This window comes from Buttiauxella sp. AC142 (genome assembly GCF_979253435.1).
Window position 1 is genome coordinate 1726668 of record NZ_CEEDCH010000001.1, and the last position, 57671, is coordinate 1784338.

Consider the following 57671-nt stretch of genomic DNA (forward strand, 5'->3'; position numbering starts at 1 on the left):
GGCGGCAGTGATGGGGTTTGTGCCGCACACGAATGGGATTTTGCGATGGAAAGTCCATTTCCCGATAACAACCTTTCCGCACTGGCAAGCCGCGTAAACACTCAGAAATAAGCGCATTACGCGGCAATGTTTCGCCCCGCGTGCCGTCCCTGCAAAAAGTGAGAATCTCGCTCTGAGCTCGCCTATAAGGCGCGAGCTATTTTCTCACCCGCCCGACGCGCGGTGGCAGGCAGGATACTTGCCGTTGCCACGTAGCCATCGGGATCGAGACAGCGATCCCGCTCCAGCGCTTGCTCAATAACTTCCGCATCCCAGTAAATCTTTTTACGATGATCGCCCTGAGTGGTCAGCGTGGCTTCCATCACGCCATTAAGCGCCCGGTACTGACGCCAGCTATTGGCAGGAACTGAAATCACCGAACCTTCTTCAGCCACAATCGTGACTTCTTCTCCTGGTCTATTCCACGTGATTTCCAGCGTTCCTTTAAACACCATCAGCACCTGAACATCCGGGCAGGAATGCAAACCAACGCGATGCTGGTCCTGAATGCGCAGCCACTCCACAGAGAAACCATGCGGATTCAGAATTGGCGGCGCGTTATGCAGGTCTTGTGATATTCCATAGCCAATCACCGGTGCCAGTTCGCCACCGTGTCCTGGCAAAACAGAATCCAGCAGAGCGTTCTTCGACCATGTCCGCTGCTCGCCCGTCACGGCGCGCTGGCTCATTTCCTCTATCGGATAATCGCGCAACGCGGCGATATGTTCAGCCCCCAGCGGCTGTAACAACTCGGATTGCGCGGGCAGTTTGTCGCCGGCCTCGACATCAATCAGCATATTGTCGCGACTCAGATACAAACCATATTCGCTTGCGGCCTCTAGTATCGACGGATGCCAGATAATCCCGCCGGTGTTATTGCCCCCTAAAACGGTGAACACCATGCCGCAGGTATCATTCGGGCTGACGTTAGTAAAACCGCGGAAAATCCACGTCGGGATAGACAAAATAGCCGGTGCGCTAAATTCCGCCTGATGCTCACCATTAGCACCCCAACGGAAACGCCAGCTCCCTTCATGAATCAAAAACACTTCGGCGGTGAAATGCAGATGCAGATTATTGGTGACGCCTTTTGGCATCGCCGCCGCACCAATGTTAAACCCGTGCGGCTCGGGAATATTCACCACTTGCGAAGCCGACTGCGTCACGCCTGGGCCAATAAAGGAATAGTTTTGTTTGAGGTGCGAGCCGGGTAGTTTGCAGTCGATAAACGCCACGCTACAGGACACGCGGTCTTCCGGGCGAACCAGGCGACGCTGGGCTTCTTCTTGGGTCAGAGTAATATTTTGCATAATGTCCTCTATTAATATCCAGATGCGCCACTGGTTGGCGCGGCTTCGCCCCGCGCGGCGGCGATTGCGGTGCGTGACGCACTGCCCAGTTGCATAACGTCATTGGCCGGGGTCACAAAGTTAAAGCCTTGCGCAATTCGATTTGCGGCGGCGTGGCCTGATGTACAAAATATTCCGGCGAGTTTGTTATGTGCTTTGCAACGACTCAGCACTAACTCTATCGCGGCCAACATTTCAGGGTGTTGCGACTCGGCGCTGGCACTTCCCGTGAGCGTTAAAGAAAGATCGTTTGGCCCGATAAATACGCCGTCCAGCCCGACGGTATCCAGAATCGCGTCGAGATTTTCCAGCCCTTCGCGGGTTTCAATCATCGCCAGCGTCAGGATCTCTTCATTGGCATACTGCGGGTAATCTTTGCCGCCGTATAAAAGGGCGCGCGCCGGGCCAAAAGAGCGGTTACCGAGTGGCGGGTAGCGGCAGGCTGAAACAAACTGCCGCGCTTGTTCCGCCGTCGAAATCATCGGGCAGATGATTCCCCAGGCTCCGGCATCAAGCAAGCGCATAATTTGCGCCGGTTCGTTGGTGTTCACGCGGGCCAGCGGCGTGGCAGGCGTCGCCGAAATGGCCTGCAGCATCGACAGCGCGCTGGCGAAATCAATCATGCCGTGCTGCATATCGACGGTGACGGAATCATAGCCCTGATGCCCGACGATTTCGGCGCTGTAGCCCGAAGGTATCGCCAGCCAACCATTAATGATGGGTTGCTGCTGGCGAAAGGCCGCTTTGAGCGGATTTTTTCTCATGGTTGTGACTCCTGTATCCAGTTGCGCATGGCGATTGCCACCAGTTTCGGTTCTTCAAGCGGTAAGAAATGGCCGCTTTCAGGAAGCGTTATCCAGCGGGCATGAGCAGCGACAGCGGCAACCGACTGGTGATGTGAATGGGTACAAATGACGTCATACGCGCCGTTGATGATGAGTATCGGAGAGGAGAACGTGGCCAGAGCCGCGCGATGGTCATCGCGTGAAATCGCCACCTCAGTCTGGTCTGCAAAAACCGCAATGCCGCACTCTTCAGCCATTTGTACGATTGTCTGGTGAAGCGACGCGTTATCCAGACGATGCGGGGCAACGTATTTCGGCCAGAGAGTTTTCGTGAGCCACGGCGCGACTCCCAGGCGCGCAGCTTCTTTCACCGCCGCACGTCGCCCGGCCGCGTTACCGGGTAAATCCCGCAGCGGGTTCACGGACAGCAGCGCCAGACCGGCAATTCGATGCGGAGCCAAAGCTACCATTTGCAGAGCCACCATTGCCCCGAGTGAAAAACCCGCCAGGCAAAAGCGCGGCGGCAAAACCTCGAGCAACTGAGTTGCCAGTTCATGCGCTGATTTGCCCGCGGTGAGCGTGATGCAGCTAAAAGAGGTCACATTTAACTGTTCGCTTAACTGCTGCCATAGCCGCCCGTTGCACAGCGTTCCGCCGATCAGAATCAGTGGCGCGTGATGGTTTTCCAGCAAAGGCATCGTATTCATGTTGCTGTCCACCCGCCATCGACCATTAATGCCGTGCCGGTAATCAGGGCAGAAGCAGGCGAGGCGAGAAACACCACCGGCCCCATCACATCTTCCAGCGTCCCCAGCCGCTTCAGCTTTATGTTGTCCAACACATAGCGACTAAATGCCGGGTTTGCGAGATTCGCACGCGACAGCTCGGTTTCAATAAACGTCGGGCACAGGGTATTCACCCGAATACCCGACTCGCCCAACTCCAGCGCCATTGTTTTCGTCAAACCCTCTAGGGCAAACTTAGACGCACAATAAACGCTGCGTTGCGGGCCGCCGACATGCCCCATTTGCGAGGAGATGTGAATAATTGAACCGGGGACCTGGCGGATTTTCATACTGCGTGCAACTAACTGGCTAATAAAGAAGGTTGCCCGCAGATTGAGCGCCATGACCGCATCAAAATTTTCTTCACTCACTTCAAGAAATGGCTGATGACGCGCAAGCCCGGCACTGTTTACCAGAATGTCGAACCCCGGCAGTGCTGCCAACGCAGCACCCGCCTGAGCGGTATCGGTAATATCCAGCGCCAGGCTGTTTAATTGCAGGCCTTCTGCGGCAGCACTTTTAACCGCCTCCTCAAGCTGCTGCGCCTGGCGGGCAATAATCCACACCTGCGCCCCGGCGCGTGCCAGGGCGATGGCCGCCGCAAAACCGATACCACGAGAACCGCCCGTCACTAAAGCCCGCTGATTATCGAGCCGGAATTCTGGTGTGCGAGGAAGCGCTATCATTACGATGCCTTCTCAATATCCGCCGCCGGAACCGAGCCTGCGTATGGCACATCCTGGTTGCCGTAACGACGCACGCGAATATTGGCTTGCTCCGCATGGCCCGAGAAACCTTCGAGTTGGCACAAGCGTGAGCAATAGCTGCCAATTTCTGTAGAGGCTTCGTCACTCAGCACTTTCTGCCAGGTGCAGGTTTTCATAAACTTACCGACCCAAAGTCCGCCGGTATAACGCGCTGCTTTCTGCGTTGGCAGGGTATGGTTGGTGCCGATGACTTTATCGCCGTAAGCCACATTGGTGCGCGGGCCAAGGAACAGCGCACCAAAGTTGGTCATGTTGGCGAGGAACCAGTCGTCGCGATTGGTCATCACCTGCACGTGCTCAGAAGCGATGCGGTCTGCTTCCTGCAACATTTCCTCGTAACTGTCGCAAACAATCACCTCGCCGTAATCGCGCCATGCCTGGCGGGCAATTTCTGCGGTTGGCAATTGCGTCAGCAGGCGCTCAACTTCACGTATCGTTTCTTGTGCCAGTTTCAGCGAGTTGGTGAGCAGGATCGCAGGTGTGGTTACGCCGTGTTCGGCCTGACCCAGCAGGTCGGTGGCGCAGATTTCCGCGTCTACCGTTTCGTCGGCAATCACCAGCGTTTCCGTTGGCCCGGCGAACAAGTCGATGCCGACGCGGCCAAATAACTGGCGTTTAGCTTCTGCAACGAAGGCGTTACCTGGGCCGACCAGCATATCCACCGGCGCGATAGTGTCGGTGCCGAGCGCCATCGCGCCAATCGCCTGAATACCGCCTAACGCGTAAATCTCCGTTGCACCCGCCATCGCCTGCGCGGCAACAATCGCCGGGGCAGGGCGACCATTAAACGGCGGCGCACAGCTCACAATGCGCGAACACCCCGCTACGTTTGCCGTAATAATCGACATATGCGCTGAAGCCAGCAGCGGATATTTCCCACCGGGGACATAACAACCGACGGCATTAATCGGAATGTTTTTATGACCAAGAATTACGCCGGGACGGGTTTCGATTTCAAGATCGGTCAGGCAACCTTTTTGCGCCGTGGCAAAATTAAAAACTTGCTGCTGGGCAAACTCGATATCTTTAATATCCTGGCGGCTTAATTGTTTGATGCAGGCATTAATTTCACTCTGCGATAAACGATAATCCTGGCGATCGTAATTATCGAACTTAATGGATAACTCACGAATAGCCTGATTACCGCGTTGTTCAATATCGGCCAGCGTATTTTCCACCACAATACTGACCTGTTTATTGGCCTGCTGGCGTTCAGATAATGATTTACTGGTTTTTAAATATTGCGCCATGACGCTCTCCTTTGATTTTTAATACGTGTTTATCCCGCCCGGCATTGCGGGTGAATGGGGTGAATCGGATTAAATAAACGATTAAGGTTTAAATTTACTGGCTGGTTTTATTAGCATATTCCTGTGCCGAAGAAACGTTCGGCAGATTCTTTTGCGCCGCTTTTATCTGGCGCTGCTCCACACTGCGTGCCGCCATGGGTGTGAGGAAAGCCGCAATCACGCACAACACGCCAATCATCAGATACCCGGAAGACAAATTAATATGCTGCAACATCAAACCCATCGCGACCGGGCCGACAAACATGCCGACAGAATAAATGGTCTGGAATAAGCCCATGCGCGTTGATTGTTCATCCTCCACCGTATTCACCACGCTTAACGACATAAACACGGCGAATGCCATACCAAACGAGAAACCCGCCATCGCCTGTAAGAAATAGATGAGATACATATTGCTGGTGAAAGGAATGCCGATACTGGAAATCACTTGCAGGATAATGCCAATAACGGCGGTGTTCACCAGTCCCAGGCGTTTATAAAACACCGAACTACACATCGCTATCGCCAGCGCGTAGAAGATCAAATGGATATTACTCAGCAAGGTCAAAATACCGGCTTTCGCGCCGAGCTGTTGGGCATAAATAGGGGTCAGCGTATCGCGGGTGGCGAAAGGCACCAGGATGACAATGGTGGCCAGCAGGCCAATAAACCATACGGAAGGGTCCGCGAGCTGGCGCTTCGCACTATTAATACAGGCTTTAAGCGTGGGTGCGCGGGCAGCATCATGAAATTCTTTAATGCGAAACGTCAGAATCAATGCCAGCAGCGCCGATACGCTTGAGACAAAATAGCCGATGTTCTTGTCAAAAAAGTGGATTAACGCGCCACCAATACAGTTGCCGAGGAAAACCCCTAATGGCCCGGCAAGTGCCAGTAATGCCACAGCGGCAGGCGCATCTTTTTTATCAAAATAGCGAATAAACAGGATGTTATACAAAACCCAGGTCGCCGCAGTGAATCCATCGGCGGCCTTCGCCAGGTACAATGTCACGGCGGTGGGTTCCAGGTAGGCTATCGGCCAGGTCACCATCGGTAACAGCAGGCTGACCTGGATAAATATTTTTCGGCTCTTCACCACGTCCGACAAAATGCCAATCGGGAAACGGATAAATAACGTGGCTAATCCACTGGCGCCCATAATCATTCCCACCACTTCTGGCTGCATTCCTTCGCTGATTAACATCGGGGCGAGAAATGCATCGATACTGTGGATGCAAATGAAGAACAACACGCTAATGGTAAAAAACAATCTGACTTCGGATCGACTAAAGAGTGCACGAAACATGTGGTGAACCTCTTAAATATTAATGGGTTATAACCAATCAAGTACGGCATTAACCGGTGCAATCCTTTGTCGCTAACTTGCGTCACCGGTAAAACTGACGGCGTATTTTTTGTTTTCTGCATACGTATTCAAAAGTTGAAGTTACGAAAAGGTTTCAATTTTGTAAAGGCAGATAATGTAAATGTGAAAAAAATAATTTTGTCTGTTGCATACGCATGCAAAGATGGTGTAAGTATAAAAAACAGGCATTCCAGAGGGATGTGGATAAGGACTACCAAATCATGAAACGTAAGACTTTTGGCCCCGTGACTTCTCAGCAAGTGGCGCAAATAGCGGGAGTATCACAATCGGCGGTATCGCGCACTTTCACGCCAGGAGCGAGCATTTCTCCGGCAACGCGTGAAAAGGTGCTGAAGGCGGCGCGCGAACTGGGCTATCGGCCAAATGCCATTGCCCGATCCCTAAACACCGCCCGCTCAAGGATTGTGGGTGTGGTGATGTCCTATTTTGATAACCAGTTCTACCCGCAGGTTCTGGAAGCACTGGCGCAAAAGCTCGATGAGCTGAATTACCACCTGCTGCTGTTTGTGGGCGACCGCGATGGTAACGTCGACCGGATTTTCGACCAGATCATGCAATACCGGGTTGACGGGATTGTGCTGGCTTCGGTTTCGCTGTCGGTCGAGCTTTCCGAAGAGTGTGTCGCTGCCGGGATCCCGGTGGTGCTGTTTAATCGCAGCGAAGAAAATGCCACGGCGTCGAGCGTGAATACCGATAACGAAGCGGCAGCCAAACAGATTGCAGAATTTCTGCTCGCCGGGGAGCACCAGCACTTTGCGTATGTGGCCGGGCTTTCTGACTCTTCGGTTAACCTGGCGCGGCAGAGTGGGTATATCAATACGCTTAATCACCACGGAATTAAGGATGTCCGCGTGGTGCAGGGGGATTACGATGCCAGAAAAACCGCAAAAGCGGCCTGGGAACTGTTTTCCTCGCCACAGCCACCGGATGCCATTTTTGCTGCCAATGATCATATGGCGCTTACCGTGATGGATGTTGCCCGGTTCGAATTTGGCCTGCGGATTCCAGAAGATCTTTCGGTCATCGGTTATGACGATACCGGCCCTTCAGGTTGGCCGTCTTACGCTCTGACGTCGGCATCTCAGCCTGTTGATGCCATGGTCGGGGCCACCATAGCGCTACTGATGAAACAGATTGAAAGTGAAAACATTGAACCGGAACAGGTTGTGGTTCCTGGTGTGCTGGTGGTGCGTCATTCCGCAAGGCGGCCACAATTTGGCGTTATCGAAAAAGATGGGCTGTCATTGTTCCAGCCGCAGGAGGTTGAATGACCAGGTTGCCGGGCTTTAGCCCTCAGTTTGATTCTATCCAGCAGTTTATTTTGACGCTGACCCATGTGGTATGGGAGCAAAAAGATATCGGCCAACTGGCAGATTTCTACGCCACTCCGGTGGTATTTAACACCCCGGAAAAACAGCTCAATGACCTGTCGCAATTTATGCGGCTCACGCTTGAAGCGATGCACAGTTTCCCGCAGCGCACGGTGCTAACCGAAGATATTCTTTGTACCCATTCGCCGCAGTTTGAATATTACGCCGCGCAACGCACGGTGGCCTGTATCCAGCATCAGGGCGAGGGGTTCTTTGGGAAACCGAGCGGAAAATCGATTTGGGTGCGCACCTGGGCGGATCGCGTTTGCGCTGAAGGCGCAGTGCGTCAGGAGTGGTTATTGCAAGACCGCGCAGCCATCATTTTGCAAACGGGAATGGAAGTGCGTGATTTTGCGAGGCAACTCGCAGATTCACGTCGTGAAGCCGGGCTGGAAAATATCAGTGCCGAAGAGATGGACGCGCGCTGGGCGGGCGGCCCTGAAGGGGATGACGTTGATGGCCCACTTGCCGGACTGATTGAACGCTATTTGTCGATGTGGGCAGGTGGCAACAGCGGTGTGGTGCCAGGGTTATATCATCCTGCCGCAACGCTGCATGGGCCGGGCCACGTGTTGTGCACGGGCGAGCAGGATATCGGCGGTTTTCTTTCGGGATACCGGGCGTCGTTTGCCGACAGCGAAACGCATCTCCATCACCTGGTGGTGCGCCGTGATGCCAATGAACCGGTGCGCCTTTCGTTGCGCTGGTCGCTGTTAACCTGGCACGACGGTTACGGGAAATTCGGTACCCCGACCCGTCGCCCGGTTTCTATTACCGGTATTAGCCAACTGGAATTACGCGATGGGTTAATTATCCGGGAATATCTGGGTGTCGATGAATTAGCGATATGGTCACAGATTTTTAATTAATTACATTTATTGGCGAGGATAACCTCCTCGCCAAATAGCTAACCCAGAAAATAAATATTATCGCCATTTGCAGGTGAGGGATATTCCTATCCCTGAATAATGTGCGCTGACAATACCAATAGCGCAATCAAATAACGCAGGAGGTCATATGTCTTCAACTGAAACAACCAATAAAACGCCGGTAGCTTCGGAAAAAACCAATGTAAAATCCACGCGCGATGAACCGGTATTACAAGTGGAACGCCGTGACTTTATTGATTTGGTTCCGGAGAAACGTCCGCGAGTGCAATCATTGCGGGGCTTTGATGATTGTTATACGGATATTGTCGATTACATTGTGCGTTGCACCCATAAAATATGGGACGAGCGTGACGTTGGTTTAATTTACACCCACTATACCCACAACTGTGTTTTATACAATGCGCTCGGTACCATGTATAACCGCGAGCAGGTTGTGCAGGATACGTTGCAGCGCTTAATTGCCTTCCCTGAACGCCGCGGTATGGCAACGCAAGTTATCTGGAATGGTAACGACGTTGACGGTTTTTACACCTCCCACCTGGTAACCGGCACTGGCCGTCACACTCAGTACAGTCATCTGGGTAAACCGACTAACCGCACGTTTGTGACCCGTACCGTGGCGGACTGCATGATCCACGAAAACAAGATTTATCGCGAGTGGGTGGTCAGCGACAACATGGCGATGATGCGTCAGCTGGGTCTGGATACCGACGCGATAGCCTACGGCATGGCAAAAGAGCAGTTCGATAAGGGCTTCCGTGTCACCGATATCGGCGAAAACCGCCGCATGGTCGGGCAGTATCCGCCAGAAATGGAATGCGATGTCTCCATTGCGCATACCGATACCGAAGAGCAGTGCCTGCGCTGGCTGCACGAAATTTATAACCGTCGCATGCTCGGCAAAATCAAAGATGTGTATGCCCCGAATGTACAGTGGCATGGTCCGCTGATGAAAGAGTTGTACGGTCAGGCGGCGGTTATCCACCAGACGCTGGCGCTGATTGGCATGATCCCGGACGGGGCGTGGATGCCGCAGCATGTCTGCTCCAACCCTTGCGAAGAAGGCGGTACCAAAGTGGCGGTGCGTTGGATCATGGAAGGCCACCACCTGGGTTACGGCGAGCTGGGTAAACCGACCGGTGAGCGCCTGTTCGTTATGGGGATGTCCCACTATCACATCGTCAACGGCAAAATCGTTGATGAATGGGTGGTCTACGACCATCTGGCTCTGCTGGCACAAATTAAACTGGGACAAATGGAGGAGTAAGAAATGGGTACGATTTCTGAGGCTGATGTAGAGTTTATTAAACGTCCGCAGGGACAAGATGTTCAGGCTGACCGCACGCTAACCGAGACGGTGCAGAATATTATCGACCAGGTGCGCGAGCGTGGCGATGCCGCGCTGCGTGACTACTCGGCAAAGTTTGATAAAACCACACCGGACAAATTTGAAGTTTCGGAACATGAAATTGCCAGTGCACTGGCGGATCTCGACCCGCAAACGCGTAAGGACAGCGAGTTTGCCATTGCGCAGGTTAAACGCTTTGCGCAGGCGCAACTGGCAACCATGCAGCCGCTGGATATCGAAACGCTGCCGGGCGTGCATCTCGGGCACCGCATTATCCCTATTCAGACTGTGGGCTGTTATGTGCCAGGTGGGCGTTACCCCATTTTATCCGCGCCGGTAATGTCAATTGTCCCGGCGGTAGTGGCAGGATGTGACCAGATTATTGCCTGCCTGCCGCCGGGGGCGCATCCGGCGATGATAGCCATTTGCCACCTTGCGGGGGCGCACCGCATCTTTAAGGTTGGTGGCGCACAGGCGATTGCCGCCATGGCCTGGGGGACAGAATCTATCCCGGTAGTGGATAAAGTTGTCGGGCCGGGCAATGCCTTTGTTAACGAAGCTAAACGCCAGGTGTTCGGTAAAGTCGGCATCGACGCCCTGGCTGGGCCAAGTGAGATTTATGTGATTGCTGATGACAGCGCAGACCCGCGAATTCTTGCGGCGGACCTGTTGGCTCAGGCTGAACATGATGTGCATACCCGCGTCGGGATGGCGACCACCAGTCCACAAATCGCCCGCGCGACGCTGGCTGAAATTGAACGCCAGCTGTCGAATTTACCCACGGCAGTAACCGCAGGTGAAGCTTGGAAACGACAGGGCGAAATTGTGATTTGTAGCGACGAGGAACAGCTCATCGCCTGGGCAGACCATATGGCCACGGAACATCTGCAAGTGCACACCCGTGACCCCCATGCGACGGCCAGCAAAATCCGTAATTATGGTTCGTTGTTCATCGGACAAAATGCCAGCGTTGTGTTCTCTGACAAGTGTTGCGGAACCAACCATACACTGCCAACGATGGCTGCGGCTCGCTATACCGGCGGTTTATGGGTTGGCGCGTATGTGAAAATTTGCACCCACCAGTGGATTGATGAGCATGGAATTGCAGCCGTCGCGCAACCTGCTGTCCGCCAAAGTCGCACTGAAGGAATGCAGGCTCATCGCCGCGCGGCGGAAATTCGTTTGTTACCAGAAAGTATTGATGCAATAACAAATGGAGAGCGTGATTAATTATTTTTTATGGGTGAACAATATAGCGCCAATTCACCTGAAATATTTTCAACTTAAGTTTTATTAATGTTTATTGTCTTGCTTAGGTTGTTTCTTGACGACATTATTATCCTGAAAGGGATGGGCGGTAAATGAATTACCCCCAGGTGTTATAATTAATCATGGATTTGGATTATGCTGTCACTGGAAATGGAAGAAGATGTTGTCCTGCGGGTAAAAGGCATGGAAAAAATGCTTGAAGGAATTGTCCGCGAACTCAAAGCCAACAAAGGCGTTGTCGATGAGTTTATAAGGGATGACATCGCAAGGTTCCGGCACTGTTCAAAAGATGTCATAACACACCATACACAGGTTTCGCGCAACGTTCGTAAAAGACTGGAAGACGTTACCATTCATTCTCAAAAACGTGTGCGTAAAACGGCGCAGAGCAATTTGTTATATGGTGTATTGTGCGGAATGTCTTTCTGCATGTTGCTTCAACTGATGTAATTAATATCGCGTATTAGGGGAGAAAGTTTACTTTCTCCCTTTTTTATTGCGCGGGTTATAGTTTTAAAATCAGGTGTTCTGTGCAATGTATTTATACATTTCAGCTGTTAGAGGAAGATGCAGGTTGAAGTTTTTATCGGGTAAGATGCTATTAAACCATTGATCATAAAATGACTTAAAATCATGGCGCTTGAACCGATCTGCCAGAGAGGCATCTACTATTTTTTTGAATTCTTGATCGTCATAACGGAGCATGATTCCCAGATTTTGTGGCGTACCCAGCGTTAGATCTGACATCTGATAATCTTCAGGATGTTCACTACTTTCAATCAGTTCCTTAAGCGACACCTCATTCGTTGCTGTCGCAAAACTCTTATGCTGACTCATTGTAATAAAAGCATCTTTCATTGTCGGTTGAGTCAAAACAAATAGATTAAGATTCTGTACCCGATTGAGGGTATTAGCACTAATTAAGTCTGCCGTTCCCTTGGTTACACTGATTGTTCTGCCCGCTAAGTCTAAAAAAGTATGAATATTTGTACCGACAGGGGTACCGAATCGTGTTTGAACTAACAGATAATGGCGGGAGAATGAAACGACGCTTCGGCGTTTTACGGTATCCGTATTAACCGAACAATCCATATCAATCACATTATGTTTTAGCATCGAGATGCGCATGGATATGGGTACAGGAATATAGTTAACTTCCAGATGATTAATGTGCAGATTCTTTTTGAGACTTTCCGTCACGTTTTTGCACAATTCAATGACATACCCAACAACTTGACCATCACGAGTTTTGTAGGAATAGGGCGGCGCATCCCGATAGCCAATATTGATGATTTTATGGCTGGAAATTCTTTCCAGCGTAGACATATTCGGTTCTGCCTTCACCGCAGTCACGGTAATTAGCATAAACAAACTTAATATATAACTCAGGTACGGTTTCTGTTTCATTGATAGGCTTTTATCGTTTGTCGTTATCTTCGGGTGCTCACCGGAAAAATATTTAATAAGCATACGGGGTTTGCGAAGAAATACGCTTCTTCAATTCTGGCGATAATGGCAAGTTGAGAGTCACTCCTTCAGGCATTATCGGCCGCATAAACCATTTATTATAAATAGTCATGAAATCTGGACTTTGTAGCAGACGTTTCATCGAGGTATTGATCAGCGCGGTAAATTTCGGATTCCCTTTCTTAATCGGCATGGCGATGGGCAATCGCGGGCTGAGGGTTTGTGCAGAAATCCTGAATGCCTGCGGGTGCCCTGAAAGCGCTGCTTGCGCAAGCAGTAACACGTCGCTGGAAACAATCACCGGCGTTCTGCCACTTTCCAGCTCGGAAAAAGCCTTCGTATTGTCGGTGCCGAGATCAATATTCAATGACAGTTGGTGCTGGGCGTTCGCTTCCTGGATATGTCTGACGAACACCGTACCGCTTTTCACGATAACCGTATGGCCGTTCAGCTCTTCAATATCCGTAATATCATCTTCCATACGCGACACAAAGCGGGTCGCTGAGAAGAAATACGGTTCAGAAAAGGTCACGATTTTTTGCCTTTCTGCCGTGTAAATCGTGGGGATGCAGCCCATATCGATGCTTTTATTTTTGACGGTTAAAAACTGTGTGGCGGTGGTGACGGGAACCCATTTGATGCGAAGCTCAGGAAGCTTTAACTCCTGTTTAATCATGTCGATCAGTTTATGGCAGATATCAATGGAATAACCTTGTGGCTTATTATTTTCGAAATAAGAATAAGGAAATACATCTGTCTGATAACTCAGAGTGATGGTTTTGCTTTGGGTGATACGAGCCAAAATGTCTTCCGCGTGGCCGCTCGAAGGAATGAGCATACCAAGGGAAAATAGTAATGCTGCGGCCGCAGAAATTGATGCTTGATATAAGTGATTGATTAAAAGTGACATTGTTGCTCCATTTTCTCTTGCTCCAGTTCTGCCACTACATTTGAATTTTCTACGGCTCTGCCAAAGTAAAATCCTTGTGCCGTCATTTTTACGCCCCCGATTGTGAGCAAAAATTCATACTGTTGCTGGGTTTCAACGCCTTCAGCGGTCACTTTCAGCCCACGCTGTAGCGCGTAACGAACCAACATACTCACTAGCGCCTGCCTGTCCTCGCACTTATCAAGCATATCAATCAGTGGGCGGGCAATTTTGATATGGCTGAACGGGAAAATAATTAAGTAATCGAGCGTGGCAAAGCCAGTGCCGAATCCATCGAGAACAATTCCGATTCCCAGCGCCTGAATGGCATTGAGAATAGGAAGGATAATTTCTTTGTCCAACGGCTCAGAACCGGTAATTTCTATTTCCAGACGGGCAGGATCCAGGCCGCTGTCACGCAAGGCGTTCCGAATGGTATCTAAAATTCGTGGATGACGAAGCTGGTGCGGGGAAACATTCACTGAAACGGTTTTCGCCACGGGCCAATTAGCCGCATCTATGCAGGCACTGCGTATCAGCCACTCGCCAAGCCTGGCAATCAGCCCTATATCTTCAGAAACCGAAATAAAATGATGGGGTTGCAGTTGTCCGCGAACCGGGTGTTGCCAGCGAACTAGCGCTTCATAGCCTTCGCTGCGGCAGTTATCGAGGCTGACAATTTTTTGGTAGTGCAGGAAGAACTCATTATTTCTGATGCCGTTCTCAATTTCCTGGCTAAAGAGCAGGTTATTGGAAGGGTTCATCGTCATGCCCGGAGAATAAAAATGGAAACAATTGCGGCCGAAACTTTTAGAGGTGTACAACGCAAGATCGGCATGGGCGAATAAATCTTCACGCGTGTTTCCATGTTGCGGAGCACAGGAAATCCCGATGCTGCCACTGATAGAAAACGTATTCCCGCTACAGGTGAACGGTTCGTTCAGCGTCGCCAGCACTTTTCTTGCCAGCGTTTGTGCTTCAATAATTGAGTCGCGTTGCACTTCCTGAAGAATGGCAAATTCATCGCCGCCCAGGCGAATAGCCATATCTTTTTCACCGATAATTGCGCACAGACGTACCGACGATTCAATAAGGAGTTCGTCGCCAACTACGTGGCCGTAAGTATCATTAACCGGTTTGAAATTATCTAAATCGATGAGCAACAGATTGAAAATTCGGCCCTCGGTTCTCAATTTTATCAGTCGTTCGTCGATAGAATTTCGATAAGAAACCCTGTTAGGCAGCAGTGTCAAAGAGTCATGATGCGCCATGTACTCCATTTTTTGCGCCATTTCCTGCATCCGTTGCAGATAACCCCGGTCAACCATAGCCACACGAAGTTTTTCAATGGCTTTCGCCAGCTCACCAATTTCATCATCCTGGGTCTGGAAAGGAGTGACCTGGTCGGTTTTTTCATCCGCGATAAGTGAGACGGCTTGAATCAGACGTGGAACGGGGCGAAAGAGGTTACGCACCAGCCAATTAACCACCACAACCGTAATACCGAGGATTAAAATCAGCATCAGTAGCGTATTTTTCAGCAGTGCATTGTGGGTGGCAAATAGCGCGTCCCGTTCTCCGATACTGCTTACTACGGCACCGAGTAATTTTCCTGAGGGGTCTACGATAGGAATCGAACCGACGAAATACTCTTTGCCGCCAATATCCGCGAAGCCGCGATAATAGGCCGTTAACGCTGATCTATTGGCGGTATCCGTAGCGGTGGTGATTTTTTGCGAGATGTCGTCCGTGTTATTGAGGTCGGTAAAACCGTGTTTCTTGTCATACAACAATAACCAGGTTGGATTATGAGTTTGTGTTGATACCAGGGTGAGCATATCGGCCGGGTTAAATCCGGTCTGGATAATGGTTTCATCATCACTGAGCGGTCGTTCGGATTCAATAGAAACCACTTGTCCTTCGTGGTTGGATTTAACCGTGGTGGAGGTATAAATATTACGAATAATATAACTGGTGATTTGAGAATTGGTGGCGGCTTGTTTGTACCATTGTTCGTGCGAAATACGGTTTACTTCAAAAACTCCAGCGCCTGAACCAATGCCATAGGCAATTAAAACCCCTAGCATCAGATAGATAGCAACTTTCCCGGTAATTGAATGATACCAATGATAACCCCCACGCAGCTGGGGTTCCTGTTCGCAGACAGGCACAACTTCATGTTGAATGAGTTCTTTAACAACCATTTTTTCTATTCGTACTCTTTTATAAGCGATTAAAGAAGGCTCGAAAGGAATTCTCAATGAGATAAATTATCGTTTTTATTTGTTGTTTGTATACTGCTGTACTTTAATATGTTGTTTAACTGATGTTAGCGCAATGTAGGTTTTTATCGACTTGTTCGATTTATGAGAAATGCGCTTTCATTTAATTAACAGGATTATAAAGTTGGCTAATTAAAGCGTCAACGATAAATATTAACGCAACCGTGTTGCTGTTCGTGTATTTTTACTCAACTATTTTATTAGGGCTGGACAATCCACTCCTGTGTTTTATGCATAAAATAGGCGCCATGTCCGGCTAAGTATTTGTTTCTAAAAGTTCGCATAATTGGTTTAAAGGTTGTGGGCGGTGAAACAAGAAACCTTGTGCTAAATGGATTCCACAATTTTGTACAATTTGATGTTCTTCTTCGGTTTCCACCCCTTCAATCAACACAATGCTGCCGGAGGTTTTGCATAACTGCACAACATGATGGAGAAACGCTTCGCCTCCTTCTCGGGCCAGGCCCAGCACCAAAGTACGATCCAGCTTAATTTTATCCAGTTCATATTGTGTCAAATAGGATAAGGTTGAATAACCTGAACCAAAATCATCCAGTGCTATTTTGATACCAAACTGGCGTAACACTGCCAGAACCTCAATCACTTGCTGGGGTTCTTTCACTTTTTGTGATTCGGTAATTTCCATTTCCAACTGCCAGCCGGAAGGCAACGGGTTACGGAGCAATTTACTCACCACGCTCAGGAAATTAGGTTCAAGCAACGTTTGCGGCGAAATATTTACCGAAAGTGTCATGCCAGGAAAGCGAGAAAATTCGTGATGAATCACTTCAACGGCATTTTCCAGTACCCAAAAATCAACTTCGGGCATCATGCCAATACGTTCATAATATTTTAGAAAATACGGTGGGGTAATTTTACCATCATCACTTTGATGACGAAGTAAAACCTCCATTGCCACTATTTTCCGCTCATCGAGTGTAATTTGAGGTTGAAACCACAAAACAAAATTACCGCTATTTTGCAGAGCGTTAATATGACGTCTTGCTTCTATATATTCATTTACTTCAGAAAGGTAATGATGCGGCGATTCTGCCTCTCGATGACCCGGCACCGTCAATTGGAACTGATTACCTTTTAGCGGAACAAATCGCTTTTTGCCGCACGGCAAGGCGATTTCTTTATAGTCACGCTTTTCCATATAGCGCAGGAAAGGCCAGTAAATACCAATTCCCGCGCAAATGAGCAATACCTGGAAGAAGACCGCGCTGAATGCGCCATTGGTGGCCAGCCATGTATTAATGATGGCCGGTGTTGCCCAACCCACCAGTTGCTGCGCGGGCGGGATGATGTGCCACAGCGTAGCATAGTAAGCGAGGATGTAATCTACCGCTGGAGTCATCAGAAAAGGGACGAACATCACGGGATTGAGCACCACGGGCACGCCAAAAATCAGCGGTTCATTGATGTTAAATATCGCCAGTGGCAATGAGACATTAATAAGATGACGGTTAGACGGGTTGCGACTGATTAATAAGCAGATTAACAGGCTTAACGTACCGCCGCATCCGCCGGACGCACACCACATCTCATAAAAAGTGATGCTCAGGATATTTAAAGACCCATGACCGGCTTTCCAGGCGTCCATGTTAGATATCGTATTGTTCATGAATCTGAACCCGATATCCTGGAAAATATAAAACCCGTGGATACCAAAGAACCAGGTAAATTCACGGATCATTTCATACAGCAAACCATGAAAAAAACCATCAGGGTAAATGGCAATTGAAATATCTTTTGTTAACCAACTGCAGGCACTTAATATAATATGCCCAACAACAATTAGCGAAGTTAGCCTGGCAATGAAAAAAGATAATATTTTTGCCGACTTCCAGTTTGATTGAATCTTATTGGTTCTAAATAAGGTGATGTTTTTTTCAAGTATTAAATTTGTGAAAATAGCGGAGAGTAAGGCGACGGGCAGGCTCACGCCAAAAAGAAAATTAGCTTCATGATTGTTTTCAAGGCCAGCAATTCCAAACAGTACCGTCAGACTAAGAGAAATACTGAGCATGATTGAAAGGCGATATCTGACGGCCCATTGTAATGAAAAGATAATATTTAACAAAACAGGCAAGAAAATAAGCATGTTTTGTTGCAAATCACCTAACCATTGTGAAATTTTTACCCAATGAAAATTCAGGGATAACGTACCTGCAACAATAACGACCCCGCGTAAAACTGAAAATGGCATAATAGCCATGGTGCAACTCAGAACCGCTTGCGAAATACGATTGTTAATAAAAGCTATTTTTAATTGATGAATGATGCTTTTCGTGTTTCTTATGATTATATTGTGATTCATTCGTTGCTTAGTTGTGGGTTGAGTTGTAATCGGTGTGGCAAGAACAAACTCTACTATATCACTATAATTAATGCGGAGGTAATGCTAATCAGTTTGTTTTATAATAGCACCGCCAACCAATATCCATTTTTACACATTATTTGTGGCTGCTAATGTCCATATATTTATAGCTGATTAATGAGCAATTTCAGCTGCGCCACAATATCTGTCGGTGTCTCATTGTGTGGAAAGGGATAAGTTGACTCGCGAATGATAAGACGGGTAGGAAGGAGTTTCAGTATTTTTTGTGGTGACGACGATTGTGCCATCAGCGATGTCACGATTTCCACCGCACGTTTGCCGAGCAAATCGAAATCCTGCGCAACCGTTGTTAACGCGGGCTGGAAGAAGAGGCTGTCTGCGGTATCGTCATAACCCGTCACTGAAACCGCATTTGCGCCGCTGCGTTTAAGTTGCGCCAACGCGCTTAATACACCTAAGGCCATCTGATCGTTGGCGACGATAATGGCGCTGATGCGAGGATTGGCATGAATCAACTCGAAGGTTTTTGCCCAGCCGCTGCTGGCACTCCAGTCTCCCCAGGCTGTTATGGCATTGCTGACGCCAAATCGATGAAGTGTTTCACGCCAGCAACCCAGGCGCAGACGAGCAGAAATCGACTCTGCCGGGCCTGCTAACAAACCAAATTGTCGGTGTCCCAGTTCCCACAAATGCTTTACGCAAGCACCAGAACCGTCCTGGTGATCGAAGCGCACACAAGAAACGTCAGTCTCTGGCGGAACATCCAGAAATAAACAAGCCAGATCGTCATTTTCCCGCGCCAGTTGTTCAGCGAGCGTGCTCTCGAGCGGCAGATTCGCAATCACGCCGCGAATGTTTTGCGCCCGAAATTCGTTAAGCACTGCTTGCAATGCTTCGTACTCCGCCCCTTTTGGCATCGCGACAGAAACCTGCAATTGCTGTTCTTCGGCATGACTTTTTATGGCCGCTGCAATTTGTGACGGCGCGTGGTAGGTGAGAGAAGAGGTGATGAGCCCGAGCGCAGGCATCGTTTTACCCGCCAGTAACTGAGCGGAACGGTTCGGCACATAGTGCAGCACGTTCATCGCATGCAGCACTTTTTCACGGGTACGGGACGACACCAAATCCGGGCTATTCAACACCCGTGAAACCGTTTGCTGCGACACGCCCGCTTCACGTGCTACATCATTTAATGTTGCCTGCCGAGTGCTCATCGCGTACCCCTTTTTTGTTCGCATAATGCGGGGCAGATGTGGCTGCGTCAAGCCAGCATGCATGAAATGTATAGCGCTAACATTTATTGTCATGCTCACGACAGAAATGCTGATTAATCGACCGCTTTTGCGATCGTGCTTAGAATTGATAAAACCTGTGTTTGCCAGTGATGCTGATTCTCTGCCTAAATTTGCTCAATTGTATTGCGCATAACATTTTAACGACTACAGGTGAATCAGCATGACGCAAAGTTCGGGCGCTTTCTGCCCAGAAGCAGAGTTTGCAGCAATTCTTAACCGCCGTGACTGGCAGCAACAGGCGGTGACGCAGATTAACCGTTTACCGGCGCACCCGCAGTTCAGGGCCTGGCGGGATATTGCTGCAGCGCGTGACGAGCATGTGTCGCCACAGCATCGAACGCTTGATGGTGACTGGCAATTTAGCTGGCGGGCTCAACCGCAGGCTGTTGACGCCAGTTGGTTGCAGCGCGATTTGGCGGATGCACGTCCCGTTACCGTGCCATCGAACTGGCAAATGACCGGCGACGATGCGCCGATTTACACCAACGTGCGCTATCCCATCGAAACCACGCCGCCGTTTGTGCCGGAGGAAAATGCCACCGGATGTTACACCCGCACGGTGGATATTTCCGACCAGTGGCTGGCATCCGGGCAGACACGCATTATTTTTGACGGTGTGAATTCCGCTTTTCATTTGTGGTGTAACGGCAAATGGGTGGGGTATTCGGTCGATAGCCGTTTGCCAGCCGAGTTCGATTTGACTCCGTTTTTACACGGCGGGGAAAATCGCCTTTGTGTAATGGTGTTGCGCTGGAGTGCCGGGACCTGGCTTGAAGATCAGGATATGTGGCGCATGAGCGGTATTTTCCGCTCGGTTTCACTGATGAATTTGCCCGAAATTCATCTGACCGATATGCAGATCACCCCCGAACTGGATGCGTTGTATCGCGATGCGGAGCTAAATATCCACATCGCGGTTGCGGCTCCCACAGCCTGTTTATCCGAACTGGAAGTGGAAACGACTCTCTGGCAGGGAAACCAGCAAATTGCCGCCATTCGCCAGTCCCTTGGCACGCCGATGATCGACGACCGGGGCAATTACGCCGAGCGTGCCTATCTCAGGTTGCCGGTTGAGCGCCCACTGTTGTGGAGCGCGGAAACGCCGCACTGTTATCGCGCCGTTGTGGCGGTGTGGAAGGGTGATGAGCTGATTCAGGCCGAAGCGTGCGACGTGGGTTTCCGCCAAGTCGAGATCATAAACGGGCTGCTGCGGGTGAATGGCAAGCCGTTGTTGATTCGCGGCGTTAACCGCCATGAACACCATCATCTTCGCGGCCAGGTCGTGACCGAGGCCGATATGGTGCAGGACATTTTGCTGATGAAGCAGAATAACTTTAATGCCGTCCGCTGCTCTCATTATCCGAATACCGCGCTCTGGTATCAGCTTTGTAACCGCTATGGCTTGTATGTGGTTGATGAGGCAAACATCGAAACCCACGGCATGGTGCCGATGAACCGTCTTTCTGATGATGCCAGTTGGCTGCCTGCCTACAGCGCACGCGTCACGCGCATGGTTCAGACTAACCGCAACCATCCGTGCATTATTATCTGGTCTTTGGGCAATGAGTCCGGCTACGGCGCAAATCACGATGCGGTTTACCACTGGCTGAAAAAAAATGATCCATCGCGCCCGGTGCAATATGAAGGCGGCGGCGGGGATACGGCAGTCACCGATATTATTTGTCCGATGTATTCCCGCGTTGAAACGGATTTGATTATTCCGGCGGTGCCGAAATGGGCGATTAAAAAGTGGATCAGCCTGCCCGGTGAGCAGCGTCCGCTCATTTTGTGTGAATATTCCCACGCGATGGGCAACAGCCTGGGTAACTTCTCTGATTACTGGCAGGCATTCCGTGAATATCCTCGTTTGCAGGGCGGGTTCATTTGGGACTGGGCGGATCAGGCCATCATGAAAACCTTCGACGATGGCACGCAGGGCTGGGCCTATGGCGGAGATTTTGGCGACACGCCTAACGACCGCCAGTTCTGCATGAATGGCCTGGTTTTCACTGACCGGACGCCACATCCGGCACTGTTTGAAGCCAAACAAGCGCAGCAATACTTCCAGTTTGAGTTGATTAGCCAGCAGCCGCTCAGAGTGCGAGTTCACAGTGAGTATTTGTTCCGCGATACCGATAACGAAACGCTGCAATGGCGTATCGAGGCGGCGGGGTTGCCGGTGCTAAACGGGCGTGAAACGCTGACTCTGGCAGCCGAAGCCAGTGTTGAGCTGACATTGACCGAAAACCTGATTCTCCCGGCCGATGCAAAAGACGTCTGGCTGACGCTTGAAGTGATTCAGCCTCATGAAACGCCGTGGTCAGCCGCCGGGCATCGCGTGGCGTGGCAGCAGTTTTCCATCGCCGCACCGCTGGTTTTAACTACCAAACCTACGGCGGCTAACCCGCCGGTTCTCACCACCTCAGCAAGCCGATTTACCGTGCAGGCCGCAGGCCAGCAGTGGCAAGTCGATCGCGCCAACGGCTTACTTTGCAGCTGGTTGAAGGGCAGCGATGAGCAGTTGCTGCAACCGCTGCGTGACAACTTTGTCCGCGCCCCTATCGACAACGATATCGGCGTCAGCGAAGTGACGCGTATCGATCCTAATGCGTGGGCGGAACGCTGGAAAAGTGCAGGGCTTTATCAACTGGAAAGGGAGTGCGTGCGTTGCGAAGCGACACAATTTGGCGACGATATTGTGGTGGTCAGCGAATGGCGATATCACAATCATCAAGGTGTGGCGATCGTGAGCTGCTGGCAGATGCGCTTTGATGGCCTTGGGCAATTGCATCTTACCGTGACCGGCGAACGCGCAGAAACCCTGCCGCCGCTGCCTCGTGTCGGCGTGGTTTTCAAAGTGAAACCGCAGAACGAAGAGGTTAGCTGGTTGGGACTCGGGCCGCATGAAAACTACCCTGACCGCCGTAATAGCGCGATTTTCTCGCGTTGGGCATTACCGCTAGATGAGATGAGCACGCCGTATATCTTCCCGACGGAAAATGGTTTACGTGGCGGAACAAAATCGCTCGACTGGGGAATCTGGCAGGCGCGCGGGAATTTCCATTTCTCTGTTCAACCCTGGAGTATCGAACAACTGATGACGGTTACGCACTGGCACAAAATGGTGCCAGAAGACGGGGTCACTATTTCGCTTGATGCCCAGCATATGGGCGTTGGAGGTGATGATTCCTGGACGCCGTCCGTGCTGAAGAAATGGTTGTTACTGGATACACAATGGCATTACCAACTGACTCTTAGACTTATGTAGGTCGTACAGCAGCGTCATCCGACACCACTGATGCAAATGGTGGATGACGCTAAGGCTTGTCCCCCTACAAAAAACGTTTATCAGCCTTTGCCCCTCAATCCATAAATAATAATAAGTGGAAATACCCTATGAAACTGTCAGCGTTGAGTCGTCGGGAACAACATAATTTCATCTATTTTATGCTGTTCTTCTTTTTCTACTATTTCATTATGTCTGCCTACTTTCCGTTCTTCCCGGTATGGCTTGCAGATGTAAATCATCTGACCAAAACCGAAACCGGCGTGGTGTTCTCGTCGATCTCGCTATTCGCCATTATCTTTCAGATTGCTTTTGGCTTAATTTCCGACAAGCTAGGGTTGCGGAAGCATTTACTGTGGTTCATCGTCGTGCTGTTGGTTCTGTTTGCGCCATTCTTTATCTACGTGTTATCGCCGCTATTACAATTCAATATTTATCTGGGGGCGATGGCAGGCGGGATCTATCTCGGATGTGTTTTTTCCGGCGGTTCCGGTGCGGTGGAAGCGTATATAGAACGTGTGAGCCGTAATAACCGTTTCGAATACGGCCAGGTGCGCGTATCAGGCTGTGTGGGCTGGGCCATTTGCGCCTCGTTGACCGGCATCTTATTTAGCATTAACCCGAATATTACCTTCTGGATAGCCTCCGGTTTCGCTCTGGTGCTGGCGGTACTTTTACTGCTCTCAAAGCCCGATCCTAAAATGGAATCTGAACTTGCCGAGCTGGGCGTAAATAAAAAGCAGGAATTCTCACTGCATATGGTGGTGGAATTGCTGAAGATGCCGCGCTTCTGGGCATTCTTGTTGTATGTGATTGGCGTGGCCAGTATTTACGATGTGTTCGATCAGCAGTTTGCCAACTTCTTTAAAGGCTTTTTCTCATCGCCGCAGCGGGGGACTGAAATATTTGGTTTTGTCACCACCGGCGGAGAATTACTGAACGCCACGATTATGTTCTTTGCACCTTTCATTATTAATCGCATAGGGGCTAAAAATGCTTTGTTGGTGGCGGGCGTGATTATGTCTGTGAGGATCATTGGCTCCTCGTTTGCCACGACCGGCACTGAAGTCATTATTCTGAAAATGCTGCATATGTTTGAATTGCCATTCTTGCTGGTGGGAACGTTTAAATATATCTCTTCGGTATTTGATCCTCGCCTGTCGGCGACGCTCTTCCTGATTGGTTTTAACTTATCCAAACAGCTTTCTGGCGTTGTGCTCTCTACGTGGGCGGGGTCAATGTATGACTCGGTGGGCTTTAGCCAGGCTTATCTGACGTTAGGATTGATCACAGCCTGCTTCACTGCTATCTCATTCTTTACATTGCGTAATTCGCCGCGCAGCCAGTTTTTGACGCCGGAAGTGAGTAAAGCCTGATAGCGGTTTTATTTCCCCCGCACTCGGGCGTGCGGGGAAAGCGTTTAAACGGGGAGGTTACTCCAGTGCCAACATGGCAAAACTGGCTAACCAGTGTCCGCCGCTGTAATGGCTGCCGACCACATGATCAAGACTGGCGTCAAGATGGCGGGTTATCGCCTGTTGTAAGGCTTGCTGGGCAGGGTGTTCAGCCGGTAGTGCCGCCGCAATACGTTTAAAGCACCATGTGCGGCTGAGATTCAGGCCATCGAGATGCGCGATTTTTGGGTCGGAGCGGTCACTGACAACGGCCGGATGCATCAGCGCATTGATACTGGCGACCTCTGGCAGATAACGGTCAAACCAGCCAGGGAAGTCCGCGCTGACCTGGCTCATCAGCAATGCTTCGCAGAGCGCACCTGAAACGTACTCATCGCCGCCCGGTTCATAGTGAGCCGGATAATTGACATCGTGCTGATAGAAGCGATTTGCTCCATCAATGATAGCCGTCTCGAGTTCCGCATCGTGGCGCGAACGGGCGTAGTCCAGCCCTAACGCCAGGGCAAAAGCGGTGTTGTAATGCGTACCGACGCGAATCGGGTAGGTGAGTTTTTCCAGGTAGCCTATCAGGCGCGCACGAATATCCTGTGTCAGCGGCTCAAGCAGAGCAGACCAACGTTTTGCCTGCGGCAGAGTCGATTCCGCCAGTTCTTGCGCCAGCGCAAGCAGCCAACCGTATCCGTAAGGGCGCTCGAACGACGCGCGGAACGGGGCAGTAAAATAGGCCAGTTCGCGGGTTACATTGGCTTCGGTAAAGTGTTCATCAAACAGGCTAATGATCGCCTCGCGGGAAGGCAGTTCCGGGAAACGGCGCAAACAACGCAGCAGCAACCAGTAACCGTGAACCGCTGAGTGCCAGTCAAAACAGCCGTAAAAAATCGGGTGTAATTCCCGGGGTGGCAACACGTCACCATCATCATTGAGCAAATGCATGATGTGATTTGGATATTCCTGGCGTAAAAACGTCAGCGGCATGTTGGCAAATGCTTCAGCCTGAATCGGGCTTAATGACATAAAAACTCCTTTGAGATTCATCGTTTTTCAGTGCTTTAGCGGAATGACAGGAAGTACATCAAGAACACGTTCGCCAGCAATATGGCCAGAGCACTCGGGATCTGAATCTTGATGACCTGGTATTTATCTTTAAGCTCGAGCAACGCGGCCGGGACAATGTTGAAGTTCGCGGCCATCGGCGTCATTAACGTGCCGCAATAGCCTGCGTACATCCCAATCGCCAGCAACGGCGCGGGGTCAGCGTTATGGTGAATGACAAGAAACGGCATCGCGATACCTGCCGTTAAAACAGGGAATGCAGCAAAAGCGTTACCCATAATCATGGTAAATACCGCCATGCCCACGCAGTAAATAACGACCAGCATGAAGCGGTTTTCCGGGTCAACAAACAACTCGACCACTTTGCGTACCGACTCACCGGTGTTGGCGACGATAAACACCCCGCCAAGCATCGCTAACATTTGAGGTAAAATAATTGCCCAGCCCACGGTGTCAACAATTCGGCGCGACTGCGCAATGGCCTGCACCGGTGAACCTTTGGTTATCCACCATCCCGTTAAGATTGCCGCGACACTTGCCACACACAAGGAGGCCAACGTGAGTTGCTTCTGGTCTAGCAGGTAAACGCCGCCAATCGACACGTTTTTCATGAATAGGGTGCAGATGACGGTGATGACGGGAATCAGTAGCGCGGGCAGAAATAACCAGTTTTTGATGCGCGAGGCAGAGGCTTCTCGTTGCTCGTCTGTCGCCATGGCGTAATGCCCTTTGCCTACTAATCCAAAGCCTGCCAGGAGCGCAATGACAATCACGCTTCCGCCTATGATCCGGTAAGCCAGGGATTTTCCGAGGGTGTCCACCATCAGGTCGCCAAACAGGAAAATCGCGCCAAATAAGAACCAGAAGAGAGCCGTGGTCAGGCGTTTAGGGTTGCCGCGATCGCGCAGTGTCATCACCACCAGAATCATGACGATGATGCCAATCAGGTAATAAACGCGGTTAATGGTTAGCAGAGTGCTCATTTTGTCACCTCTTTCATTTCAGGTTCTTGTTGAGCACGCCAGGCCATCACATCGCGGTGGAGGCTCGCATCAAGTCGCGTGAGGCGGAACATATGGATGATCAGCGCGGCAATCGCTGTGGGAATAGCCCAAAGGCCAATATGCAGCGGTTCAATATTCGTAATGCCGTTTTCTTTCAAAAACGCATCAATTAGCAGAACCGCACCGAAGGCGATGAAAATGTCTTCGCCAAAAAAGACGGCGATGTTGTCACAGGCTGCGGCGTGGGCTTTTATTTTATCGCGAATGTGCAGAGGAAGTTCGCCGTACTTGTTCAGGGCCGCACCTTCCGCCATTGGCGCTAACAGCGGGCGAACAGTTTGCGCGTGGCCGCCAAGAGACATCAGCCCAAGTGCGGCGGTTCCTTCGCGGCCAATAAAGTAAATCATCAGTATGCGTGCGGACGTGGCGCTGGCTATTTTGGCAATCCAGGCCTGAGCGCGTTCTTTCAAACCGTAATATTCCAACAGGCCAATCACGGGCAGAATCAGAATAAAGGTGGCGAGCGAGCGGCTATTGAAAAATTTCTCGCCAAAGGTTTCCAGTAGCATTCCGAAATCCATTCCTACGGCGAGTCCAGTTGTTAATCCTGCAATAACGACAACAATCAGCGGATTGAATCGGAGTGCAAAACCAATAACAACAACGGGTATTCCGATGAGCGGTAAAAGGGTGGCACTATCCATTATTTTTACCCTGTCTATGTGTGTTGTGTTTTTTTAGAATGACGAAGAGGTAAAAACATATAGCAAAACGAAGACAAAATGAAAATAAATTATCATTAATTTATTGGTGTTTTATTCTTATTCAATTATGTTTTATGGATATCATATTAAGGGGCAGCCAATGGCGTCTGAGAAAGAAAGACTCGATTCAGCAGTAGGAACAATCGCTAATAGCGCAGGGTTAAAAGATCCCATTGTCTCTTCTCACCATCTGGTTTCTGAAAGATGTGCGGAATTGTCGGAGCTGGAATACGCATTAATCATGACCAGCAATGCGTTTAACAAATGGATGGTACGTTGCATGACGGCAGCCGGAGAGCCAGATATGGGGCCGCTCGACGTATCGTTACTGCATCATATCAATCACCGCGATCGGCAAAAAAAACTGGCGGATATTTGTTTTGTTCTGAACGTCGAAGACACCCATATCGTTGCCTACGCATTAAAGAAAATGGTTAAGTCGGGTTACGTTAAAAGTGAAAAGCAGGGCAAGGAACTTTACTTTTCCGCTACTGAAAAAGGTAAAGTGCTGTGTGCTAAATATCGTGAGGTCCGCGAGACATGTCTTATTGGTTTGCAGGTTGAGACAGGCATTTCTGCTAAATCTATTGGAGAAAATGCACAATTATTACGTGCCATTTCGGCGCTCTATGATAATGCGGCCCGAACCGCTGCATCACTATAATTAAATCTTATGGAAGAATATTTAAGTTAACTCGCGATATTAACCTTTCGAATGGTCTGGATATTGGTTTGTTGAATGACTCGTTCACTAATTAAAACGGTTAATAAGTAAATAGTGACCGGGGACGCTTTCTGAAAGCGTTGTAATATGAACAAAAAAGCCACGCAATTGCGTGGCTTTTTAGATTATACCAGGGTCAGATGTTCGGTTTGGCAGGATACCTCACCATCAATCGGATTTAGATTTTTGAATATCATTATCCCCTGGAGCAATCCGGGCGGAATCCTCTTAGCGCAACTCCATTTTCACCGTCACATTTCCCTCAAACTTACCGGCCTCTGGCCTTTTAGAGGTTGTGCTGACCGGCGCTGCGGTCATCATAATACTGCCATTTCCTTGTTCATCCAGCGTCACTGGTAAATCCAGCGATCCATCCAGCACGACGTTATTGTTGTCTTGATCATACATACGTACTCCAATGTCATCCCGACCGATCATGCTGGCAATGAGATTGTTGCTCCCCGGTACAACCCCTTGATCGGCACTGAGGCTGAATTTAATTTTTCCAGCGTTACCCGCAGCCGGATCGTCACAATGGTAGCTGATATCAACGTCTTTGAGCGTATAGCTCGCCGGGGGTTGGCCTTGCGTGACAAACTGAGAGGTAACGATATTCCCAAGTTCAACCTCAATGGTGCTGCCTGCGTTTATCGTGCAAGTAAGCGGGGCGGTGATCCTGCCACTGAGAAATATTTCTGATACCAGGGTGCTATCTGACGTTTGGCTACAGTAGTTATTGGTCGACAGGCATGAATAGTTTTGTACGATGACTGTCGAGGGAATGATTTCTTCGCCCAGGATCGATTTCTTCACATACAACTTGAAACGAGACATATTCCACTTGAACTGGCGTTTAGGGGTCTGGTCAGTAATCCCACCAGGGTAAAAATTTTCGCCGCAGACATTGTTGGTTCCTATTGAGAGCTTAGATAATTCATTATATTTGGTCAAACTCCCCATGGGAGTGGGATAGGTGTCAATCATCAATTCATTAAGATTGTCGCCGGTAGGAGAGTTGATGGCATCAGCATAACCACTCACATCAATATCCAAGTTCTCAGTCAGGTAGGCATACCCGCTTGTCCCCGCCGGAAGTGGGCTACCGGCGGCAGTCATTTCATAGATATTGGTGCTGGCGGTAAGGTTTTTCGGGCAATCGCAGTTCGCCGTAACAATAGGTCCATCTCCTGCCAGCAGTGTCCCGGTTTCAACGGCATGCCCATCTTTATTATCCCCGGAGGGGAGCTCAGCATCCACCGTACTCATATATGTGGTCATTCCAGAGAAACAATTTTGTAGCACCACGTTTGTTGCGCAGTGACCAGTGAGCGGCAAAATTAAGAGCTCAACCAGAAGTATCCTGTTAAAGAACTGAGTCTTTGCTGAATGCACTGCGGTATTATTTCGCATAATTGATCTCGGGGTTACACAAAGCGGTTGCCTGGCGAATACCGCCGGCGGCGAGACTTTCGGTTGAGGGGGAAAGTGTTACGACAGCATTGCAGCGCTGCGTAGCCGAGTTACCCCACTTGACTGTAAGAGGGATGTTTTCGCTGACCCCAGCGAGATAAAGCACGCCTTCGTCATTCACAATTCCACTGATGGCTGTACTGTCCACGGTGCCCATAGCCCCGAAAGGTACCTTTTGACCATTGGGGCGGGTCAGTGTGATGAGCACGCGATACCCAACGTGCGCAGAGAAATGGGTACTCACGGCGGCGTTACGGCTTGGGATCACGGTCATTGCTGTCTCGTCGGTATCGACATCATTCGGCAGGCTGGTCGTGTCGATGCGAATGACGTTTTCCTGATAGGGACTCAGGGACGGGATAACGGCATTGCCGAATATATCAGTCTGCACCCCGCGCTGATTGCTGAAATGTATCCCGGATGCTCCCTTTGCCGTCACGATAGCAAACTGATCGCCCAAGGGTTGCGATAGCGTGACACCAGCAGGATGGGCAACAACGCCACCGCTCATGCCATAGGTTATTTGTTTTGAACCATCAGATGACGAATAGTAGCCCGCATTGAGATTGGCATACTGCGAACGATACGTACCATAAAGGCTGCTACTGTCTTCGCCATCATGGTTGGCCATACTCTGTTGCAGCGAGTAGCTCATGCGATCATCCTGGAACAGAGTGCCGCCCAACCCGATATTCTGGTTGGTATAACCATTTTTGCTATTGCTAACGTTGTAGTTGGCCCAGCTTTTCGGAAGCCAGCGTGATAAAGGGATGCTGAAGCCGAAGGACATCGACTGATCGCTCTGTTCTTCATCTGTTTTACTGTAGGTGTAGGCCAGATGATAACTGATGCCGCTAATCACACTGTTGATACCCGATGAAATGCTGGTCTCTTTGCGATTGGTGTTCCAGTAATCTTGCTGATAACCCGTGAGATATAAACTACTACCCAACAACGTTTGATTGATGCTGGCCTGAAGACGGCTACGTTTGTTGTATTCATAGGACCAGTCGTCATCAGGATCGTATTTTTGGTTTGCATCGGCAAAACTGTAATAGCCGCTTGTGGAATAACGGTAGCTAGCCAGCGTCAGGTTGGTGTCTGTTGCTTCTATATTCTTGGTATACATCGCCCGTAAGGACTGTCCGTCGTACTGTTCGCCATTATCCAAATGGGCCCGGGCGGCGGTTATATCCGTGGAGAGGGCACCGATTTCACCCAGCGCCATTCCGATACCAACATCTACTGACTGATAATTGGAAGAGGATGTTATTCCACCGAACAGCGTCAGATAATTATTCAGGCCAAAGATGGCACTGCCCTGAGCGAATAGAGGCTCATTGGCCTGCTGATTGTTATCTGCCCGGTAGCGGGCCAGAGTGGCCTCATAGCGCAAATTGCCCGGACGTTGCATCACCGCGACGCTCGAAAAGGGCTGAACAGAATGAAACTCTGTGCCGTCGGCTTCTTTTATGGTGATATCCAGATCGGCACTGTTGGTGGTGGAGTAGATATCGGTAATTTCAAAGGCGCCGGGGGCAACAGTGGCTTGATAGATAATATAACCATTCTGCCGGATGGTAACTTCGGCATTAGAATGGGCGATACCCCGGATGACGGGGGCGAAACCGCGCTGACTGTATGGAAGCATTTGTTCATCAGAGGTGATGTTGACGCCATTGTATTGAATGCTGTCAAAAACCTCACCGCGAGTACTGTTTTCCCCAGCGGTAAGCTGTGCCTTCAGGAAATCAATATCATGCTGTATCCACGTGTTAATCGTGTCCCATGACTGTGTTTCGGCGGTTTTATTCCAGACTGAATAACTGCGCAGCCGCCAGCCGCCCAGATTGGCGCCACTGCGAAGATTAAGATACTGGCTGCTGTCGTTGTTATGATCTCCATTTTCCCGCTGTGAGCCAGAGAAAGAATAGTCAGCAAACAACACGGGGACGCCATCATTCCAGCGCGACGGATCAATGAAATTCCTGCTGTGTGCGTCAATAGCAGCCTGCGGCATGCTTATATGCAGCGTCATGGAATTGAAATCAAACCTGGCGGTGGCAAAGGGAATATAGTGCCCCAATGGATCGCTGAGGGGATTGTTGGCGGGCTGTTTTGCCAGTTCGGGATACGCATCGACGCGGATACCCCATTTGCGCAATAACTGAGGCGTTAATAGGGGATGCAGTTCGCCCTTTTCGTCATTGACGTAGCCAATGGATTCGTCATCCAGAGTCTGCTTATTGAGACGAACGTTTGTTTTATATACACCGGGTAACTGACCATTTTCCTTTGAAAATAACGATAAATCGATATTTTGCTGCGACAGGCCAACGCCCTCAAGTGTGGAAGGGGCAAAGTAAAATTCACGGGCATGGGTGCTGCTGGCGAGAACCAGCAATAAACTACCAAAACCATACCATATAGGCTGTAGACGCCCGAAGAGGCCGCAGGGATACTGGCTCAGTCCATTAGCCATTAGGCACCATTATTCTCAGGTTAAACTAGCAGTGAATTTTTCTGTGGCACTGCCGTAATCTGAGATGCAATGCCAACTGACCTGTTGTCCGCTGACGCCTGCGGGCAAGTTAAACTGAGCTGTCTGCTGCGGGGCAACCATATCTGCTTGAGGTAAGGCTTTGCCCCCCAGGCGCAAGCTGTCGAATACGCTGTAAAATGCGCCATTGTTAGTGATCAATAGTTGGTCAGCATGGCGGCTGAAGTGCAGATTTTTACACGCTTCTAAAGGGCTACCTTGTAACCCACTCGGGCGCCAGAACAGTTTCAAACGCGTTTTGTATATAAGCCGCAACACATTTTGATTCTCTTGTTCTTTTGCCTGGGCTGGAATGGTGCGGATATTCAGATAAAACAGCGATTCTCGATCTTGCGGCAGTGCTTGCCCGGACCAGGTAATACGCAAGTTCTGTTCTTTTTGCGGGTCTAACCGGAACAGGGGAGGCGTAATAATAAATGGCCCGCGGGTTTTACCATCGCCGGTATCTGTCCATGACTGAATGAGCCACGGGAGTTCTGTTTCTTTATTGGTTAGCGGCAGTGCTACTTCTTTCTTATTTGCATCATAAATTACGCGTGTTCGCCCTACCTGAATACCCGAAGCCAGGTTAAATTCGGAATAAAGAACTGTAATGCCAATTAGTATTAGCACAGAAATACGCATGAGAATTAACTCCAGAAGCTATTGGCAAACGCGGTAAACCCATTATGTTATCGGGTTTACCGATAGAAATACTTGCCGTGTGGTGTATGTGTTTCAAATACATTAATCTGTTATAAATACAGCATCACCGATATAAAATATTGATGGTTAAATCTGCATCGGCTGGCCCGGCGGTGACAGTATCAGCAAACGATACATAACGAGCAGTAAAATTAACTGGAATAGAAGTTGTTGTTATTGTGGTTGGTAACGGGACGTACACCAAACCATCTGAACCATCGAATTTAATAACAGTGTCATCAGAATCGGCTGTGACTTTAATCCCAATACCTGTAGCTGCAGTTGTACCGGCTGTTTCTGTCGATATATAGCTTACATCCAGGAGTTCTACCGATTTGGTGAGAGCCGTTGCGCCAGTAAAGGTTAACTGAACATTTTCCAGCCCTTCACTGGACAGAGGGCAATCCTTTAGACTGATTGAAAAATTAGCCGGATCCCCCTCTACGCCTGATTCGGTAAAATGAGACGCGGGGTATGAGCCTAAATTAACGGTATAATCTGTACCTCCACCCTCTCCATCAATGACGCAACTTGGTGTAATGATTTCGCCGGTGAAGTGGATTGTTCCGGCATTGTCTTCCGCCGCCCACGCACTTGCGGTTGACAAGGCAATAAGCAAGCAAACAAAACTATTCCTTTTCATATATTCTCCAAGTGAATGAATACTGGGTAACTAATTAATTAAATAGTGTCTTCTATATTGTAATTGCAGAGGTACGGCAATTATACACACAAAATGGGTATTAGAAAGTGCGTATACATTTTAGTTAAATGAGTAATAAGATGACAGAATTAAAAGTGAGTTTTCTGATGTGTGTGCCAACATCAAATTGATAGCTTTTATGTTTCCTTTTTTTGTTGTTTAAGATTGTATTATTTTGTATCGGCCATTCTTTGAAGCAAATCAAATTCACTCAATTGCATGTGCAGGTATATTATTTTTTTGAATGTTTTAATAATACATATTGATTTGAATGATCATTCTGCTTCAGGATATGCATCGCAAAAATTAATCTATTAAATTATATTTCCCGTACACCGGTTGGCTGGGTGATGTTATTTTTCCCGGACTCAGCACTGATAGCGAAAGCGCTGTCCCTGACCTGGGAAGCACGAGCAAAGCCCGCTAGCTTGATGCATTCTTGGATCAAGGTGGCCATAATACCAGCAGATATTTCACACAATTATTGTGGAGATATCAGATAAAGCAAAGCCTGAGTCGCCGTGGCCCCCTGGATTGCGATCAAATAGCTGTACTCACTTTCATGTGCGCAGCGATGAGACTATTTGAATGCTACAGATAAAAAAATCCACGCAACTGCGTGGATTTTAAGTTTATTTCGTATTCGCCGAGACAGTGAGGGCCCCTGCGAAACAAAGGTTTTCGTTTATTTAGACGTTAAACAGGAAGTTCATTACATCACCATCTTTAACGATGTAGTCTTTACCTTCTGCACGCATCTTACCGGCTTCTTTCGCGCCTTGCTCACCCTTGTAGGTGATGAAATCTTCATACGCGATAGTCTGAGCGCGGATAAAGCCTTTTTCGAAGTCGGTGTGGATTTTACCCGCTGCTTGCGGAGCCGTCGCGCCAACAGGGATAGTCCATGCACGCACTTCTTTCACACCAGCGGTGAAGTAAGTTTGCAGATTCAACAGCTCATAACCTGCGCGGATAACGCGGTTCAGACCAGGTTCTTCCAGGCCCATTTCTGCCATGAACTCGTCACGGTCAGCATCGTCAAGTTCAGCAATATCTGACTCAACGGCGGCACAGACAGCAACAACCACAGAACCTTCGGCAGCGGCGATTTCGCGCACTTTGTCGAGATATGGGTTGTTTTCGTAACCGTCTTCATTGACGTTCGCGATATACATCGTTGGTTTCAGCGTCAGGAAGCTCAGGTATTTGATAGCCGCTTTGTCTTCGTCGGTCAGAGGAAGTGCACGCAACATACCGGCGTTCTCAAGCTGTGGCAGACATTTTTCCAGCGCAGCCAGTTCAGCTTTTGCGTCTTTATCGCCGCCTTTAGCTTTCTTCTGCACACGGTGAATCGCACGCTCACAGGTATCGAGGTCAGAAAGCGCCAGCTCGGTATTAATGACTTCGATGTCATCGGCTGGATCAACTTTATTGTTCACGTGAATGATGTTGTCGTTTTCAAAACAACGCACAACGTGGCCGATAGCTTCGGTTTCACGGATGTTGGTCAGGAACTGGTTACCCAGGCCTTCACCTTTGGATGCGCCTTTCACCAGACCGGCGATATCAACGAATTCCATGGTGGTAGGCAAAATGCGCTGTGGTTTAACGATTTCGGCTAGTTTATCCAGACGTGGGTCCGGCATTGGCACCACACCAGTGTTCGGCTCAATGGTACAGAACGGGAAGTTTGCTGCTTCGATTCCCGCTTTGGTGAGCGCGTTGAACAGGGTTGATTTACCAACGTTCGGCAAGCCGACGATACCGCATTTGAATCCCATGGTTTAATTCACCTTAATTACTTGATATTCAATGAGTTGATGTTGTCTCATTGATAAAATGATCATAACTTTCCCCATTATACACGCAAACGGCATATAACGGGCGCAGAAATCCTTGCTGACTGCCGCGTAGACCTTTATTGCGCCTTAAAGGTGTGCAGGCGATTAGTGGCTTTAGTCAAACCTTCTTTCAGCCAAACCTCGGTGCAACGCGCCGCTTCGTCTACTGCATCATCAATCAGCTTCTGTTCGCTAAGGGGCGGTTTGCCCAGCACAAAGCCAACAACTTTGTTTTTATCGCCCGGATGGCCGATTCCGACACGTAAGCGGTGAAAGTTGGGGTTATTGCCCAATTTGCTGATGATGTCTTTCAGGCCATTATGCCCGCCGTGGCCGCCACCGAGTTTGAATTTTGCCACACCAGGCGGCAAGTCCAGTTCATCATGCGCGACGAGGATTTCCTCAGGCGCAATGCGGAAAAATGTCGCCATCGCTCCGACCGCTTTACCGCTGAGGTTCATAAACGTGGTTGGCACCAGCAGGCGAACATCTTCTCCGGCAAGGTTTATGCGCGCGGTGTAACCGAAGAATTTGCTTTCTTCTTTCAGCGACTGATTATGGCGCACAGCAAGCAGATCCACATACCAGGCACCTGCGTTATGACGCGTTGCCGCATATTCCGCACCTGGGTTTGCCAGGCCAACAATTAATTTGATACTCACGTTTAATATCCTGAAAACAGACCAGAGCCGCGTAGTTTACTGCGCTCCCGTCGCGATGACAAAGAAGCAATGCATTACCCATTCAACAGTTGAATAATTCAGTGCGTGAACCATTAGAATTTCATGCTATTCAGCGTGTTATTTGTAAATATTTGTAGGCCTTTCATTCGTAATTGTGATCGCCCACGCACATAATCCGAAGCGGTGTTGTCTATACTTTACACACAAGGAATGGGGATTTCCCCCGCCGACCCAGGAACACCCGGAGGTGACACATGAAACGCAAAAACGCTTCATTACTCGGTAATATTTTCATGGGCTTGGGGCTTGTCGTCATGGTGGGTGGTGTTGGTTATTCTATTTTAAACCAGCTCCCTCAATTCAATTTCCCGCAATATTTCGCCCACGGTGCCGTTTTGAGCATTTTCGTTGGTGCGGTACTTTGGCTAGCCGGCGCGCGCGTAGGCGGTCACGAACAAGTCGGTGATCGTTATTGGTGGGTACGACACTTTGATAAACGTTGTCGTCGAAATGATAGCCACAAGCACAGCTAGTCAATTCACGACAAGAAAACGGTTCTCTTCAGAACCGTTTTTTTTGGCAAAAATTTATCCGGCCAGCGCGGCCTGAACGTCAGGATAAAAAGCAAGGCGACCAGGAATGGGCTGCACACGTGCTCGCGCCAGGGTTTTCAGCGGCTGAAATTCCAGATTTGTGACACGTAATTCGCAACCTTCCGGTAGTTTTTCTACAAAACGTTGAAATGCCTCCAGCCCCCCCGCGTCCAGCACCGGTACAGCATCCCATTGCAGAATAATCAGATGGTTTTGTTCAATGCGTTGGGTGAGGTCGTTAAACAAGCCTTCAGCGGCGGCAAAAAATAACGGCCCGGTAACCCGTAATGCGAGAACACCTTCTGGCGTGGTGATATTCACCGGGGCCAGACGCGTCATTCGTGCGATACGTCGCATAAACAGCAGCGACGCCAGCACGATACCCACACTTATGGCGATAACCATATCGAACAGCACCGTCAACGACATGCAGATGAGCATCACGATAATGTCGTCTTTTGGCGCGTGGCGCAGCAGGCTCACCACTTTGTGCGCCTCACTCATATTCCACGCCACCATCAGCAGCAGGGCAGCCATTGCCGAAAGCGGCAGCCATGAAAGCAGCGGCGCCAGCACCAGCAAGGCCATAATCACCAATAATGCGTGAATCACGGCGGCGATCGGTGAGGTCGCTCCGGCACGCACGTTAGCGGCAGAACGCGCAATGGCGGCGGTGGCGGTAATCCCGCCAAAGAATGGCGCAATAATATTGCCCAGTCCCTGGCCGATAAGTTCGCTATTCGCATTATGTTTGGTGCCGGTCATGCCATCTAACACCACCGCGCACAGCAGCGATTCGATTGCGCCAAGCATTGCCATCGAAAATGCTGCCGGAAGCAGGGCGCTGAGCGAATCCCAACTGAGCGTGAAATTAGATGCAGGGATGTTCCACGGCAGCATTAATTGCGGCAATAACTGGGGGATGCCGTTGCCCTGCGTGCCATCTGCCAGCACATAGTGGAAACGTGAGCCGATAGTTGCCACGTCAAATCCCATGGCATGAACCGCAGCCATCACCCCGCAGCCCGCTAACAGCGCCGGTAAATGCCCCGGCAAACGAATGCCCAGGCGCGGCCAGAGGATCAGCACGGCCAGGGTGACAACACCAATTGCGGCGTCACCCATATTGATGGTCGGCATTGCCATCGCCAGTGCCGCGACTTTATTCAGATAATGTTCGGGGACATGGGCGAGCGTCAGGCCAAAGAAATCTTTCACCTGCATGGTAGCGATAGTAATCCCAATCCCGGAGGTAAAACCGAGCGTCACGGAAACGGGAATGTATTCAATCAGGCGGCCAAATCGCGCCAAACCAAACAAAATAAGAAACACGCCTGACATCAGCGTCGCTATCAATAATCCCGCCAGGCCAAACTGCTGGGCGACCGGGTAGAGAATAACGACAAATGCGGCGGTAGGCCCGGAAACGCTAAAGCGTGAACCTCCGCTTAAAGCGATAACAATGCCGGCAATCGCGGAAGTATAAAGGCCGTACTGAGGGGCTACACCGCTGCCAATCGCCAGGGCCATCGCCAGAGGGATAGCAATAATCCCCACGGTGATACCGGCAATAACATCGCGGCTAAAACGGGAAACGGTGTATTTCTCACGCCAACAAGCGTCTACCAGAGCGCGGAAAGGTAATACAGAAGAAGATACGTTTTTCACTTTGATTCCATCCGTGAGCGCATCAACTGTCATTTATGGCAGTTAGGAAGCCTGTAAAAGAAAAAACCCGCCGTGGCGGGTTTTTTAAGCGAGTTCGATTAGTGCTCGAACATCGCAGAGATTGATTCTTCGTTACTGATACGGCGAATTGCTTCAGCCAGCATTCCTGACAGAGTCAGGGTGCGGACGTTTGGCAGTGCTTTGATTTCTTCAGACAGTGGGATGGTGTCACATACGATAACTTCGTCGATCACGGAGTTACGCAGGTTGTGAACCGCATTGCCGGAGAAAATCGGGTGAGTTGCGTAAGCAAACACACGTTTAGCACCACGTTCTTTCAGCGCTTCAGCTGCTTTGCACAGAGTGCCGCCGGTGTCGATCATATCGTCAACCAGTACACAGTCACGGCCAGAAACATCACCGATGATATGCATAACCTGGGAAACGTTAGCGCGAGGACGACGTTTGTCGATGATAGCCATGTCGGTATCGTTGAGCAGTTTCGCGATAGCACGAGCACGCACAACACCACCGATATCCGGAGAAACCACGATTGGATTTTCCAGGCCGATTTGCAGCATATCTTCAAGCAGGATTGGGCTGCCGAAGACGTTATCTACAGGAACATCGAAGAAGCCCTGAATCTGTTCTGCGTGCAAGTCCACGGTAAGAACACGGTCAACCCCAACACTTGAGAGGAAGTCAGCAACCACTTTCGCGGTGATTGGCACACGGGCGGAACGTACACGACGATCCTGACGAGCATAACCAAAGTAAGGGATAACAGCGGTAATACGACCTGCAGAAGCACGGCGCAGGGCGTCGACCATAACAACCAATTCCATCAGGTTGTCATTGGTTGGTGCACAGGTGGACTGGATGATGAAAATATCACCACCGCGTACATTTTCGTTGATTTGTACGCTTACTTCGCCGTCGCTAAAACGACCGACGGCGGCGTCACCAAGGGAGGTGTACAGGCGGTTGGCAATACGTTGTGCTAGTTCCGGGGTGGCGTTACCAGCAAAAAGCTTCATATCAGGCACGAGAAAAACCTCAGGCATGCGTCCAGTGGCGGATGGTACTACCGCAGCTTATGCGGGCGGGGTAGCGCCATCCAGGCGGTGTATAAAGAGCTTGATGCAACGTCTGAAACAAGGTGACGTTGTCACCAATACTCAGCTTGCCCGGATATGGCCTGATGCAGCGGGGAGACATTAACGCCTCGCGCAACAAACCCATGCAGCCATTCCGGGGCTTGCTTAAGCACCTGGCGGGCAGCGTTCTCGGTGTCAAATTCTGCAAACACACAAGCGCCGGTGCCGGTCAGGCGCGACGGCGCGTATTCTAACAGCCAGGAAAGCAGCTCATCAACCTTACGAAAACGTTTTCTTGCGATAACCTCACAATCATTACCAAATTCACAGTTTAATAACGTGTCAATTGATCTAATCGGGGTATTTCGTGGTAGCTCTGGATCCTGGAAAATAACCGGGGTGGGGATACTGACACCAGGATGCGCCACCAGGTACCATTTCTCCGGCACAGAAACCGGCGTGAGCTTCTCGCCAACACCTTCCGCAAACGCAGCAAAACCGCGCACGAAGACCGGAACATCAGCACCCAGCGTAACGCCAATGGCCGCAAGCTGATCTTCAGTCAGGCCGGTGTTCCAGATATGGTTGAGGGCCACTAACACGGTTGCCGCGTTGGAGGAACCACCGCCTAAACCACCGCCCATCGGTAACTTTTTCTCAACGCTGATTTTAGCCCCGGCACCCTGAGGTAACGAACCCATCAGCAGAGCGGTGTCTTGCAATAAACGTGCGGCACGAACAATTAAATTTTCTTCATCTGGCACACCTGCAATGGATGTCGCGAGATGAATTTGACCATCATTTCTCGGCTCAATGGTCAGTGTGTCGCCATAATCGAGGAACTGAAATAAAGTTTGTAAATTATGGTAGCCGTCTTCACGACGCCCAGTGATATACAAAAAAAGATTCAGTTTTGCCGGTGATGGCCAACGTTTTCTCATTATTTAACCGTCCAGCTGTCCATTTTGAGTTTGATTCGCTGCGAACCTTCACGCAATTCCATGTTTGATGGCAGCGCAGGTTGCACCTTGTCATCATAATCACTGTAAACCACTTTCCAGGTTTTGCCGTCCTGGGTGTAGTTGATTTCGCTCAGGCGGTACTTATCATCCAGTTTGTAATCTGTGGCTTCACCCGGCAGGCCGAGGATCCATTGACGCAGGCTATTGAGCGGAATCGGCATGCCTGTCAGTTTGCCTACCATTTCTTCAGCGTTATCAGAAACGTACTTTTTGCCGTTGCGGTCAGTCAGTTGCACAACGCCTGGCTGGGCATTCAGCTCCAGTTCGGTGCTGCCTAATGGATTGGTCAGCAGCAGGCGGTAACGGTCTGGTGAGGTTTGCTGCCAGTTATAACGCGCATAAACTTTTTGGCTATCGGAGAGATAGGCAAAAGCACCACGCGTCTGGTATTGGGTGATTTTTTGAACTTGTTGCTGGTGTTGTAACCATTGCGGGGAGTCAGGACTTTTACCAGGGCCTGTTGACTGAGGAGTCACACAAGCAGTTAAAACAAGGCTTGCCAGTGGCGCAAGGCACAGCAGACGGGGTTTCGTCATAAACATAGTGGCGGCGGATCCTTCTCATTAATTTTAGTTGTTAACTGTTTATGCTAGCGGTGCCAGGCCAGGTCGTCTACGGTCAAGTTATCTTAAATCATTAATTGCAGTGATACTCCACAAGGGGTGACTCTCTTTTATTGACTGCCCGCATCCTGTATGATGCGCCGAGTTAATCCTTATCAACATCGGTATTACTCAGACCGCTCAATGACCCTGTTAGCACTTGGCATCAACCACAAAACAGCTCCAGTCTCGTTGCGAGAACGTGTTACGTTTTCGCCGGACACGCTCGACCTCGCTTTGAAGAGCCTGCTCGAACAGCCGATGGTGCAGGGCGGAGTGGTGCTTTCAACGTGCAACCGCACCGAGTTGTACCTGAGTGTTGAAGAACAAGAAAACCTGCACGAGCAACTGGTGCACTGGCTGTGTAACTACCACAATCTCAACGAAGATGAAGTGCGTAACAGCCTGTACTGGCATCACGATAACGAAGCGGTCACGCATTTAATGCGCGTCGCAAGTGGTCTGGATTCCCTGGTGCTTGGCGAGCCGCAAATCTTAGGGCAGGTCAAAAAAGCCTACGCAGATTCCCTGAAAGGGCACTCGCACTCCAGCGAGCTGGAACGTATGTTCCAGAAATCCTTCTCCGTTGCGAAGCGTGTCAGAACTGAAACCGATATTGGTGCCAGCGCCGTTTCCGTGGCGTTTGCGGCCTGTACGCTGGCGCGGCAAATCTTCGAATCCTTATCGACCGTGACGGTGCTTCTGGTCGGTGCGGGTGAAACTATCGAGTTGGCAGCGCGTCATTTACGTGAACACAACGTGCAGAAAATGATTATCGCCAACCGCACACGTGAACGCGCTCAGGTGCTGGCTGATGAAGTCGGCGCAGAAGTTATCAGCCTCAGCGACATCGATTCACGCTTGCAGGAAGCCGACATTATTATCAGTTCCACCGCCAGTCCGCTGCCGATTATCGGCAAAGGCATGGTTGAGCGCGCCCTGAAAGCTCGCCGCAACCAACCGCTATTGCTGGTGGATATCGCCGTTCCGCGCGACGTTGAACCCGAAGTGGGTAAACTGGCGAACGCCTATTTATATAGCGTTGACGATTTGCAGGCGATTATTCAAAGCAACCTCGCGCAGCGCAAAGCCGCCGCGGTTGAAGCCGAAACCATTGTCGCGCAAGAATGCAGCGAATTTATGGCCTGGTTGCGCGCGCAAAGTGCCACCGAAACCATCCGCGAATATCGTAGTCAGGCTGAACAGGTGCGTGATGACCTGGCAGCCAAAGCGCTCGCCGCCCTCAAGCAGGGTGGCGATGCCGAAACCGTTCTTCAGGATCTGGCGTGGAAATTAACCAATCGCCTGATCCACGCACCAACCAAATCTCTCCAGCAGGCTGCCCGTGACGGGGATGACGAACGCCTGCAGATTCTGCGTAACAGCCTCGGGCTGGATTAGCAAATAAACTCTTATTACAAGGTGAAACACCGCCCATGAAGTCTTCTATCGTTGCCAAACTAGAAGCCCTGCAAGAGCGCCATGAAGAAGTTCAGGCCCTGCTTGGTGATGCTTCCACAATTGCCGACCAGGACCGTTTCCGCGCGCTGTCGCGTGAATACGCTCAATTAAGCGACGTTTCCCGTTGCTTCCTGCAATGGCGCCAGGTTCAGGAAGATATTGAAACCGCGCAGAGCATGCTTGATGACCCGGAAATGCGCGAGATGGCGCAAGAAGAATTAAACCAGGCAAAAAGTGATAGCGAAGAATTAGAACAACAACTGCAAGTGCTGTTACTGCCGAAAGATCCGGATGACGAACGCAATGCCTTTGTTGAAGTTCGCGCCGGAACGGGTGGCGATGAAGCGGCTATCTTCGCAGGCGATCTGTTCCGCATGTACAGTCGTTATGCGGAATCACGTCGTTGGAAAGTTGAAATCCTCAGCGCCAACGAAGGCGAACACGGCGGCTTTAAAGAAGTTATCGCTAAAATCAGCGGCGATGGGGTTTATGGGCGTCTGAAATTCGAGTCCGGAGGCCATCGCGTGCAGCGTGTTCCTGCGACTGAATCCCAGGGCCGTATCCACACTTCAGCGTGCACCGTTGCGGTGATGCCAGAAATTCCAGAAGCGGAACTGCCGGATATCAACCCTGGTGATTTGCGTATCGACACCTTCCGTTCTTCGGGCGCGGGCGGTCAGCACGTTAACACCACCGACTCCGCAATTCGTATTACCCACTTGCCTACCGGTATCGTTGTTGAGTGCCAGGACGAACGTTCGCAGCACAAAAACAAAGCCAAAGCGCTTTCTGTGTTGGGTTCGCGTATTCGTGCCGCTGAAATAGCTAAGCGTCAGCAAGAAGAAGCGTCAACGCGCCGTAACCTGCTGGGCAGTGGCGACCGTTCAGACCGCAACCGTACCTATAATTTCCCGCAAGGCCGTGTGACCGATCACCGCATCAACGTGACGTTATATCGTCTTGATGAAGTGATGGAAGGTAAGCTCGACGGGCTTATCGAACCCATCGTGCAAGAATTCCAGGCAGACCAGTTAGCGGCGCTGTCTGAGCAGGATTAATGGATTTTAAATACTGGCTACAACATGCCATCGCCCAGCTTCAGGAAAGTGAAAGTCCGCGTCGTGACGCGGAAATCCTGCTCGGTTTCGTCACTGGAAAAGCGCGAACCTTCATTCTGGCCTTTGGTGAAACCGAACTGACCGCCGAACAGTTACAGCGGTTGGACGGTTTGCTGGCACGCCGAGTGAAGGGTGAGCCTATCGCTCACCTGGTGGGCGAGCGTGAGTTTTGGTCGCTGCCGCTGCGAGTTTCGCCGGTGACGTTAATCCCGCGTCCAGATACTGAATGCCTGGTTGAACAAGCCCTCGCCAGAATGCCTGAAACGCCATGTTCCGTGTTGGACTTAGGCACCGGAACCGGGGCAATTGCCCTGGCGATTGCCAGCGAACGCCCGGATTGTTGCGTCACCGCCCTCGACCTTATCCCTGATGCTGTAGAACTTGCTCGCGATAATGCGAGTCGCCTCGGAATTCCCAATGTTGAGGTCTTGCAAAGCGATTGGTTTAGTGCGCTCAATACACAACGTTTTAGCGTGATTGTCAGTAACCCGCCGTACATTGATGCGCAAGATCCGCACCTTTCACAGGGCGACGTGCGTTTTGAACCTCGTAGCGCGTTGGTAGCTGAAAACCACGGTTTAGCCGATTTACGCACGTTGGTAGAGACTGCGCGAAATTTCCTTGAGCCAGGTGGCTGGGTGCTGCTCGAACATGGTTGGCAGCAGGCGGCGCAGGTGCGTGAACTGTTTAATGATGCTGGATATACCGAGATACAGAGCTGTCAGGATTACGGTGGGAACGACCGTCTGACAGTGGGACGCTATTTTTACATAAGGAACTGAGCAAAATGGCAACTTACTTCGCGCTCAAGCATTTGCATATTCTGACGGTCTTTATTTCCATCAGTCTGTTCGTTTTACGCTATTGGTGGCAATACCGTCATTCAGCGATGTCAAACAAGCGCTGGGTGCGCATTGTGCCGCATATCAACGACACAGTATTGCTTGTCAGTGGCGCCGCATTAGTGATGATTACGCATTTCTATCCCTTCACGCCGCAAGGTGCATGGCTGACTGAGAAGCTATTTGGCGTTATTATCTATATCGTTTTAGGGTTTATCGTGCTGGGCAAACGCCCGCGCAGCCAGCAAATTCGGCTGTTTGCCTTTTTGTTGGCCCTGGTGGTGCTTTACATCATCATTAAACTCGCCACCACAAAAATACCATTATTGGGGTAAGTCATGAGGTCGTTGGCCGATTTTGAATTCAATCAGGCGCCGTTGTGCGAGGGTATGGTTTTAGTCTCGCAGCTGATCCGTGATGATTTCCCGGCGCAAGAAGTACGTGCACAACTGGAAAGCCTGGCCCGTCAGGCGCGTGAAGAGATCTGCGAGGGTCTGCACCAGGATGTGCAACTCGAAAAATTAATCGAACTGTTTTATGGCACCTGGGGTTTTAAAGACGCCAGTGGCGTTTACCGTTTATCTGATGCGTTGTGGCTCGATAAAGTGCTGGCAAAACGCCAGGGCAGTGCGGTGTCATTGGGCGCCATACTGTTGTGGATTGCCGAACGCCTTGATATTCCATTAAATCCGGTCATTTTCCCGACGCAGTTAATTTTACGCGGCGACTGGATGGACGGTGAAATGTGGCTTATCAACCCGTTTAACGGTGACACACTCAACGAACACACGCTGGAAGTGTGGCTGAAAGGTAACGTTGGGCCGACTGCCGAGCTGTTCGATGAAGATTTAGACGAAGCCGATAACGCGGAAGTGGTGCGTAAGTTGCTCGACACCCTGAAATCGGCATTGATGGAAGAGCGTCAAATGGAGCTGGCACTGCGTGCAAGCCAGGTTCTGCTCCAGTTTAATCCGGAAGATCCGTACGAAATCCGCGACCGTGGTTTGATTTATGCTCAACTCGATTGCGAACACGTAGCACTGACAGACCTCAGCTATTTTGTTGAGCAGTGCCCGGAAGACCCGATAAGCGAGATGATCAAAGCGCAAATTAACTCGATTTCGCAAAAGCAGATCACCTTGCACTGATGCCAAATTTTTAAATATTTTCCAACAAGGCGAGATAAAGATGGAACAAAAAGTAGTTAAGATTGGTGACATCAAGGTCGCAAACGACCTGCCATTCGTGCTGTTTGGCGGCATGAACGTGCTGGAATCCCGCGATCTGGCGATGCGGATTTGTGAGCATTACGTCACCGTCACTCAGAAACTGGGTATTCCTTACGTCTTCAAAGCGTCTTTCGATAAAGCCAACCGTTCATCCATCAACTCTTACCGTGGCCCTGGCCTGGAAGAAGGGATGAAGATTTTCCAGGAACTGAAGCAAACCTTCGGCGTGAAAATCATTACTGATGTTCATGAAGCAAGCCAGGCGCAACCTGTTGCCGATGTGGTTGATGTGATTCAGTTGCCTGCGTTCCTTGCTCGTCAGACCGATCTCGTTGAAGCGATGGCTAAAACCGGCGCGGTAATCAACGTTAAGAAACCACAGTTCGTTAGCCCTGGCCAAATGGGTAATATCGTTGATAAATTCCATGAAGGCGGCAACGATCAAATCATTCTGTGCGACCGTGGCGCTAACTTCGGTTACGACAACTTAGTCGTCGACATGCTGGGCTTCAGCGTGATGAAGCAGGTTTCCAACGGTTCACCGGTCATCTTCGACGTGACTCACGCCCTGCAATGCCGTGATCCGTTTGGCTCCGCATCTGGCGGCCGTCGTGCTCAGGTCACTGAACTGGCTCGTGCTGGCATGGCTACGGGTCTGGCTGGCCTGTTTATCGAAGCACACCCGGATCCAGACAACGCACGTTGCGATGGTCCATCTGCATTGCCACTGGCGAAACTTGAGCCATTCCTCAAGCAGATTAAAGCGATTGACGATCTGGTGAAGAATTTCGAACCGCTGGACACCAGCAAGTAATTTTCTGAATCAGAAAATAAAAAGCCCTTATCTCGCGATAAGGGCTTTTTTTATACCTTTGTATTATCAGGCAAAGATCGTCATCAAATAGGCGGCAAACAACGCAAGGTGCGCCGTACCATTAAGCACATTGGTTCGCCCGGTTGAGAACGAAATCTGGCACAACACCAGCGACGTGAGCATCACCACCAACTCCGGCATCCCTAAACCAAAGGTCAGATCGTTGCCAGTTAGCATGGCAATCAATGTCACCGCCGGCACCGTCAGTGAAATAGTTGCCAGCACTGAGCCAAAGAACAGGTTCATTGCGCGCTGCACCTGGTTACTCAGCACCGCTCTCAACGCCCCTAAACCTTCAGGGGAGAGAATCAATAGCGCCACCAGGAAGCCCGTAAATTGCGCTGGCGCATTCAGCGTCGTGAGCAGCGATTCCAGTGGCCCCGCATTCATCTTAGTCACCGCAATGACCGCAACCAAATGCACAATCAGCCAGATGGCGTGCCAGGTGTTGCTGTGCGCTGACGGTTTACCATGATGTGGGTCGTCGTCATCAGACTCATCTTCATGTTCATAGACAAACAGACTCTGGTGCGTTTTGGTCTGAATCAACAAGAACACGCCATACATTGCCGCTGAAATAGCGGCCGCCATTAACGCCTGGCCGGTACTAAAATTACCTTCCGGAAGTGCTGTGGGTAACACCAGCACAATCACTGCAAGGGGAAACAGGGCAATCAAATACTGTTTGATGCCAAACAGGTTCATGTACTGTGTGGCGAATTTATTTCCACCCAGCAGAAGCGAGAAACCGACCAGCCCCCCCGTCACAATCATGATGATCGAATAGAGCGTGTCGCGCATCAGTGTCGGCGCGGCATCACCGGTCGCCATTAATGCAGAAATTAAGCTAACTTCTAGAATAACCACCGAAAGACTAAGAATCAGGGAACCATAGGGTTCACCTAAACGGTGCGCAAGCACGTCAGCATGACGCACCACGCTAAAAGCACTACTTAAAATGCCCACCAGGGCCAGAATATTAATCCCTACAACCGCCGGTAAAGACTGGCTTCCTCCCCACACAGCCAGTACGACCAGCGCTAATACCGGGAAAATGAGGGAACTCTCCTTATGACGGGTTTTCACCGCCTCATGTTGTGTTTTGGTCAAAATACTTCTCCAGTTGCATAGGTATTAAGCAATTTAGTTATTATAGTCGGACATTAAAACCCCGCTAAAATAGCAAACTAAGGCGTTTTTATGGGGAAATTTACTCAGTTTTACCGCTTATATAGCCATAGTATTTCTGATGAATAAAAATCACAGTTTACTGATTTTAAGCAATACTAAACATAGAGATAGGATTTCTATAAAAGCAATAATCCCGATTCCTGGCAAAATCACACATGTTGTTTCACACTTTAGTTTTCCCTGACTGAGGATGGTGTGATGCCTTACAACAGCCGAAGTGACCTCCCTGACAATGTTCAAAACGTTCTTCCCGCCCATGCCCAGGATATCTACAAAGAGGCATTTAATAGCGCCTGGGATGAATATAAAGATAAAGATGACCGTCGCGATGATGCCAGTCGCGAAGAAACAGCCCATAAGGTCGCCTGGGCGGCAGTGAAACACGGGTATCAAAAAGGGGATGACGACAAATGGCACAAGAAAAAGTAAACCCTACATAATGTATTGATATCCATGTTCAAACGCCGCAACACACATCAGTATGGCAAGTTAATATGACATTTTTGTTGTTTTGTGATCGACATCAAACTTGCCAGCGCCCCGCTAATTGCTTATGTTCAGATATATGTTGTTTTAATATTAAGCAGTAACTAAAAAGCCCGGAAGGCGCATCTGACGTAGTCACACGGAAGTTTGCAGTGGCGGAGGTGTATGGTGTTAACGCGTGATTTCTTAATGAAAGCGGATTGTAAGACAGCTTTTGGTTCCATTGAGGAATCGTTGTTGTGGAGTCCTGAGCAGCGCTCGGCATCACTCGCCGCGACAATTGCTTGTCGTCCCGATAACAGCCCCGTATGGATTTTCGGCTATGGTTCGCTGATGTGGAACCCGGCATTTGAATATGAAGAGTCAGCTGCAGGAACGCTAGTTGGCTGGCACCGTGCTTTTTGCCTGCGTTTGACGGCAGGGCGCGGAACCGCTTGTCAGCCTGGGCGCATGCTGGCGCTCAAAGAAGGCGGGCGCACCACGGGTCTGGCTTACCGCCTTCCCGAAGCCATGCTTGAAGATGAGCTGACGCTGGTGTGGAAACGGGAAATGATCACCGGCTGCTATTTGCCGACGTGGTGTAAACTCGAACTTGATGATGGTCGCGTCGTTAACGCGCTGGTATTTATCATGGATCCGCGTCATCCGCTTTACGAAGCCGATACGCGAGCTGAAATTATCGCGCCGTTAATTGCCGCCGCCAGTGGCCCACTGGGCACCAATGCGCAGTATCTCTTCTCGCTGGAACAAGAGTTGATCAATCGGGGAATGCATGACGATTGCCTGGATGAGCTGGTCAATAAAGTCAGAGACTGGCTACAACCGAAGGGCGATGAAGGGGATTTGCAAACTCACTTCGCATAAAATTCATTCCGGCTCTTAGTCATAAGAGCCGGAATAATGCTTTTAAGCAGGGACATAACTAATTGAATGCTCAAGCGATTTGCTGTGGCTATCAATCAGCACCTTCCACTTCCCGCTGTACGGTACCGTCAAATAAGCAGACTGCTTATCTTCCACACTCAAAATATCCGCCTGCGGTTTGCCCGCAGAACTGTTGTCGCTCATCAAATGAATATGGCTTTTATTTGAACAGTGAACCACCACGGTATCACCGCCGAAAAGATGCAGACTGGCTTTCACTACAGGCATTTTTATACTCCGCTATCACAACAAAGTTAGACATCCGCGCCGCTGGTTTTGCTGGCAATCAGTGATGTTGTTCACAAATCGCACTTAACGCATAACACCAGACCCCGGCGTCACAAATGCTGACTTTGATCAAAAAATGCTGTAACGAATCAACTTTAGTGTACATGTACCTGAAACCATTCAGCAGATGAATTTTTATGCGGAAAATTAGCCTCTGGTCATCATTAAATCTGGTATCAGAAGGTTAAGACTTTATCTGCGGCCAGCGTCCACTCAGCCAGTTCAACCAACGTGCCAATCTCAACCCCCTCAACCAAAGGCAAAGCCGTGACGCCGCGCCCGTCGGTGCAGGTCTTGCACAGTTTTACCGGCACATTCTGCGCAGTCAAAATCTCCAGCATTTGCTGAATGTTGTAGCCTTCAGACGGTTTCTGGCCGCGTAAACCCGCAGTCACTGCGTCAGACATCAAAAACAGTTTCACTTCCGGTTGCGGCTGTTGGTCGCATAACGCGATAGCCAGGCGCAGGCTGTTAAACAGAGATTCGCTGCCGTAAGCAGCTCCGTTGGCAATAATTACTATTTTTTGCATGTATTCTCCTGTGCACCCTTCGGCACGACTTTTGCTTATCTATAGCAATACATGCCGTTCAGGAGCGTTTTATGAAGGCTATCGTCGCCGTGAATCCCACTGCTCGTGACTTTTTAATGGCGGCCCAAACTCGTGGGCGTGAGCAGTTGCAGGATATTTTGCAAATCGGTGAACTCACCGGCTGCATAGCCAGGCTCGCCCATATGCTACAACGCGAACGCGGGGCTTCCAACATTTGGCTGTGCTCCTCCGGTCGGATGTTTGGTGATGAACATCTGCGTTGTATCGCCGGGGTTGATCGTGAGCTGGCGCTTTTCCGCCAGGCTATCGCCGAACCGGATTACCTGCCGGGAAGCGCGCTACTTGTCAGTCTTGCCTGCGCGCTGCATTACCTTGAACGATTACCCTCGCTGCGCACACAGATTACCGCTCAACAGATTCAGCCGTTGCAGGCCATGGAGCAGTTCAATATTACCCTGCGTCATCTGCTGAGTATTGTTCCCGAAACCAGCAATGTGGTTGAGGATGCCGGTGTGGCTCGCGCGCTGGCGGCGTTATTCAGTTTTATGCAGGGTAAAGAACTTGCCGGGCAAGAGCGGGCAATTGGTGCGCTCGGGTTTACTCTGGGGGAGTTTAGCGACACATTGCGCCAGCAACTGGTCGACAGAATCGACAGCCAGCAACACTGTTTTGAGGCTTTTTGCAGCATGACGGACTCGCAACTGCGCCAGCAATTTCAGACCTGTGGTGAACCGTGTCGCGAAACCGAACAACTCCGTCGCATGGCCTGCACCCGACTGCAACACGACGGCGATGAACCACAACGCGCGCTACGCTGGTTTGCACTGTTAACGACGCGAATTGATGCGCTCAAAGAGGTGGAAGATGCGCTAATCGAGACTGTTATGGCGCAGGCACAGCAAGCGCTCGGGCAGGTTTTGCAGCAAAGAGATCCAGACGAGCTTGAAATTGCCCGTTGGGTGGCAGGGCACGGCAGCCACGACGCAGAACGTTATTTTGACCGTCATCTTTTGCCGTTGGTGCGTCAACAGGCGCGGCAACTCGAAGCCATGGCTCAACAATTGGCCTCGCTCCAGGCAACGCTTGAGGAACGCAAAGTGATCGATCAGGCCAAAGCGCTACTCATTCGCCATCAGGGGTACAGCGAAGAACAGGCGTGGCAGACCCTGCGCAAGATGGCAATGAACCAGAACAAGCGCATGGTGGATGTCGCCAGCGCGATGGTGTCTGTGGCGGATATCTGGCAGATACCCACTAAGGAGTAGCTGCACAAACAGTGGGCGTAAACTGCGTGTTTATGGTGCGAGTCACACCCTGTTTTCCATCAGAACCCATGTATTACAGCCTTCAAAAACTGGCACGCGAGTTGCAACACTCATTATGAAAATTATTTTGACCCGAATTGCGCCAATGGCGGTGTGGTTCGGGTTGGACAAAGGCGTCCTTCAATGTGCTGACCACACATTGTCGGGCGCTTTTTTTTTACCTTTTTATCAGGAAGAAGCCGATGAGCAATAAAACCATAACCCTCTCGCGCCGCCGATTTCTACAGGCGGGTGCGGCACTAGGCGGTGCATATTTGCTGCCGGGCATGATGAATTCTGTGTGGGCTGCGGGGAGCGACAAACCGGAGCAAACCACGGTGAAAGTCGGTTTTATTCCGCTTACCGATTGCGCCTCGGTCGTCATGGCCGCGGTCAAAGGCTTCGATAAAAAATACGGTATTTCGATTGTGCCGAGTAAAGAGGCGAGCTGGGCTGCCGTGCGCGACAAAATGGTTTCCGGCGAACTTGATGCCGCCCATGTTTTATACGGGCTGGTCTACGGGCTGGAAATGGGTATCGCCGGTAAGCAACAGTCAATGGCCAATCTGATGACGCTCAACAATAACGGCCAGGCGATCTCTCTTTCGATGGATCTTGCAAAGCAGGGCGTGACGGATGCGGAAAGCCTGAAAAAACTCGTGGCCAGCAAAGCGCCGGGCAGTTTTACCTTCGCGCATACCTTCCCGACGGGCACACACGCGATGTGGCTGTATTACTGGCTGGCACAGGCGGGAATCAACCCGTTTACCGATGTGCGAACCGTTGTGGTTCCTCCTCCGCAAATGGTGATGAACATGCGCATCGGCAACATGCACGGTTTTTGTGTCGGTGAACCCTGGAACCAAAGAGCCATTAGCGACGGGGTCGGTTTTACCGCCGCAACCTCGCAATCCATCTGGCCGGATCATCCGGAAAAAATTCTTGGCACGCGCAGTGCCTGGGTCGAACAAAACCCGAATACCGCCCGTGCGCTGGTGGCGGCCATTCTTGAAGCGTCGCGCTGGATTGACGCCAGTGACGACAATCGCCGTGAAACCGCAAGTGTCCTTGCCGGACGCGCTTATCTGAACACTAAAGCGGACTATCTGACCGGGCGCATGCTCGGACAATACGACAACGGCATCGGCAAAAAATGGCAGGACGACCATGCCATGCATTTCTTCCGCGAGGGTGAAGTGACCTTCCCGTGGCTTTCTGACGGCATGTGGTTCCTGACACAACACCGTCGTTGGGGCCTGCTGGATAGCGACCCGGATTACCTTGCCGTCGCCAAACGTATCAACCGCATTGATATCTATCAGCAAGCCGCGACCGCCGTGGGCAACATTTCCATACCAGCCACCCCGATGCGCACCAGCACCCTGATGGATGGAAGCACCTGGAACGGCAGCGATCCGGCTGCCTACGCCGCAAGTTTTGCCATTAACAAACGCTAAGGGGAATGACATGAATCAGCCTGCACAGAAACCGCCGACCACAGCACTTAGCGCCACGCCAGGGGAAGTCATTACTCTGCCGCCGGTCACCGTTCGCCGCCGTAAATCGCCGTGGCGCGCATATAGCCTGAGTTTTTTCCAGCGCCTGGTGCCTGCTGTTTTGGGGATGGGGTTGTTGATTGTCGCCTGGCAAATCGCCGCGCTAAATAGCCAGGGTTTTCCCACGCCGCTCAGTACGCTGCAATCAGCGATTACGCTGTTTTCAGACCCGTTCTATAACGCCGGGCCAAACGATCAGGGTATCGGCTGGAATGTGCTTGCCTCGCTCCAGCGCGTAGCGGTTGGGTTTGGCCTCGCGGCCATTGTCGGTATTCCGGCGGGTTTCCTGATTGGCCGCTTTACCTTCTTGGCCCGCATGTTCAACCCGATTATTTCGTTATTGCGCCCGGTCAGCCCGTTGGCCTGGCTACCGATTGGCCTGCTGTTGTTCCAGAAAGCAGAACCGGCATCGAGTTGGACCATTTTTATCTGCTCTATCTGGCCGATGGTGATTAACACCGCCGAGGGCGTCAAACGCATCCCGGATGATTACCTCAACGTGGCGCGGGTGCTGAAACTTTCCGAATGGACGGTGATGCGCAAGATTTTGTTCCCGGCGGTTTTACCCGCGGTATTAACCGGCGTGCGTTTATCCATTGGCATTGCATGGTTGGTGATTGTCGCCGCTGAAATGCTCACCGGCGGGTTGGGGATCGGTTTCTGGATCTGGAATGAGTGGAACAACCTCAACGTCGAAAACATTCTTATTGCGATTGTGATTATCGGCGTCGTCGGGCTGCTGCTCGAGCAGGGTTTGATGTTGCTGGCGCGTCGCTTCAGCTGGGAGAAATAATCATGAAGAAAATTATTCAGGTTCAAAATGTTAGCCAGCGTTTTTCCACTGCCAGCGGCGAGTTTTTAGCGCTGAGCAACGTCAGTTTTGATATTGAAGAAGGCGAAACCATCAGCCTGATTGGTCACTCAGGATGCGGCAAATCCACGCTGCTGAATTTGATTGCTGGAATAACGTTGCCCTCCGAAGGCGGCCTGCTGTGCGACAACCGCGAAATCGCCGGGCCGGGGCCTGAGCGCGCCGTGGTGTTTCAGAACCACTCTTTGCTGCCGTGGATGACCTGTTTTGAAAACGTGGCGCTGGCGGTGGATCAAGTCTTTCGCCACACCATGAACCGCGCCGAACGCCGCGAATGGATTATTCACAACCTTGAGCGCGTGCAAATGGGGCATGCCATCAATCAGCGTCCTGGCGAAATTTCCGGCGGCATGAAACAGCGTGTTGGCATTGCCCGCGCGCTGGCGATGAAACCGAAAGTGTTGCTGATGGACGAACCATTTGGCGCCCTCGATGCCTTGACCCGCGCCCATTTGCAAGATGCCGTGATGCACATTCAACAAGAACTGCACACCACCATTGTGCTGATTACTCATGACGTCGATGAAGCGGTGCTGCTTTCTGACCGCGTATTAATGATGACCAACGGCCCGGCGGCCACCGTGGGTGAAACGCTATTGGTTGATTTACCACGTCCGCGTCATCGCGTGGAACTGGCGGAAGACAACCGCTATCACCATCTGCGCCAGCAGGTGCTGCGCTTCCTCTACGAAAAGCAGCCTAAGGCTGCCTGAGGAGCCGCTCATGATGCGACGTCTGATTGTGATCGGCAACGGCATGTCCGCTATCCGCCTGGTGGAGCAAATCGTGGCGCGAGCGGCGGGACGTTTTGCCATTACTGTTTTTGGTGAAGAGCCGGTGCTGAGTTACAACCGCATTTTGCTCTCGCCGGTGTTGGCGGGGGAACAAACCGCCCAGGCGACGCAGTTACACGACGCTGCGTGGTACGTTTCCCACGGCATTGAGTTGCTCACGGGAGAGGCGGTCCTGGAGGTGGACACGCAGCGCCAGACGGTTCGCTCTGATAGTCGCACGCTCGAATATGACGAACTGGTTTTTGCCACCGGCTCATACCCGTTTATTCCGCCGATTGACGGCCATCAACAGCCTCATGTGCATGGTTTTCGCACCCTGGCAGATGTCGATGCAATTCTTGGCGGCGAAGGCAATGTTGTGGTACTTGGCGGAGGTTTACTGGGGGTGGAAGCCGCGGCGGCACTGTGTGCGCGGGGCATTTCCGTCACTCTGATTCACCGTCAGCCATGGCTCATGGATATTCAACTCAACCCGCAGGCTGGTGCTTTGCTTGCGGAGCATCTCGCACAACGGGGGATTTGCTGCCAGCTCAATTGCGGCATTGAGCGCATTTCTGAAACTAGCGTGACGTTAAGCAATGGCGATGTTTTACCCGCCGGGCGAGTGATTATCGCCACCGGCGTAAAACCCAATATCCGGCTTGCGCAGCAGGCGAGTATTTCTTGCCAGCGCGGCATCAGCGTTGATGCACAACTGCGTAGCACGACGCCCTGCGTCAGCGCATTGGGCGAATGCTGCGAAATAGACGGGCAAACCTGGGGGCTGGTGGCACCTTGTCTGCAACAGGCCGACGTTTTAGCCGCCCGTTTATGTGGTAGCGCTTTAAACGACTTCCACTATCAGGATCGCGGCACGCGCCTGAAAGTCAGCGGTATCCCGCTATTTTCCGCAGGCGACATTCGCAGCCAACCGGACACACGCGTGCTCACCGCCTTTGATCCCATCACCCGACATTATCGCTGCCTGCATTTGCGGGACGGCAAGCTGGTGGGCGCACTGTTAATGGGTGATATCACCCCTGCTAATACACTCACCGATATTTTACTCAGCGCGGCGCCCGTTACGCCTGACGTGCTGTTTGATGAATACCACTCTGATGAGCAGCCGTTGGCTGCCGGAAATGACGACATGACAAAAGCAACGCTGGTAGTAATTGGTCACGGCATGGTCGGACACCACTTTCTGGAACAGTGCGTGGCGCAGAAACTGCATCACAGCCATCACATTGTGGTGTTTGGCGAAGAACGCCACCCGGCATATGACCGTGTGCATCTGTCGGAATATTTTGCGGGACGCAGCGCCCAGTCGCTCTCAATGGTGCAGGGCGATTTCTTTGCAGAGAACGGTATTGAGCTGCGTTGCAACAGTAAAATCGTTGAAATTGACCGCCAGCAACGGGTGGTGCGTGACCATGAAGGACGTGAAACCTGGTACGACAAACTGGTGCTGGCGACCGGGTCGTTTCCGTTTGTGCCACCGGTTCCGGGTCACGACCTGCCAGGCTGTTTTGTTTACCGCACGCTTGATGACCTGGACGCCATTGCCGAACGGGCCCGCAATGCCACTCGCGGCGTCGTGATTGGCGGTGGTTTGCTGGGGCTGGAAGCGGCAAATGCGCTCAAACAGCTGGGTCTGGAAACGCATGTTGTGGAGTTCGCGCCCAATCTCATGGCGGTGCAACTCGATAACGCGGGTGCGGCGATGCTGCGCGAAAAAATCAGCGATATTGGCGTGCAGGTGCATACCAGCAAATCTACAACAGCGATTACCGACGTTGACGGTTTGCAGCTTAATTTCGCCGATGGCGAGACGCTCAATACCGATCTCATCGTCTTCTCTGCGGGTATCCGTCCGCAAGATGCGCTGGCACGTAGCAGTGAACTCGCACTTGGCGAACGCGGTGGGATTGTGATTAACGACCGTTGCCAAACCAGCGACAGTGCAATTTATGCCATCGGCGAATGCGCACTTTGGGAAGGGAAAATTTTCGGTCTGGTCGCGCCGGGTTATCAAATGGCACGTGTAACGGCTGCAACCCTTGCCGGGCAGGAATCAGCATTCCTGGGTGCCGATATGAGCACCAAACTGAAATTGCTCGGCGTGGAAGTGGCCTCATTTGGTGACGCTCACGGGCGCACGCCAGGCTGCCAGAGTTACCAGTGGACCCACGGCCCACAGCAAATCTACAAAAAAATCGTGGTCTCTGCCGATAACAAAACCCTGCTCGGTGGCGTACTGGTGGGCGACAGCCAGGAATACGCCACGCTGCTGCAAATGATGCTCAACGGCATGGCGCTACCTGCACAACCGGAAAGCCTGATTTTGCCAACAATGGCAGGCGGCGCGCCAAAAGGGTTGGGTGTCGCGGCATTACCGGAAAGCGCACAAATTTGCTCGTGCCATAACGTCAGCAAAGCGGATATTTGCGCCGCGGTAAGCAACGGCGCGGGAGACATGGGCGCGATTAAGGCATGCACCAAAGCGGCAACAGGCTGCGGCGGCTGTTCGGCACTGGTGAAACAGGTGATGGAATACCAGTTACAAGAGCAGGGCGTGGAGGTGAAAAAGGACATCTGCGAACACTTCCCGTACTCGCGCCAGGAAATCTACCATCTGGTGCGCGTTAACCATATCCGCAGTTTTGAACAGCTGATAAGCCGTTACGGTCATGGTCACGGCTGTGAGATTTGCAAGCCACTGGCGGCGTCGGTGCTGGCGTCGTGCTGGAACGAGTATTTACTCAAACCTGCCCATCTACCGTTACAGGACACCAATGACCGTTATTTCGCTAACATCCAGAAAGATGGCACCTACTCCATTGTGCCGCGTGTACCGGCAGGCGAAATCACACCCGATGGTTTAATTGCGATTGGTCAGGTGGCAAAACGCTACCAGCTATACAGCAAAATTACCGGCGGCCAGCGAATCGACCTGTTTGGCGCTCGCCTGGAAGAGCTACCGGCGATTTGGGAAGAGCTGGTCGCGGCGGGCTTTGAAACCGGACACGCCTACGGTAAATCACTGCGCACCGTGAAATCCTGCGTTGGTTCGACCTGGTGCCGTTACGGCGTACAAGATTCAACGGGGCTGGCGATTGAACTCGAGAACCGCTACAAGGGCCTGCGTTCGCCGCACAAAATCAAAATGGCAGTCTCCGGTTGCACCAGGGAATGTGCCGAAGCACAGAGTAAAGATATCGGTGTGATTGCGACAGACAAGGGCTGGAACCTTTATGTTTGCGGAAATGGCGGCATGAAACCGCGCCATGCGGACTTGTTCGCCAGCGATCTCGACCGGGAAACGCTAATCCGCACCATCGACTGTTTGCTGATGTTTTACATCCGCACCGCCGACCGTCTGCAACGCACCAGCACCTGGATGGATAACCTTGAGGGCGGAATCGACTATCTGCGCGAGG

The 57671-nt window shown here is 50.8% G+C and carries 50 protein-coding genes and 1 pseudogene (2 of these 51 cut by a window edge); 24 read left to right on the forward strand and 27 right to left on the reverse strand.

The window, feature by feature from the left end:
• Window positions 1-111 carry the 3' portion of a hypothetical protein gene (locus tag AC0IWZ_RS07925; protein WP_471677675.1) on the forward strand. The gene continues 96 nt to the left of window position 1, outside the view, so the window shows 111 of its 207 coding nt (coding positions 97-207); its start codon lies off the left edge, out of view; it ends in the stop codon at window positions 109-111.
• A gap of 71 nt (window positions 112-182) precedes the next feature.
• Here the strand turns inward: AC0IWZ_RS07925 and AC0IWZ_RS07930 are convergent, their stop codons facing one another.
• The 6 genes from AC0IWZ_RS07930 to AC0IWZ_RS07955 all read right to left on the reverse strand — a co-directional run bounded on the left by AC0IWZ_RS07930 (window position 183) and on the right by AC0IWZ_RS07955 (window position 6320).
• Window positions 183-1349 carry a cupin domain-containing protein gene (locus tag AC0IWZ_RS07930; protein WP_471677674.1) on the reverse strand — a complete coding sequence of 389 codons (1167 nt, stop codon included), beginning with the start codon at window positions 1347-1349 and terminating at the stop codon, window positions 183-185.
• 11 nt (window positions 1350-1360) lie between these two features.
• Window positions 1361-2152: an HpcH/HpaI aldolase family protein gene (locus AC0IWZ_RS07935; RefSeq protein ID WP_471677673.1), complete on the reverse strand. Its 792-nt coding sequence runs from the start codon at window positions 2150-2152 to the stop codon at window positions 1361-1363.
• A complete protein-coding gene (locus AC0IWZ_RS07940; RefSeq protein ID WP_471677672.1) occupies window positions 2149-2880 on the reverse strand; it encodes an alpha/beta fold hydrolase in 732 nt (243 codons plus the stop codon). The genes AC0IWZ_RS07935 and AC0IWZ_RS07940 overlap by 4 nt, the downstream gene beginning before the upstream one ends.
• On the reverse strand, window positions 2877-3644 hold the full coding sequence (locus tag AC0IWZ_RS07945) for an SDR family NAD(P)-dependent oxidoreductase (RefSeq protein ID WP_471677671.1): 768 nt from the start codon (window positions 3642-3644) through the stop codon (window positions 2877-2879). Before AC0IWZ_RS07945 ends, AC0IWZ_RS07940 begins: the two co-directional genes overlap by 4 nt.
• Window positions 3644-4975, reverse strand: coding sequence for a histidinol dehydrogenase (hisD, locus tag AC0IWZ_RS07950; protein ID WP_034494873.1), 1332 nt, complete (start codon window positions 4973-4975; stop codon window positions 3644-3646). The genes AC0IWZ_RS07945 and hisD (AC0IWZ_RS07950) overlap by 1 nt, the downstream gene beginning before the upstream one ends.
• Window positions 4976-5069: 94 nt before the next feature.
• On the reverse strand, window positions 5070-6320 hold the full coding sequence (locus AC0IWZ_RS07955; protein ID WP_471677670.1) for an MFS transporter: 1251 nt from the start codon (window positions 6318-6320) through the stop codon (window positions 5070-5072).
• A gap of 281 nt (window positions 6321-6601) precedes the next feature.
• Between AC0IWZ_RS07955 and AC0IWZ_RS07960 the strand changes: the two genes are divergently transcribed.
• From AC0IWZ_RS07960 to AC0IWZ_RS07980, 5 genes are all read left to right on the forward strand, one after another.
• Window positions 6602-7672 (forward strand): LacI family DNA-binding transcriptional regulator, encoded by a 1071-nt coding sequence (locus AC0IWZ_RS07960; RefSeq protein WP_034494874.1) that lies wholly within the window; start codon window positions 6602-6604, stop codon window positions 7670-7672.
• Window positions 7669-8640 (forward strand): nuclear transport factor 2 family protein, encoded by a 972-nt coding sequence (locus AC0IWZ_RS07965; protein ID WP_471677669.1) that lies wholly within the window; start codon window positions 7669-7671, stop codon window positions 8638-8640. Before AC0IWZ_RS07960 ends, AC0IWZ_RS07965 begins: the two co-directional genes overlap by 4 nt.
• Window positions 8641-8788: 148 nt before the next feature.
• The gene (locus AC0IWZ_RS07970) at window positions 8789-9928 is read left to right on the forward strand and encodes a nuclear transport factor 2 family protein (protein WP_034494876.1); all 1140 of its coding nucleotides are present in this window, start codon (window positions 8789-8791) and stop codon (window positions 9926-9928) included.
• Between the two features lie 3 nt (window positions 9929-9931).
• Window positions 9932-11239, forward strand: a complete 1308-nt coding sequence (gene hisD, locus AC0IWZ_RS07975; protein ID WP_471677668.1) for a histidinol dehydrogenase — start codon at window positions 9932-9934, stop codon at window positions 11237-11239.
• 174 nt (window positions 11240-11413) lie between these two features.
• On the forward strand, window positions 11414-11728 hold the full coding sequence (locus tag AC0IWZ_RS07980; RefSeq protein ID WP_034494879.1) for a hypothetical protein: 315 nt from the start codon (window positions 11414-11416) through the stop codon (window positions 11726-11728).
• A gap of 69 nt (window positions 11729-11797) precedes the next feature.
• Here AC0IWZ_RS07980 and AC0IWZ_RS07985 read toward each other — a convergent pair whose 3' ends face one another.
• From AC0IWZ_RS07985 to AC0IWZ_RS08005, 5 genes are all read right to left on the reverse strand, one after another.
• Window positions 11798-12604, reverse strand: coding sequence for a transporter substrate-binding domain-containing protein (locus AC0IWZ_RS07985; protein WP_471677667.1), 807 nt, complete (start codon window positions 12602-12604; stop codon window positions 11798-11800).
• 133 nt (window positions 12605-12737) lie between these two features.
• Window positions 12738-13655, reverse strand: coding sequence for an amino acid ABC transporter substrate-binding protein (locus AC0IWZ_RS07990; RefSeq protein ID WP_471677666.1), 918 nt, complete (start codon window positions 13653-13655; stop codon window positions 12738-12740).
• Window positions 13643-15877, reverse strand: coding sequence for a bifunctional diguanylate cyclase/phosphodiesterase (locus tag AC0IWZ_RS07995; protein ID WP_471677664.1), 2235 nt, complete (start codon window positions 15875-15877; stop codon window positions 13643-13645). The genes AC0IWZ_RS07990 and AC0IWZ_RS07995 overlap by 13 nt, the downstream gene beginning before the upstream one ends.
• Before the next feature lie 334 nt (window positions 15878-16211).
• A complete protein-coding gene (locus tag AC0IWZ_RS08000) occupies window positions 16212-18176 on the reverse strand; it encodes an EAL domain-containing protein (RefSeq protein ID WP_471677662.1) in 1965 nt (654 codons plus the stop codon).
• 266 nt (window positions 18177-18442) lie between these two features.
• Window positions 18443-19513 carry a LacI family DNA-binding transcriptional regulator gene (locus AC0IWZ_RS08005; RefSeq protein ID WP_410372606.1) on the reverse strand — a complete coding sequence of 357 codons (1071 nt, stop codon included), beginning with the start codon at window positions 19511-19513 and terminating at the stop codon, window positions 18443-18445.
• Between the two features lie 241 nt (window positions 19514-19754).
• Between AC0IWZ_RS08005 and AC0IWZ_RS08010 the strand changes: the two genes are divergently transcribed.
• Both AC0IWZ_RS08010 and AC0IWZ_RS08015 read left to right on the forward strand, forming a co-directional pair.
• Window positions 19755-22862, forward strand: a complete 3108-nt coding sequence (locus AC0IWZ_RS08010) for a beta-galactosidase (RefSeq protein ID WP_471677661.1) — start codon at window positions 19755-19757, stop codon at window positions 22860-22862.
• 128 nt (window positions 22863-22990) lie between these two features.
• Window positions 22991-24256: an oligosaccharide MFS transporter gene (locus tag AC0IWZ_RS08015; protein ID WP_471677660.1), complete on the forward strand. Its 1266-nt coding sequence runs from the start codon at window positions 22991-22993 to the stop codon at window positions 24254-24256.
• Window positions 24257-24313: 57 nt separating this feature from the next.
• Here AC0IWZ_RS08015 and AC0IWZ_RS08020 read toward each other — a convergent pair whose 3' ends face one another.
• The 3 genes from AC0IWZ_RS08020 to AC0IWZ_RS08030 are packed head-to-tail and all read right to left on the reverse strand — an operon-like array spanning window position 24314 to window position 27056.
• Window positions 24314-25309: a DUF2891 domain-containing protein gene (locus AC0IWZ_RS08020; protein ID WP_471677659.1), complete on the reverse strand. Its 996-nt coding sequence runs from the start codon at window positions 25307-25309 to the stop codon at window positions 24314-24316.
• Between the two features lie 35 nt (window positions 25310-25344).
• Window positions 25345-26331, reverse strand: coding sequence for a DUF979 domain-containing protein (locus AC0IWZ_RS08025; protein ID WP_115629079.1), 987 nt, complete (start codon window positions 26329-26331; stop codon window positions 25345-25347).
• A complete protein-coding gene (locus tag AC0IWZ_RS08030) occupies window positions 26328-27056 on the reverse strand; it encodes a DUF969 domain-containing protein (protein WP_034494891.1) in 729 nt (242 codons plus the stop codon). The genes AC0IWZ_RS08025 and AC0IWZ_RS08030 overlap by 4 nt, the downstream gene beginning before the upstream one ends.
• Before the next feature lie 160 nt (window positions 27057-27216).
• Between AC0IWZ_RS08030 and AC0IWZ_RS08035 the strand changes: the two genes are divergently transcribed.
• On the forward strand, window positions 27217-27780 hold the full coding sequence (locus AC0IWZ_RS08035) for a winged helix DNA-binding protein (RefSeq protein ID WP_410372602.1): 564 nt from the start codon (window positions 27217-27219) through the stop codon (window positions 27778-27780).
• A gap of 288 nt (window positions 27781-28068) precedes the next feature.
• On the opposite strand, the gene AC0IWZ_RS08040 is transcribed toward AC0IWZ_RS08035, so the two are convergent.
• The 4 genes from AC0IWZ_RS08040 to AC0IWZ_RS08055 all read right to left on the reverse strand — a co-directional run bounded on the left by AC0IWZ_RS08040 (window position 28069) and on the right by AC0IWZ_RS08055 (window position 33197).
• Window positions 28069-29250, reverse strand: a complete 1182-nt coding sequence (locus AC0IWZ_RS08040; protein WP_471677658.1) for a fimbrial protein — start codon at window positions 29248-29250, stop codon at window positions 28069-28071.
• Entirely contained in the window at window positions 29240-31792 is a 2553-nt protein-coding gene (locus AC0IWZ_RS08045) for a fimbria/pilus outer membrane usher protein (protein ID WP_471677656.1), read from the reverse strand. The genes AC0IWZ_RS08040 and AC0IWZ_RS08045 overlap by 11 nt, the downstream gene beginning before the upstream one ends.
• Window positions 31793-31807: 15 nt before the next feature.
• On the reverse strand, window positions 31808-32494 hold the full coding sequence (locus AC0IWZ_RS08050) for a fimbrial biogenesis chaperone (RefSeq protein WP_410372599.1): 687 nt from the start codon (window positions 32492-32494) through the stop codon (window positions 31808-31810).
• Between the two features lie 124 nt (window positions 32495-32618).
• The gene (locus AC0IWZ_RS08055) at window positions 32619-33197 is read right to left on the reverse strand and encodes a fimbrial protein (protein WP_471677655.1); all 579 of its coding nucleotides are present in this window, start codon (window positions 33195-33197) and stop codon (window positions 32619-32621) included.
• A gap of 389 nt (window positions 33198-33586) precedes the next feature.
• Here AC0IWZ_RS08055 and AC0IWZ_RS08060 point away from each other — a divergent pair.
• Window positions 33587-33783, forward strand: a pseudogene (locus AC0IWZ_RS08060) (IS3 family transposase); the annotation flags it as partial.
• 163 nt (window positions 33784-33946) lie between these two features.
• Here AC0IWZ_RS08060 and ychF read toward each other — a convergent pair.
• Both ychF and pth read right to left on the reverse strand, forming a co-directional pair.
• Window positions 33947-35038, reverse strand: coding sequence for a redox-regulated ATPase YchF (ychF, locus tag AC0IWZ_RS08065; protein ID WP_034494901.1), 1092 nt, complete (start codon window positions 35036-35038; stop codon window positions 33947-33949).
• Window positions 35039-35175: 137 nt separating this feature from the next.
• A complete protein-coding gene (pth, locus tag AC0IWZ_RS08070; RefSeq protein ID WP_034494909.1) occupies window positions 35176-35760 on the reverse strand; it encodes an aminoacyl-tRNA hydrolase in 585 nt (194 codons plus the stop codon).
• A gap of 275 nt (window positions 35761-36035) precedes the next feature.
• Between pth and ychH the strand changes: the two genes are divergently transcribed.
• On the forward strand, window positions 36036-36314 hold the full coding sequence (ychH, locus tag AC0IWZ_RS08075; protein ID WP_034494910.1) for a stress-induced protein YchH: 279 nt from the start codon (window positions 36036-36038) through the stop codon (window positions 36312-36314).
• A 54-nt stretch (window positions 36315-36368) separates the two neighbouring features.
• On the opposite strand, the gene dauA is transcribed toward ychH, so the two are convergent.
• The 4 genes from dauA to lolB all read right to left on the reverse strand — a co-directional run bounded on the left by dauA (window position 36369) and on the right by lolB (window position 40697).
• The gene (gene dauA, locus AC0IWZ_RS08080; RefSeq protein ID WP_034494940.1) at window positions 36369-38042 is read right to left on the reverse strand and encodes a C4-dicarboxylic acid transporter DauA; all 1674 of its coding nucleotides are present in this window, start codon (window positions 38040-38042) and stop codon (window positions 36369-36371) included.
• A 98-nt stretch (window positions 38043-38140) separates the two neighbouring features.
• Entirely contained in the window at window positions 38141-39088 is a 948-nt protein-coding gene (gene prs, locus AC0IWZ_RS08085; protein ID WP_034494941.1) for a ribose-phosphate diphosphokinase, read from the reverse strand.
• Between the two features lie 122 nt (window positions 39089-39210).
• Window positions 39211-40080 (reverse strand): 4-(cytidine 5'-diphospho)-2-C-methyl-D-erythritol kinase, encoded by an 870-nt coding sequence (gene ispE, locus AC0IWZ_RS08090; RefSeq protein ID WP_471677654.1) that lies wholly within the window; start codon window positions 40078-40080, stop codon window positions 39211-39213.
• Window positions 40080-40697: a lipoprotein insertase outer membrane protein LolB gene (gene lolB / locus AC0IWZ_RS08095; protein ID WP_115631845.1), complete on the reverse strand. Its 618-nt coding sequence runs from the start codon at window positions 40695-40697 to the stop codon at window positions 40080-40082. Before lolB ends, ispE begins: the two co-directional genes overlap by 1 nt.
• Window positions 40698-40907: 210 nt before the next feature.
• Here lolB and hemA point away from each other — a divergent pair, with 210 nt between their 5' ends.
• The 6 genes from hemA to kdsA are packed head-to-tail and all read left to right on the forward strand — an operon-like array spanning window position 40908 to window position 46227.
• Window positions 40908-42164, forward strand: a complete 1257-nt coding sequence (hemA, locus tag AC0IWZ_RS08100) for a glutamyl-tRNA reductase (RefSeq protein ID WP_471677652.1) — start codon at window positions 40908-40910, stop codon at window positions 42162-42164.
• 35 nt (window positions 42165-42199) lie between these two features.
• Window positions 42200-43282 (forward strand): peptide chain release factor 1, encoded by a 1083-nt coding sequence (gene prfA, locus AC0IWZ_RS08105; protein WP_034494951.1) that lies wholly within the window; start codon window positions 42200-42202, stop codon window positions 43280-43282.
• Window positions 43282-44124, forward strand: coding sequence for a peptide chain release factor N(5)-glutamine methyltransferase (gene prmC / locus AC0IWZ_RS08110; RefSeq protein ID WP_034494952.1), 843 nt, complete (start codon window positions 43282-43284; stop codon window positions 44122-44124). Before prfA ends, prmC begins: the two co-directional genes overlap by 1 nt.
• Before the next feature lie 5 nt (window positions 44125-44129).
• The gene (locus AC0IWZ_RS08115; protein WP_034494953.1) at window positions 44130-44519 is read left to right on the forward strand and encodes a SirB2 family protein; all 390 of its coding nucleotides are present in this window, start codon (window positions 44130-44132) and stop codon (window positions 44517-44519) included.
• Window positions 44520-44522: 3 nt separating this feature from the next.
• Window positions 44523-45332 (forward strand): invasion regulator SirB1, encoded by an 810-nt coding sequence (gene sirB1, locus AC0IWZ_RS08120; protein WP_034494954.1) that lies wholly within the window; start codon window positions 44523-44525, stop codon window positions 45330-45332.
• A 40-nt stretch (window positions 45333-45372) separates the two neighbouring features.
• On the forward strand, window positions 45373-46227 hold the full coding sequence (kdsA, locus tag AC0IWZ_RS08125; RefSeq protein WP_034494955.1) for a 3-deoxy-8-phosphooctulonate synthase: 855 nt from the start codon (window positions 45373-45375) through the stop codon (window positions 46225-46227).
• Between the two features lie 66 nt (window positions 46228-46293).
• Here the strand turns inward: kdsA and chaA are convergent, their stop codons facing one another.
• Window positions 46294-47397: a sodium-potassium/proton antiporter ChaA gene (gene chaA / locus AC0IWZ_RS08130; RefSeq protein ID WP_034494956.1), complete on the reverse strand. Its 1104-nt coding sequence runs from the start codon at window positions 47395-47397 to the stop codon at window positions 46294-46296.
• Between the two features lie 279 nt (window positions 47398-47676).
• Here chaA and chaB point away from each other — a divergent pair, with 279 nt between their 5' ends.
• Window positions 47677-47907, forward strand: coding sequence for a putative cation transport regulator ChaB (gene chaB, locus AC0IWZ_RS08135; protein ID WP_471677650.1), 231 nt, complete (start codon window positions 47677-47679; stop codon window positions 47905-47907).
• 225 nt (window positions 47908-48132) lie between these two features.
• Window positions 48133-48828, forward strand: coding sequence for a gamma-glutamylcyclotransferase (locus AC0IWZ_RS08140; RefSeq protein ID WP_034495092.1), 696 nt, complete (start codon window positions 48133-48135; stop codon window positions 48826-48828).
• Between the two features lie 42 nt (window positions 48829-48870).
• On the opposite strand, the gene AC0IWZ_RS08145 is transcribed toward AC0IWZ_RS08140, so the two are convergent.
• The gene (locus AC0IWZ_RS08145) at window positions 48871-49116 is read right to left on the reverse strand and encodes a DUF1883 domain-containing protein (RefSeq protein ID WP_034494958.1); all 246 of its coding nucleotides are present in this window, start codon (window positions 49114-49116) and stop codon (window positions 48871-48873) included.
• 236 nt (window positions 49117-49352) lie between these two features.
• Window positions 49353-49706, reverse strand: coding sequence for a DsrE/DsrF/TusD sulfur relay family protein (locus tag AC0IWZ_RS08150; RefSeq protein WP_471677649.1), 354 nt, complete (start codon window positions 49704-49706; stop codon window positions 49353-49355).
• Between the two features lie 71 nt (window positions 49707-49777).
• Between AC0IWZ_RS08150 and AC0IWZ_RS08155 the strand changes: the two genes are divergently transcribed.
• The 5 genes from AC0IWZ_RS08155 to nirB all read left to right on the forward strand — a co-directional run.
• Complete coding sequence (locus tag AC0IWZ_RS08155) at window positions 49778-50992, forward strand: nitrate- and nitrite sensing domain-containing protein (RefSeq protein ID WP_471677648.1); 1215 nt, start codon at window positions 49778-49780, stop codon at window positions 50990-50992.
• Between the two features lie 242 nt (window positions 50993-51234).
• Window positions 51235-52488 (forward strand): CmpA/NrtA family ABC transporter substrate-binding protein, encoded by a 1254-nt coding sequence (locus AC0IWZ_RS08160; RefSeq protein WP_471677647.1) that lies wholly within the window; start codon window positions 51235-51237, stop codon window positions 52486-52488.
• Between the two features lie 10 nt (window positions 52489-52498).
• A complete protein-coding gene (gene ntrB, locus AC0IWZ_RS08165; protein WP_471677646.1) occupies window positions 52499-53380 on the forward strand; it encodes a nitrate ABC transporter permease in 882 nt (293 codons plus the stop codon).
• A gap of 2 nt (window positions 53381-53382) precedes the next feature.
• Entirely contained in the window at window positions 53383-54171 is a 789-nt protein-coding gene (locus tag AC0IWZ_RS08170) for an ABC transporter ATP-binding protein (RefSeq protein WP_410372595.1), read from the forward strand.
• 10 nt (window positions 54172-54181) lie between these two features.
• Window positions 54182-57671: the 5' portion of a nitrite reductase large subunit NirB gene (nirB, locus tag AC0IWZ_RS08175; protein ID WP_471677645.1), read on the forward strand. The gene runs 578 nt beyond the window's last position; 3490 of the gene's 4068 nt are visible here — the first part of the coding sequence; the start codon lies at window positions 54182-54184; the stop codon falls past the right edge of the window.

Bases quoted from the DNA above. Each gene is read 5' to 3' on its own strand.
- AC0IWZ_RS07930 (WP_471677674.1), bottom strand. From the start codon at position 1,349: ATGCAAAATATTACTCTGACCCAAGAAGAAGCCCAGCGTCGCCTGGTT.
- AC0IWZ_RS07935 (WP_471677673.1), bottom strand. From the start codon at position 2,152: ATGAGAAAAAATCCGCTCAAAGCGGCCTTTCGCCAGCAGCAACCCATC.
- AC0IWZ_RS07940 (WP_471677672.1), bottom strand. From the start codon at position 2,880: ATGAATACGATGCCTTTGCTGGAAAACCATCACGCGCCACTGATTCTG.
- AC0IWZ_RS07945 (WP_471677671.1), bottom strand. From the start codon at position 3,644: ATGATAGCGCTTCCTCGCACACCAGAATTCCGGCTCGATAATCAGCGG.
- hisD (WP_034494873.1), bottom strand. From the start codon at position 4,975: ATGGCGCAATATTTAAAAACCAGTAAATCATTATCTGAACGCCAGCAG.
- AC0IWZ_RS07955 (WP_471677670.1), bottom strand. From the start codon at position 6,320: ATGTTTCGTGCACTCTTTAGTCGATCCGAAGTCAGATTGTTTTTTACC.
- AC0IWZ_RS07960 (WP_034494874.1), top strand. From the start codon at position 6,602: ATGAAACGTAAGACTTTTGGCCCCGTGACTTCTCAGCAAGTGGCGCAA.
- AC0IWZ_RS07965 (WP_471677669.1), top strand. From the start codon at position 7,669: ATGACCAGGTTGCCGGGCTTTAGCCCTCAGTTTGATTCTATCCAGCAG.
- AC0IWZ_RS07970 (WP_034494876.1), top strand. From the start codon at position 8,789: ATGTCTTCAACTGAAACAACCAATAAAACGCCGGTAGCTTCGGAAAAA.
- hisD (WP_471677668.1), top strand. From the start codon at position 9,932: ATGGGTACGATTTCTGAGGCTGATGTAGAGTTTATTAAACGTCCGCAG.
- AC0IWZ_RS07980 (WP_034494879.1), top strand. From the start codon at position 11,414: ATGCTGTCACTGGAAATGGAAGAAGATGTTGTCCTGCGGGTAAAAGGC.
- AC0IWZ_RS07985 (WP_471677667.1), bottom strand. From the start codon at position 12,604: ATGTCTACGCTGGAAAGAATTTCCAGCCATAAAATCATCAATATTGGC.
- AC0IWZ_RS07990 (WP_471677666.1), bottom strand. From the start codon at position 13,655: ATGTCACTTTTAATCAATCACTTATATCAAGCATCAATTTCTGCGGCC.
- AC0IWZ_RS07995 (WP_471677664.1), bottom strand. From the start codon at position 15,877: ATGGTTGTTAAAGAACTCATTCAACATGAAGTTGTGCCTGTCTGCGAA.
- AC0IWZ_RS08000 (WP_471677662.1), bottom strand. From the start codon at position 18,176: ATGGCTATTATGCCATTTTCAGTTTTACGCGGGGTCGTTATTGTTGCA.
- AC0IWZ_RS08005 (WP_410372606.1), bottom strand. From the start codon at position 19,513: ATGAGCACTCGGCAGGCAACATTAAATGATGTAGCACGTGAAGCGGGC.
- AC0IWZ_RS08010 (WP_471677661.1), top strand. From the start codon at position 19,755: ATGACGCAAAGTTCGGGCGCTTTCTGCCCAGAAGCAGAGTTTGCAGCA.
- AC0IWZ_RS08015 (WP_471677660.1), top strand. From the start codon at position 22,991: ATGAAACTGTCAGCGTTGAGTCGTCGGGAACAACATAATTTCATCTAT.
- AC0IWZ_RS08020 (WP_471677659.1), bottom strand. From the start codon at position 25,309: ATGTCATTAAGCCCGATTCAGGCTGAAGCATTTGCCAACATGCCGCTG.
- AC0IWZ_RS08025 (WP_115629079.1), bottom strand. From the start codon at position 26,331: ATGAGCACTCTGCTAACCATTAACCGCGTTTATTACCTGATTGGCATC.
- AC0IWZ_RS08030 (WP_034494891.1), bottom strand. From the start codon at position 27,056: ATGGATAGTGCCACCCTTTTACCGCTCATCGGAATACCCGTTGTTGTT.
- AC0IWZ_RS08035 (WP_410372602.1), top strand. From the start codon at position 27,217: ATGGCGTCTGAGAAAGAAAGACTCGATTCAGCAGTAGGAACAATCGCT.
- AC0IWZ_RS08040 (WP_471677658.1), bottom strand. From the start codon at position 29,250: ATGCGAAATAATACCGCAGTGCATTCAGCAAAGACTCAGTTCTTTAAC.
- AC0IWZ_RS08045 (WP_471677656.1), bottom strand. From the start codon at position 31,792: ATGGCTAATGGACTGAGCCAGTATCCCTGCGGCCTCTTCGGGCGTCTA.
- AC0IWZ_RS08050 (WP_410372599.1), bottom strand. From the start codon at position 32,494: ATGCGTATTTCTGTGCTAATACTAATTGGCATTACAGTTCTTTATTCC.
- AC0IWZ_RS08055 (WP_471677655.1), bottom strand. From the start codon at position 33,197: ATGAAAAGGAATAGTTTTGTTTGCTTGCTTATTGCCTTGTCAACCGCA.
- ychF (WP_034494901.1), bottom strand. From the start codon at position 35,038: ATGGGATTCAAATGCGGTATCGTCGGCTTGCCGAACGTTGGTAAATCA.
- ychH (WP_034494910.1), top strand. From the start codon at position 36,036: ATGAAACGCAAAAACGCTTCATTACTCGGTAATATTTTCATGGGCTTG.
- ispE (WP_471677654.1), bottom strand. From the start codon at position 40,080: ATGAGAAAACGTTGGCCATCACCGGCAAAACTGAATCTTTTTTTGTAT.
- lolB (WP_115631845.1), bottom strand. From the start codon at position 40,697: ATGACGAAACCCCGTCTGCTGTGCCTTGCGCCACTGGCAAGCCTTGTT.
- hemA (WP_471677652.1), top strand. From the start codon at position 40,908: ATGACCCTGTTAGCACTTGGCATCAACCACAAAACAGCTCCAGTCTCG.
- prfA (WP_034494951.1), top strand. From the start codon at position 42,200: ATGAAGTCTTCTATCGTTGCCAAACTAGAAGCCCTGCAAGAGCGCCAT.
- prmC (WP_034494952.1), top strand. From the start codon at position 43,282: ATGGATTTTAAATACTGGCTACAACATGCCATCGCCCAGCTTCAGGAA.
- AC0IWZ_RS08115 (WP_034494953.1), top strand. From the start codon at position 44,130: ATGGCAACTTACTTCGCGCTCAAGCATTTGCATATTCTGACGGTCTTT.
- sirB1 (WP_034494954.1), top strand. From the start codon at position 44,523: ATGAGGTCGTTGGCCGATTTTGAATTCAATCAGGCGCCGTTGTGCGAG.
- kdsA (WP_034494955.1), top strand. From the start codon at position 45,373: ATGGAACAAAAAGTAGTTAAGATTGGTGACATCAAGGTCGCAAACGAC.
- chaB (WP_471677650.1), top strand. From the start codon at position 47,677: ATGCCTTACAACAGCCGAAGTGACCTCCCTGACAATGTTCAAAACGTT.
- AC0IWZ_RS08145 (WP_034494958.1), bottom strand. From the start codon at position 49,116: ATGCCTGTAGTGAAAGCCAGTCTGCATCTTTTCGGCGGTGATACCGTG.
- AC0IWZ_RS08150 (WP_471677649.1), bottom strand. From the start codon at position 49,706: ATGCAAAAAATAGTAATTATTGCCAACGGAGCTGCTTACGGCAGCGAA.
- AC0IWZ_RS08155 (WP_471677648.1), top strand. From the start codon at position 49,778: ATGAAGGCTATCGTCGCCGTGAATCCCACTGCTCGTGACTTTTTAATG.
- AC0IWZ_RS08160 (WP_471677647.1), top strand. From the start codon at position 51,235: ATGAGCAATAAAACCATAACCCTCTCGCGCCGCCGATTTCTACAGGCG.
- ntrB (WP_471677646.1), top strand. From the start codon at position 52,499: ATGAATCAGCCTGCACAGAAACCGCCGACCACAGCACTTAGCGCCACG.
- AC0IWZ_RS08170 (WP_410372595.1), top strand. From the start codon at position 53,383: ATGAAGAAAATTATTCAGGTTCAAAATGTTAGCCAGCGTTTTTCCACT.